Origin of the sequence: Flavobacterium sp. (genome assembly GCF_035299245.1) — a bacterium.
Lineage (GTDB): Bacteria > Bacteroidota > Bacteroidia > Flavobacteriales > Flavobacteriaceae > Flavobacterium.
The window spans coordinates 1-53849 of the sequence record NZ_DATGWY010000018.1 but is presented as its reverse complement, the minus strand read 5'-3'; the positions used below and the strand labels follow the sequence as shown (position 1 = coordinate 53849).

At 35.9% G+C, this 53849-nt stretch carries 35 protein-coding genes and 1 tRNA gene; 21 read left to right on the top strand and 15 right to left on the bottom strand.

Annotated elements, in window-relative coordinates; all coding sequences use genetic code 11:
• The 3 genes from VK161_RS12665 to VK161_RS12655 form a co-directional block, all read left to right on the top strand.
• On the top strand, positions 1-745 hold a 745-nt coding region (locus tag VK161_RS12665), incomplete at its 5' end, for a T9SS type A sorting domain-containing protein (protein WP_324215152.1).
• A gap of 105 nt (positions 746-850) precedes the next feature.
• Positions 851-2167 (top strand): hydroxymethylglutaryl-CoA reductase, degradative, encoded by a 1317-nt coding sequence (locus VK161_RS12660; protein ID WP_324215151.1) that lies wholly within the window; start codon positions 851-853, stop codon positions 2165-2167.
• Positions 2168-2345: 178 nt separating this feature from the next.
• On the top strand, positions 2346-3260 hold the full coding sequence (locus VK161_RS12655) for a GYDIA family GHMP kinase (protein ID WP_324215150.1): 915 nt from the start codon (positions 2346-2348) through the stop codon (positions 3258-3260).
• Positions 3261-3320: 60 nt separating this feature from the next.
• Here the strand turns inward: VK161_RS12655 and VK161_RS12650 are convergent, their stop codons facing one another.
• From VK161_RS12650 to VK161_RS12620, 7 genes are all read right to left on the bottom strand, one after another.
• The gene (locus VK161_RS12650) at positions 3321-5420 is read right to left on the bottom strand and encodes a peptidylprolyl isomerase (RefSeq protein ID WP_324215149.1); all 2100 of its coding nucleotides are present in this window, start codon (positions 5418-5420) and stop codon (positions 3321-3323) included.
• 107 nt (positions 5421-5527) lie between these two features.
• Complete coding sequence (locus VK161_RS12645) at positions 5528-6787, bottom strand: hemolysin family protein (RefSeq protein ID WP_324215148.1); 1260 nt, start codon at positions 6785-6787, stop codon at positions 5528-5530.
• Complete coding sequence (locus VK161_RS12640; RefSeq protein WP_324215147.1) at positions 6788-7000, bottom strand: hypothetical protein; 213 nt, start codon at positions 6998-7000, stop codon at positions 6788-6790.
• A gap of 2 nt (positions 7001-7002) precedes the next feature.
• Positions 7003-7551, bottom strand: a complete 549-nt coding sequence (lptC, locus tag VK161_RS12635) for an LPS export ABC transporter periplasmic protein LptC (RefSeq protein WP_324215146.1) — start codon at positions 7549-7551, stop codon at positions 7003-7005.
• Position 7552: 1 nt separating this feature from the next.
• On the bottom strand, positions 7553-8815 hold the full coding sequence (locus tag VK161_RS12630) for a hypothetical protein (RefSeq protein WP_324215145.1): 1263 nt from the start codon (positions 8813-8815) through the stop codon (positions 7553-7555).
• A gap of 11 nt (positions 8816-8826) precedes the next feature.
• The gene (locus VK161_RS12625; RefSeq protein ID WP_324215144.1) at positions 8827-10065 is read right to left on the bottom strand and encodes an outer membrane protein transport protein; all 1239 of its coding nucleotides are present in this window, start codon (positions 10063-10065) and stop codon (positions 8827-8829) included.
• Complete coding sequence (locus VK161_RS12620) at positions 10058-10789, bottom strand: type III pantothenate kinase (RefSeq protein ID WP_324215143.1); 732 nt, start codon at positions 10787-10789, stop codon at positions 10058-10060. The genes VK161_RS12625 and VK161_RS12620 overlap by 8 nt, the downstream gene beginning before the upstream one ends.
• Positions 10790-10890: 101 nt before the next feature.
• Between VK161_RS12620 and VK161_RS12615 the strand changes: the two genes are divergently transcribed.
• Positions 10891-10963 (top strand) — tRNA-Phe (locus VK161_RS12615).
• Between the two features lie 39 nt (positions 10964-11002).
• On the opposite strand, the gene VK161_RS12610 is transcribed toward VK161_RS12615, so the two are convergent.
• The 5 genes from VK161_RS12610 to VK161_RS12590 form a co-directional block, all read right to left on the bottom strand.
• Positions 11003-13759: an AsmA-like C-terminal region-containing protein gene (locus tag VK161_RS12610; RefSeq protein ID WP_324215142.1), complete on the bottom strand. Its 2757-nt coding sequence runs from the start codon at positions 13757-13759 to the stop codon at positions 11003-11005.
• A 109-nt stretch (positions 13760-13868) separates the two neighbouring features.
• A complete protein-coding gene (locus VK161_RS12605) occupies positions 13869-16721 on the bottom strand; it encodes an alpha-amylase family glycosyl hydrolase (RefSeq protein ID WP_324215141.1) in 2853 nt (950 codons plus the stop codon).
• Between the two features lie 93 nt (positions 16722-16814).
• Positions 16815-17867 carry a SusE domain-containing protein gene (locus VK161_RS12600; protein WP_324215140.1) on the bottom strand — a complete coding sequence of 351 codons (1053 nt, stop codon included), beginning with the start codon at positions 17865-17867 and terminating at the stop codon, positions 16815-16817.
• Between the two features lie 29 nt (positions 17868-17896).
• Positions 17897-19486, bottom strand: coding sequence for a RagB/SusD family nutrient uptake outer membrane protein (locus VK161_RS12595; protein ID WP_324215139.1), 1590 nt, complete (start codon positions 19484-19486; stop codon positions 17897-17899).
• Between the two features lie 8 nt (positions 19487-19494).
• Positions 19495-22434, bottom strand: coding sequence for a SusC/RagA family TonB-linked outer membrane protein (locus tag VK161_RS12590; protein WP_324215138.1), 2940 nt, complete (start codon positions 22432-22434; stop codon positions 19495-19497).
• Between the two features lie 224 nt (positions 22435-22658).
• Between VK161_RS12590 and VK161_RS12585 the strand changes: the two genes are divergently transcribed.
• The 13 genes from VK161_RS12585 (at position 22659) to VK161_RS12525 (ending at position 48706) form a co-directional block, all read left to right on the top strand.
• Positions 22659-23681 carry a LacI family DNA-binding transcriptional regulator gene (locus VK161_RS12585; RefSeq protein ID WP_324215137.1) on the top strand — a complete coding sequence of 341 codons (1023 nt, stop codon included), beginning with the start codon at positions 22659-22661 and terminating at the stop codon, positions 23679-23681.
• A 183-nt stretch (positions 23682-23864) separates the two neighbouring features.
• Complete coding sequence (locus VK161_RS12580) at positions 23865-25232, top strand: MFS transporter (protein WP_324215136.1); 1368 nt, start codon at positions 23865-23867, stop codon at positions 25230-25232.
• A complete protein-coding gene (gene pgmB / locus VK161_RS12575) occupies positions 25229-25885 on the top strand; it encodes a beta-phosphoglucomutase (RefSeq protein ID WP_324215135.1) in 657 nt (218 codons plus the stop codon). Before VK161_RS12580 ends, pgmB begins: the two co-directional genes overlap by 4 nt.
• Positions 25886-25968: 83 nt before the next feature.
• Positions 25969-28275: a glycoside hydrolase family 65 protein gene (locus VK161_RS12570; RefSeq protein WP_324215134.1), complete on the top strand. Its 2307-nt coding sequence runs from the start codon at positions 25969-25971 to the stop codon at positions 28273-28275.
• 66 nt (positions 28276-28341) lie between these two features.
• Entirely contained in the window at positions 28342-30174 is a 1833-nt protein-coding gene (locus tag VK161_RS12565; RefSeq protein ID WP_324215133.1) for a glycoside hydrolase family 13 protein, read from the top strand.
• Between the two features lie 89 nt (positions 30175-30263).
• Positions 30264-32636, top strand: a complete 2373-nt coding sequence (locus VK161_RS12560) for a TIM-barrel domain-containing protein (RefSeq protein ID WP_324215132.1) — start codon at positions 30264-30266, stop codon at positions 32634-32636.
• A gap of 2 nt (positions 32637-32638) precedes the next feature.
• On the top strand, positions 32639-34288 hold the full coding sequence (locus VK161_RS12555; RefSeq protein WP_324215131.1) for an alpha-amylase family glycosyl hydrolase: 1650 nt from the start codon (positions 32639-32641) through the stop codon (positions 34286-34288).
• Positions 34289-34363: 75 nt separating this feature from the next.
• Positions 34364-35107 (top strand): glycerophosphodiester phosphodiesterase, encoded by a 744-nt coding sequence (locus VK161_RS12550; protein ID WP_324215130.1) that lies wholly within the window; start codon positions 34364-34366, stop codon positions 35105-35107.
• Entirely contained in the window at positions 35107-36309 is a 1203-nt protein-coding gene (locus tag VK161_RS12545; RefSeq protein ID WP_414655428.1) for an NAD(P)/FAD-dependent oxidoreductase, read from the top strand. Before VK161_RS12550 ends, VK161_RS12545 begins: the two co-directional genes overlap by 1 nt.
• Before the next feature lie 56 nt (positions 36310-36365).
• Positions 36366-38477 carry a DUF7619 domain-containing protein gene (locus VK161_RS12540; protein WP_324215129.1) on the top strand — a complete coding sequence of 704 codons (2112 nt, stop codon included), beginning with the start codon at positions 36366-36368 and terminating at the stop codon, positions 38475-38477.
• Positions 38478-38641: 164 nt separating this feature from the next.
• Positions 38642-42490, top strand: a complete 3849-nt coding sequence (locus tag VK161_RS12535; RefSeq protein WP_324215128.1) for a DUF7619 domain-containing protein — start codon at positions 38642-38644, stop codon at positions 42488-42490.
• Between the two features lie 92 nt (positions 42491-42582).
• On the top strand, positions 42583-44835 hold the full coding sequence (locus VK161_RS12530; RefSeq protein WP_324215127.1) for a T9SS-dependent choice-of-anchor J family protein: 2253 nt from the start codon (positions 42583-42585) through the stop codon (positions 44833-44835).
• A 145-nt stretch (positions 44836-44980) separates the two neighbouring features.
• Positions 44981-48706 carry a DUF7619 domain-containing protein gene (locus VK161_RS12525; protein ID WP_324215126.1) on the top strand — a complete coding sequence of 1242 codons (3726 nt, stop codon included), beginning with the start codon at positions 44981-44983 and terminating at the stop codon, positions 48704-48706.
• Positions 48707-48756: 50 nt separating this feature from the next.
• On the opposite strand, the gene VK161_RS12520 is transcribed toward VK161_RS12525, so the two are convergent.
• On the bottom strand, positions 48757-49233 hold the full coding sequence (locus VK161_RS12520; RefSeq protein ID WP_324215125.1) for a TspO/MBR family protein: 477 nt from the start codon (positions 49231-49233) through the stop codon (positions 48757-48759).
• 76 nt (positions 49234-49309) lie between these two features.
• On the opposite strand from VK161_RS12520, the gene VK161_RS12515 reads away from it, so the two are divergent.
• The 4 genes from VK161_RS12515 to VK161_RS12500 all read left to right on the top strand — a co-directional run bounded on the left by VK161_RS12515 (position 49310) and on the right by VK161_RS12500 (position 52807).
• Entirely contained in the window at positions 49310-50407 is a 1098-nt protein-coding gene (locus VK161_RS12515) for a diphosphomevalonate/mevalonate 3,5-bisphosphate decarboxylase family protein (RefSeq protein ID WP_414655427.1), read from the top strand.
• A 103-nt stretch (positions 50408-50510) separates the two neighbouring features.
• Positions 50511-50861: a four helix bundle protein gene (locus VK161_RS12510; protein ID WP_324215124.1), complete on the top strand. Its 351-nt coding sequence runs from the start codon at positions 50511-50513 to the stop codon at positions 50859-50861.
• A 37-nt stretch (positions 50862-50898) separates the two neighbouring features.
• Positions 50899-51837, top strand: a complete 939-nt coding sequence (locus VK161_RS12505) for a mevalonate kinase (protein ID WP_324215123.1) — start codon at positions 50899-50901, stop codon at positions 51835-51837.
• Between the two features lie 52 nt (positions 51838-51889).
• A complete protein-coding gene (locus VK161_RS12500; RefSeq protein ID WP_324215122.1) occupies positions 51890-52807 on the top strand; it encodes a geranylgeranylglycerol-phosphate geranylgeranyltransferase in 918 nt (305 codons plus the stop codon).
• A gap of 149 nt (positions 52808-52956) precedes the next feature.
• Here VK161_RS12500 and VK161_RS12495 read toward each other — a convergent pair whose 3' ends face one another.
• On the bottom strand, positions 52957-53472 hold the full coding sequence (locus VK161_RS12495) for a gamma carbonic anhydrase family protein (RefSeq protein WP_324215121.1): 516 nt from the start codon (positions 53470-53472) through the stop codon (positions 52957-52959).
• Positions 53473-53521: 49 nt separating this feature from the next.
• The coding region (locus VK161_RS12490) for a type IX secretion system membrane protein PorP/SprF (protein ID WP_324212771.1) at positions 53522-53849 on the bottom strand (328 nt) is incomplete at its 5' end.

The following is a 53849-nucleotide window of genomic DNA, read 5'->3' as shown; positions in this document are numbered from 1 at the left end:
TAATTTAACAGCTACATTAGCTGAAGGCGAAACCTACATCGCTATTGCTAATGGAATTGTAAGTGCTACTGGTTATACTAACCCTAACTCTTTCGCACTTTCGGTTTTTGCTCAAGGTCGTGAAGCTGCTTCCAATCCAGCAGAAACGGATGTACTGGTGAATCACGGTTCGCCCGATGCTCCAACTGTTGATGTAGTTGAAACTTCTGTTCCTGCAGGAACTATTGTGAACGATATTTCGTTTCCAAGTTTTGCAGGTTATTTAGAACTTCCTAATTTGGACTTTACTCTAGACGTTAGAGACGCAACCGGAACTACAACTGTTGCCAGTTATTTAGCTCCACTACAAACATTAAATTTAGACGGTGCAGCCATTACTGTAATTGCTAGTGGATTTTTAGATCCATCAACCAATAGCAATGGTCCAGCTTTTGGACTTTGGGTTGCCACTGCAGCTGGTGGAAATTTAATTCCGTTGCCTACAGCACCACTTAGTGTTACTGATTTTGATGCAGAAAATGTAAAAATTTATCCAAATCCAACTAATACAGTAGTAAATATTGATATTCCGTTTAGTTTTGAAAAATCAAAAGTTGCTATAGTTGATGTAAATGGCAGAACAGTACTTACTTCTGCAAGTGACATAACTACGATAGATGTTTCTGCACTAACGGACGGCGTTTATATGCTTTCATTAGAGTTAGACAATATACTAATCAACAAAAAAATAATTATTGCTAATTAATTCCAATTGCTTAATTAAGTCAAAAGGTCGTTTTTAAATAGACGGCCTTTTTTTATATGTTGTAAAACGTATCTTTGCAAAGAATTACATTTTAATCCATTGAAAATGAATAACGCCGTATCGGGATTTTCAAAATTATCTAAAGAAGACAAAATCAGCTGGATTGCCAACGAGTATTTTTCCAATCCAAAAGAAGCCATTACCACAATCAAACAATATTGGAACAGCGATGTCAAACTCCAACAATTACACGACGAATTCATAGAAAACACCATTACCAATTTCTACTTACCCTTGGGAATTGCACCTAATTTTTTGGTAAACGGAAAGTACCACTCGATTCCGATGGTGATTGAAGAAAGTTCAGTTGTAGCTGCAGCGGCCAAATCGGCTAAATACTGGAGTACGCGCGGCGGATTCAAAGCCACCGTACTATCGTCTGAAAAAATCGGACAAGTGCATTTCATTTTTAAAGGCGATGCTCAAAAACTCGAACTTTTCTTTCAAAAGACAAAACCAAAATTCTTCACTTCTACCGAAAGCATTACCAAAAATATGCAAAAACGCGGTGGTGGAATTTTAGACATCGAACTCAGAAACAAAACGACTGAGTTGGAAAATTACTATCAATTGCACACCACTTTTGAAACAAAAGACAGCATGGGCGCCAATTTCATCAACTCTTGTTTGGAGCAATTTGCCACTACTTTAAAAGAAGAGGCTTTAGATTACGAAGCTTTTTCAGCAGAAGAAAAAAACATCGAAGTGGTGATGAGTATTTTGTCGAACTACGTTCCGAACTGCATCGTCCGTGCGGAAGTTTCGTGCAAAGTTGAAGAGTTGGCCGACAAAAAAATTGATAATCCTTTGCGTTTTGCTGAAAAATTCGTTCAAGCCGTAAAGATTGCCGAGATTGAACCATTTCGAGCCGTAACACACAACAAAGGAATCATGAACGGAATAGACGCTGTGGTTTTGGCTACCGGAAATGATTTTAGAGCTGTCGAAGCCGGAATTCACGCTTATGCTTCAAAAAACGGCCAATACTCTAGTCTATCACACGCCACAATTGAAAATGGCATTTTTACTTTTTGGATGGAAATTCCGCTGGCATTGGGAACCGTTGGTGGTTTGACTTCATTGCATCCTTTGGTGAAAATGGCGTTGGAAATTCTTGGTAAACCTTCGGCACACGAATTGATGCAATTGGTAGCAGTAACTGGTTTGGCACAGAATTTTGCCGCTTTGCGTTCGCTTACCACAACCGGAATTCAAGAAGGTCACATGAAAATGCACATCAACAACATATTGAATCAATACCAAGCGACTGATGAGGAACGAAAATTAATCGCCACTCATTTTGAAACCAACACCATTTCGCATTCGGCTGTGGTTAATTTTATACAGAAAATGCGGAATTAACTGAATTCTTTAAGCTAAGATGACAAGTTGCATCACATATTAATCGTGAAATTTTGCTGCAGATTCACAGATTAAAACAATAAAAAATCAGTGAATCTGTGGCGAAAAAATAATTATTAGAAGCTATTCCCGCTGAAACCTGCCCGCCGTAGGCTGGTCGGAGCTAAAAAAATACAGTTTGAAACAGACATTTTACAGTAACGGAAAACTCCTTATCACAGGCGAATATGTAGTTTTAGATGGCGCAAAAGCGTTTGCTCTACCTACCAAATTTGGCCAAAATCTAACCATAGAAAAAGCCGAGAACGAGCTCATTCATTGGAAAAGTTTCGATGCTGATGGAAGCAGTTGGTTTGAAACTGTAATTCCGTTTGCTGCAATCGTCAAGAATCAACGCTTTGATGAAAAAGACAACATCAAAAATACGTTGATTGAAATTTTGCACGAAGCGTACCTGATGAACTCTGATTTCATCACCAATTCTACTGGTTACAGCATTCAAACTGAATTAACGTTTCCTAAATCTTGGGGTTTGGGAACTTCATCCACTTTGATTAACAACCTTGCTCAATGGCTGCAAATTGATGCTTTTGATTTACTACGCAGAAGTTTTGGTGGAAGCGGTTACGATTTGGCTTGTGCTCAAAACGATTCGCCCATTCTTTACCAATTGGTAAACGAACAACCTGTTGTTGAATCCATCACTTTTCAACCTTCGTTTTTGGATAAGATTCACTTTGTATACCTCAACCGAAAACAAAGCAGTAAAAGTGCTATTGCATCGTATTTGAACCAACGTGGTAATATCGATAAAACCATTCAGAAAATTGACCGCATTACCAACACAATAATTCATGCAACAGAACCAAAAGAATTTGCCTTAGCCTTACAACAACACGAAATTGAAATGAGTTCGGTTTTAGAGCTTCAAACCGTTCAGGAAGTTTTATTTCCCGACTTTAAAGGAATAGTAAAAAGTTTGGGCGCTTGGGGCGGCGATTTTGTAATGGTCATTTCAAAAGAAAATCCAACTCATTATTTTAAAGAAAGAGGTTTCGATGTTGTACTTCCTTACAACGATATGATTTTATAAAAAGAAATCCCGACTGTAAATGCAATCGGGACTGTTTTTATTAAATATAACCTTTATCTATTAATAAAATTCTGCTCTTTTATCTTCAATTTTTGCTTTGTCTTTTAATGCTGGAATAACTCTACCCGCAGCTTGTTGAGCCATTGGTTTTAATTTATTCACATAGGCATCATGTTTAGCCAATTTTGGTGCTTTTACAACTGATTTTGTTTTAACAACATAAACACCTGCATTTCCTTCAACTGGAGCAGAAACTTTGTTTGCTGGAGTACCGAAAGCAATACCAACCACTTTTGGTTCCATTCCAACATTAGGAATCATTGCATTTTCAATGGTCAAATCAGTTGCTTGTTGAACGGCAACTTTATTAGCTGAAGCGATAGCCTCAAGAGAAGCACCTTTCATTTTAGCGATGATTTTCTCGGCTTTCTTTTCATTTTTAACAATAAACTCAATCATTGGTTTTGCTTCTTCAACGGTCATTAAACCTTCTTCATTGATTTTGGTAAGTTTAGCAATAACGTGACCAACTTTTACAATTTCGAAACGTTTTACATCTCCAACATTGGTATCATCATTGTACGCCCATTTAACAATTTGTCTTTGATTACCTACTGAACCAAAAGCTTCATCCATTGGTTTTGCTTTGATTGCAGGATTAACAGTTAATTTAGCCGCTTTTGCAACTGCAGCAAAGTCTTTACCATTAGCGTCCATTTCAAATTTGGTTGCTGTAGCGTAAATACTGTTTGTAGTGGCTTCAGAAGGCTCGATAAGTTGACCTACAGTTGCCAATAAAACAGCATCTTGCTTGTCAGTAACATTAATAATGTGATATCCAAATTCAGATTCTACTAAACCAATTTTACCTATCGGATTACCAAATACGAAATCGTTGAATGGTTTCACCATTTGGTTTGGACCAAAATAACCTAAATCACCACCTTGTTGAGCAGATGAATCATCAGAGTTAGTCAAAGCCAACATCATGAAACTTCCTGGATTAGCTTGGGCTTGAGCCAATAAACTTTGAGCTTTAGCTTGTGCTTGCTCTTTGGTTCTTTTTTCTTTTTTCTGAACGCGGTCAATTCCTTCCCAACTGATCAAGATGTGACTTGCTTTAGCTTTTGCGCCTGATTTTCTTCCCATAGCTTTAGAAATACAATAGTAATTTCCGTTCATGTAAGGACCATAAATTTGACCTACTGGTAAATTGAACAATTGCTCAGCACTTTCAACTGGTAACTCTTGTTTTGTTTTGTAGATAGAATCAAATGGAATATCAGAATGTTGAGAAACATATTCCGCTACATTAGTAGCAGAACTGAAACTTGGAATTGTATCGTTTTTACCTGTTTCATTATTGTAAACTACATCACCAACTAATAATTTGTTGACTTTGTCTTTCACTTCTTTTTCATCCGCTGCAGATGGTTTATCTTCAATAATTACATACTCGATTTCACGTGTACCATCCGATTTGAATCTTTTTGGATGTTTTTTCATGTAGTTCAAGTAATCTTCATCTGTTACTTTGATGTCGCTATCTTTAATTGAAGCAAAAGGAACAGATACAAAATCAAAGCTTACTTTGTTGGTTTCTAATTCGTATTTGAATTTACCTTCAGCATCAGTAGTATACATTCCACCTTTAATAAGTGAGCTGTAGATTTGATATTTCGAATTTAAAATTGCATCTTTTTCACGATCGCCCAATAATTTAGCTTGCTCTGGATTTGATTTAAAGAATTCTTTAAACTTTTTTATATCAAATTTACCCGCTGCATTTTGGAAAGCAGGATTTTGCCCAATATTAGGATCATTTTTGAAGTTTTCAATGATGTGGTTTTCACCCGCTCTGATTCCTAATTTTTCAAATTCCTCTGTCAAAAGCGCAATTGAAATTTCTTGTTCCCAGACTTGATTTGCGGCTTGAACACTTGTCATACCTTGACCTTGTTGTCCATTTTTTTCTAGGTTCGCCACTTTCACTCTAAAATCTTCGTAAATAATGTCTTTTCCGTTAATACTTCCAACATCATTTGAAAAAGAAGTGTAATTATTTGAGAAGAAATCTTGTACTACAAAAGCAAGCAAAGCAAAACCAATAACACCCAAAAGTATGCCTGAACGATTTCTAATTTTTTGTAAAACTGCCATTTTTATATTTGTTAATTTTTATTTCAGTTTGCGAAAATACAATTATCTGTGAAATAACAATAAATCTAAAGTGAATTTTATCAATAAAATTTGATTTTTATCGAAAATTAATCCGATACTGTCATTTTGACCAATTCTATTTTATTATTTGAGGCTTCTTCAATATAAAATTGAAAATTATTTATCACAATTACATCTCCTTTTTGTGGAATTTCTTTGGAAAAATTCACGATAAATCCGCCTAAAGTTCCGTAGGAATCACTTTCGGGAATTTCAAGATCATATTCCTCATTCAAATAATTGACATCCAATCGAGTAGAGAAAATATAATTGTAATCATCAAGTTGTGTTTCAGTTAATTGTTCGTCCTCATCGTGTTCATCGTCAATTTCTCCAAAAAGTTCTTCTATTATATCTTCAACAGTGATTATACCCGAAGTACCGCCGTATTCATCCAGCACAACGGCCACACTTTTTCTTTTTTTGGTCAACAGATTAAGAACATCTTTAATTAAAATGGTTTCTGGAATGAACTCAACTGGAATCATGCTGTTTTTAATGGTTCGAGGTTTTTTGAACAATTCAAAAGAATGAACATAACCCAAAATACTATCAAACGTATTTTGATAAATAAGCAGTTTTGAATAGCCCGTTTGGATGAATTTCTCTCTTAATTGCGACACTGAACTGTGGATTTCTACGGCAACTAATTCGGTTCTTGGCGTCATAATATCACGCGCTTTTACAGTTGAAAATTCGAGAGCATTTTGAAAAATTTGTATTTCTGAATCTACATTTTCTTGATTAGAAAACGAGTTAATTTGCTCGTTGATGAAATTCTCTAATTCAACTTTACTAAAAAGAGATTGTTGGGAATTGACATTTGATTTAAAAAAACGAGCCAAAATAGTATCCGAAATCCAAATAGTAAAGGATGAAAAATAATTTAGAACTCGGTAAAAAAAGTAGGCTGGAAAAGACAAATATTTAATTAGAGAATTGGAAAAAATCTGGAACAACAACTTTGAAATGAACTCGGTTGTTACGATTATTATCAGAGTTGAAAGTACCATCTGTGCTACAACCAATTGCCACGAATTGAGTTCAAGATTTTGCACAAAGCTCCATTGAGGAATACTTCTACTGATGTAAAACCCATACACAACAATTGCAATTGTATTTCCTAATAGTAATGTAGCAAGGAATTTTGAAGGGTTTAAGGTAAGTTTTGCAACGAAATTTGAGAAGAAATTGTGTTGCTTTTTTTCGATTTCAAGATAAATTTTATTGGAGGAAATATAGGCGATTTCCATTCCTGAAAAAAAGGCAATTAGTAATAGGCATATTATTACTATTGTTAGTTCCATTTACTCATTGGGTTTGTTTTGGTTTTGTTGATTTCTACGATCTTCAAAACGCTTTCCAAAATTTCTTCTGAAGAAATACATGAAAATGGCCAACGCAGCTAACACAAGACTTAGTGTATAGTCTTCACCTTGATTCCATTTGGTAACAGCATCATAAATCATGATGAGACCTACAACTAAATAAATGTATTTTGTAATGTTTAGATAATTCATTTTTAAGGTTTTTGATATACTTGTCCCGAAATTCGTTGCGAATTGATGATTTTGAAATCTTTACTAAAGTCGACTCCTTCTCCGGTTGAATTCCCTTTTGGATCCGTAAATTTATAACTTTTTTCGGTATAAAACCACTCGTTCATTTGGTCGTAAAACATCTGATCCGTTTCAAGCAATTGTCCATCATCATTTCTGATTTTCACATTTCCTTGCAGGTCGATAATTTTAGTTTCTTTATAACTTACCGCATAATTAGACGTTACGTATGTCTTTTTCCCATTGTTATCATAAATGGTCAAATTAATTCCTTTTGGAAATTCGGTAAACGGAAAATCAATAGCTCCAAATTCGAGCATTTTGGGAGTGATGAGTACGGCTTGAATTTTACCCGAATCCGTATATTTTAGGTTGATAGAATCGGCGTCGGTACTTGGAGTAAATTCGGAGAAATTTGATTTTTGAACTTCTTTAAAATTGCTTTCACAAGAGAAAAGTGTAATCAAAAAGAGACAAGGAAAAAGAAGTATGTTTATTTTATAACGACTCATTTTAAAATTCAACAGTTTCGTTAATCCAGCAATCGATGGTTATTTTATTGTTGGATTTTTTAATTTGTTCTTTTTCTTTATCGGTAAAAGCAAATTTTTTGTACTGATCCGAAAGCGCATTTGACGCTGGTTTTAAACTTGGCTGAACTTCTGACGCTTTTTGAGCGTATTTATTGGCTAAATAGTATACCGCTTTCTGTTCAATTGGTGTGGTTCCGCATTCTTGAGCAGCGCTGGAATATAAATTGGCTAAAAACAAGTAATTTTCTCCGTTGGTTACATCATTTTGAATGGCCAACAGAGCTGATTCTTTGGCTAGTTTCTTATCAAATCCGAATAAAATAGATGCGTTAGTTGCATAGATTTTGGCTTTCTCTTGTTTATCTGAAGCTAGTTCGGCTGCTTGCTTAAGGTATTCTACTGCTTTTTCGCGGTTGTTATTTTTCAGATTAAATGCACCTAAAGCATAAGCCGATTTAGAACTGGGTTGAATAGTGTGTAAATAGTAAGCAACTTGCCCAAAAATGGCTTTATCCGAACATTTCTCCATCATTAGATCGACAGTCGAACTTAACCAAACTGCGTTATCTTTATTTTGTTTGAGGTTTCGCTCAGCATAATCGGTTAAATTTTCAACTGTAAGGTAATTTTTTACCATTGAATTCACGCTAATTCTTACGTTTTCGAACTCAATTGCATTATTTGCCGAAAGTGTTTTGTTCTTCTCAATAACCGATATTACTTGTCCGTATTTGTCCAACATTTGATCAAAACTGCTGTCTTCTCTACTTTTGTAATTCTCATTAAAGAGTTTGAAGTACGTATATAATGAAAGAGAATTTACAAATTGGAATTTATCTTTTGCAAAAGCTTTATCGAACAGTTTGAATGTTTCCTCATCGGTTCCCATTCCGTATTCGTAATAAATTGTTGCTTTATTTATTAGATTGTTGCTCGCATTATTTGGGAAATACTCATCGTGTTTGTCGTAAAGAGCGATGAGTTCTTTGATGGCTTTTTCTTTGTCGTCGTTGGTTGCCAAATCAATTTCATTCTGAATTACTTTAGCGCCAAGCAAGTATAAGTTTTCGTCTTTGGTTGGACATTTACTCAGTAGTGATTTCATTTTAATTGAAGCTTCTTTGAAATTTTGAGCTTCAACTAATTCTGCCAATTCTTGTTGAGTTGCAACGCAATTGATTTCTTGAGATTGAATACATCCGAAGCTGATTAGCGTAAAAAATAAAATCAATTTTGTTTTCATAATTCTCTGTATTAGTTGTATTTTCTTCTTTGGAACCAACTATCATTAAACGAAAAACCTACTGATATATTGCTGTAATTTTCTTCAACTAAATTAGCATTTGTTGTTCCTTTTTTACCCAATTCAACTCCAATGTTAATATTAGAAAATGTTCCGCTCAAAGGTAATCCGAAACCAAAAGTTACCGAGCGGTCTAAAATGGATAAATTGTTAATCACTAAACCTGTATTTTCATATCTAAATCCTGCTCTGTAATTTACTCTACTCCAATAACTTGTAAAAGAAGAATATTTAGGAATATAAAAACCACCAATACTGTATCGTAATGAATTTTCGAATTTGACATTAGAAAGATTTTGGAATCTGTTTCCAAAATCACTTGAAGATTGACTTGTTATTTGTACTCCAAGAGCCCATTTTTTCAATTCTCCAACACTGGTACCGAAGGTAATTTTAGAAGGCAATTTCAATTTTGAATCAGGAACAACAACGTCTAAATCATCGTATACTAATTCTTGCCCAGTTCCCGTATACTGTAGCACAGCGATATTTCGTGCGTTCTCTAAATTCAAATTTGATTCTGGTGTATAGGTCAATCCAGAAAAAATAGAAAGTTTATTCGTTAATTTTGCTTTGTGAGAGATTCCTAAATTAAAACTAAATCCGCCAACAGAAGATGTATTTGTTTCTCTTGTACTAGTTTCTATAGTCGTTACAGAAGTATTTGTTGTTTCTATTTCACCAAAGTTATAGTTTGCTTCAGCACCAATATTAAATTGATTATTCAATCTAAAACTTACAGCTGTATACACTCTATTTACGCCTCCTTTTCCGCTGAAAGAATTGGCATTGTCTGAATCTCCCCTATAAATATTATATCCAACAGACGAATAAGGCAATAAACCAAAACCGACTGCAAAACGTTTAGCAGGTAAAACCACCGACAAATAATCGAGTGTAGTTCGTTGCGCTTTTTCTTTTTGAGTTTTTGTTTTCAGTATCGTTGGCGAAAAAGTTCCAGCTGCAGAGAAAGTGGTTAATCTTATATTAGACATCATTGCTGGATTCTGCAAATTAATGTGAATACTATCGGGTATAACACTTAGTTCTCCCATTGCTCTATTTTCAATAGTTCCTCTAAATCGAATGTCTCCAATTCCGAAGTAAGAATAAGGTGAAGAAGTACCTTCTTGAGCAAATGAGCAGAATGTAATTAATAATAATAGGCTAAGAAAAAAATTTTTAATCATTTTGATTGTATTGAAATGTTTGGTTCAGACTCTCTAATAAGAAATTTGAATTGGCAAAGATGGTATTTTTTAATCGTTTAGCCAAAAAATCTGCATCACCACCCGTTAAAATTATGATAAAGTTTTTTTGATTTTCTGAATAATTGTTAATAAACCCTTCGATTTCAAATGTCAAGCCGTTGATTACACCGGAATGTATGGATTGATGGGTTGAATTCCCTACAGTTTTCTGAGGCTCTTCTTTAGTCAAAAGAGGAAGTTTTGCAGTATAATTATTCAAGGCTTCGTAGCGCAATCGGATTCCGGGTGAAATGGCTCCGCCAAGGTAATTATCGTTCTCATCAATATAATCGTAGGTCACACAAGTTCCTGCATCAATAACTAATCGATTGGTATTCGGAAAGCGCAAAACCGCACCCGATGCAAGCACCATTCTATCTATCCCTAACGTTGTTGGAGTTTCATACTGATTGGTAAAGGGAAAATTCATTTCGCGCGAAACGAAAAATAATTTATAGTTAGAATTTAAAAACAAAAAACTGTCTTTTCCAATTTTTGACACACTAGAAACCACTATATTTTGAATAGTTGTATTTTTTTTCAAAATACTTTCAATTGATTTCTGCCAATTATCGTAATTGATAATTTCTTTTGATTTTAGTGTATCTTGCTCAAAAACAGCCGCTTTAATTTTGGTGTTCCCAATATCAATAATTAGATTCATTCCTCTTTATTTGAAATGCAAAGTTACAAATAGATTTTTTTTAAAATTTGTTTTGGATAAATTAAAAATCGTTCTATATTTGCACCCTCATAAGAGAAGAAGGTACCTTAGCTCAGTTGGTAGAGCAACGGACTGAAAATCCGTGTGTCCCTGGTTCGATTCCTGGAGGTACCACAAAAATAAAAAGCCCTAAATTACTTAGGGCTTTTTTTATTACTTAATTGGAACTGAAAGCGCTCCTTCTTCGTATTCGGTTTCTTCTATTTCTTCTTTGTTTTTTCCTACTTTAACTTTTGGATTGTCTTGTGTTCCTGTAATGGACAGTGGAATTCCGATGATTCCCAATGGAGGTAAACCCAATCGCATTTTGATGTTTAGCTTTCCATCGAAACTGGTTTGACCTTCAATTCTGGGTCTGAAACCTGCTACTTTGAACTTAAAGCGATCAATCGTGATGATGTTATTTTTGATGGTAGATTTGATATCCACTTTGGATACGTCTGGATTTTTAATTCCGTCTTTCCCAGTTTTTTTGCTTACTGCATTGAACATTTTGAACCCTTTCATTTTTACATCTTTTACAGAAAGCGTTCCGCCACCTACAAGCGATGGGTAAATTGGTTGCATTTGATCGTTTAATTTTCCGGCTACTTTATAGTCTAATGAAATAATTCCTTCTGCACTTTCGGCGGCCGAAACCATTTCTCTAAACATTTTAACCTCGTTATAAGCGCGTTTTACATCAAAGTCTTTGGCTATTACCTTAAAGTCAAAAAAAGCTCTATTAACTGATTCATTTCCGTAAACGATGTCCATATCAACTTTGGTGCCGACGACTTCAAATCCTGATTTATTCAACATCAATTTTCCGTTATTGATAACCACTTGGCTTTTTAAATTTTGAAGTTTTAGTTCATCGAAATCAACTTTAGAAGCAATACAATTGAATTGTAAATCGAGGTTGGGCGGAATAACAACAACACCAGACGCTGCTTTGCTTTCAGATGGAGTTGTGTTAGTTGGAGTAGTTTCAGAAACTGTAGTATTTTGCGCCATGAATTCATCTACGTTGATGTAATTTGAATTCAGATTAAAATTACCTTTCAAAACTGCCTTTTGCGACAACACAAAATCGATTACATTTTGAAGATAGCCGTTCATTTTTAAATCCGACTGACCGTAAATGGCGTTGAAATTATTAAATTTCATCTTATCCTGATTGAAAACAAATTCTCCTTCTTTGATGATAAAAGGTTTTGGCAAATACTCTGATTGCGTTTTAATGTTTCTTAGAATAAGTGTTCCTTTATTGTTCAATTTATGATAGTTTCCTTTGATTGCATCGGATTGAGTTCCTTGAAAAGAAACGTCGGCTTTAATGTAACCCTCTAAATCAAGACCTTTGGTTGAAAACACTTTGCAAATTTTGGCCAATTCGAGTTCGCCTTTGGCTTTAATGTCGTAGTTGATATTTTCCAAGTTTTCCAATTTAGCATTGACAAAAACAGGCTTTCCTTCAAAGTCAAAAGAAGCTGGAGTAATTTCAATTTTCAAATCTTTGAGCGAACCCGTATGATCGGAGAAATTGGTAATCAAATTAATGTTTGTGATTGGATTGGGGTAATAATTGGTTTTGATGTATCCGTTTTTAAGAACTACTTTTCCTTTTGTAATAGGGACAATCTTATTGATTTTATCGTAAATACCTTTTGAATTTACATCTGCATTCAATTGACCTTTCAAATCGACAGTTCCAATTCCGAATGCTCTGTCTAAGTTCGCCAAATTGACAGCAGTGTTGATTCGGGCATCAATTTTTGGTTTGCTCAAACCTTCCGTTTTGATAATGGCTTTTACATAATCTTTATCTAAATTGAAGAAAATAGAATCGACGTTTACCTTTAATCGTTCGGTGTTCAAAGCGGGCAATCGAGTATCAAAATTCAGAAAAATATTAGTTGCCGGAATTTTGGCTTCTTTATGATTGATTGCGCCGTCTCTGATTTTCATATTGAACGCCAAATCAGGTTTCTCGTTGGTTGAGGCGATGTACTTTCCTTTTAAAGTCAATAGTAAATCGGCAGTTCCTTTGACTTTTGTTTTCTCGAGCCAAGTCACGTATTTGGGCGGTAATGCTGTAAAAAAGTCGTTGAGTAAACTATTTTGGGATTGGACTTTAAAATCTAAGTCATAACCATTTTTAAGAAAGTCTAATTGACCGACAAAATCAATGGGAAGTTTGTTGATTTTTAAATTATTCTGCTCAAAAATGATGGAAAGTGAGTTGGTATTGATTTTGGTAATTAAATCGGCATTTACCTTTTTATTTTTGAGGTATTGTTCATCACCAAAAGTAAAGTTGAAATCGTCAATTTTGGCTTCTGTTTTTAAGTCGAAGATGGCCTTTTCTAAATCGCCTTTTCCGAGGTAATTAAAACCCTTGGCATCAATTAAAATTTGGGTTGATTGGTCGTTGTAAACCAAATGAGAATTCGTAATCGAAATCTTATCCAATCGCACTTTAGCGGATGAAGTTGTGTCATTGGATTGCTGCTTGTTATCTGAAATATAAACGTTGTAATTGGCTTCTCCATTGGCATTTACTTTGACATTAATATTCGCCTCGGAAAGAAAAATTTTGTTGATGGTAACTTGACTGTCAAAAATGAGATCTTTTAAGTTAATTCCGAATGCAATTTCATCGGCAGACAATAAGGTTTCTTTTTGGTATGGCGCAGAACCTTTAAGATCAAATTCAGTTAAAGACAGTGTTAGTGATGGGAAATGATTAAAAAACGACAGATTGGCTTCTTTGAAATTGAGTTCACCGTTTAGTTTATTGTTGGCAAAAGCTTTGACTTCTTGTTCGATTTTTCCAGGAAACAATATAGGAAACAGAAACATCAGCAACAAAATCACTGCTATGGTTACTCCGAATATTTTTAGTGTTTTTAATGCGATTTTTTTCATTCTACTGACTTCTTTTCCTTGGTGCAAAGCTAAACAAGTTAATTCATAAAAAAAACCTTTCAAAAAAATGAAAGGTTTTTAGGGAAACGTATTATAACTAACTCAAAATTTATTGTTTAACTAATTTCACTACTTTTTCGTTACTATTAGAATCGGTTATTTTTACTAAATAAACACCTTGATTTAAATCAGAGATATCGTATTCAACATTTTCGATAGTATTGGTAAATGACTTCACTAATTGTCCTGTCAATGAGAAAATATCTGTTTTTGCAGTATTAACATTAATCGAGAAGAAAGAAGTAGTAGGATTTGGAATCAATTGAACGGTACTTAGTTGATTAAAATCTTGATTAACTAATGCTTGTGCATTTCCGTAAATTCTGAAACCACCAGAATCAACATTGATATTCATTGCGGTATTAGTAACAGAAAGCGTTGAGTTGTCCATTAGATTGTACCAAGTTCCGGCAAAAGGAAAATCAGCTACAATATCAAGATTCGCAACAGAGAAATTAGCTAGTATCACTACATTGGTTAATGGAGATGTACCACCGTATAGATAAACACGTTGTCTAACATTATTATTATTTCCTCCTGGAGAACTGATGGTATAATTAGCATTAAATACATCATACGTATTTTTTAAATCAATCATTCTTGCCCAGTTATTATACACTACACTTCTGACTGGATCGGACAACCAATTTTCTGCCCATTGAGGTTGTGGTTTTGTTGCTAATTTACAATCTCCAACTGGGTTACCGCCGTCATAATCTGAGTTTACAGTTCCGTTAGTACATGTCCAAATTGAGTCATCCATTCCTAATGCTCCAAAATGCCAAATCATTTTTGGCCCTGGAATTAGTAGACTAACAGCTCCTATTGCCGACATTCTTTTGATTGCATTATTAAGGTTTCCTCCTACTGGGAAAGCTCCGGCACCGTTTCCAAAAGTAACTCCTTCGTAGACCATTCTGTCTTTATCATGACTTTCTGGGTAACCAATTAAACGTTTACCAGCAAAACCTCTTGAAACGTGTCCCATTCTAGTAATGTCTTTATCGTCAGAACCGCCTTTCATTAACGCTCCATATTTTGACCACATTTCGCCCCACATCATGATTCCTTTTCCTTCACCTAAACGATAGTTAGCCCATTGTTGTTCTTCATTATCCGAACCAAGGTGTTCAAAAATCACGTAATGATTGTTATCTAACGACCATGAATAATCAGCATATTCTTTTAAAACATCTACTCTGTCTTGTTGATAATTATTTGTACATGTGTCGTCTCCAGATGAACAAGCTTGTGTAAATCCTTTGGTTAAATCCCAACGGAAACCATCAATTTTAAAATCTTGAATCCAATGTTTGATAACTCTTTTTACATAGTTTTTAGTTAATGCGGATGAATGGTTAAAATCAGATCCAACACTATAACTGTGGCGAGCAAATTCATTAAAATAAGGATTGTCAGCAGCAGGATCACCCCAACCGTTTCCGTCAGGATCTTTCATCCACATTCTCACCATTGGATTTCTACCAAAAGCGTGATTAAGAGCAACATCAAGAATAACAGCGATTCCATTTTGGTGGCATAAATCGATAAACTCTTTGAATTTATTTTCAGTTCCATAGAATTTATCTAAGGCCATATGAAAAGCCGTATTATAACCCCAAGATTCATTTCCTTCAAATTCCATTACCGGCATCAACTCAATTGCGTTTATATTGAGATTTTTGAAGTAATCAATTTTATCAATTAAATCTTGAAAATTTCTATCAGAATCAAAGTCTCGTATTAATACTTCATACACTACCAAATTGTCTTTGTTTGGTTTTACAAAGTTAGTAGTTGCTGAACTCCAATTGTAAGGAGTTTGACCCGTTTGTAAAACCGTAACTTCTCTTTCTTGTGTAGAAGGATAAGCTGGAATATTTGGGTAAGTTGTTGATGGTATGTATTGATCATCAAAAGGCGAAAGCACTAAAGTAGAAAACGGGTCTGCTGTTTTAACTACTGCAGGTGAGTTCACAGTAGGTGTTTGATCTACCACCCAATATTGATAACTGTATTGTTGTCCTGAAGTTAATCCAGTTAACTCCAACCAAAATTTTTGTGAAGTTGGATCTTTTTTCATTAGGTAGTTTGTTCCTGGCACCCAGTTATTGAAACTTCCGGCTACATATACAAAGTCTTTTCCAGGCGCACTCAGTACTAAAGTTGCTTTTGTTGGATCGGAAGAGTTGTAATTAATCCCATCTTCTAAACCAGAAGGCATAGCTTCAGTAGTTGTTCCTGCATTCACAATAACACCAAATCGTTTAGAGAAAAAAGTTGCGCCTTGAGTAATTTGCAGTTCATAACTTTTATTAACCAAAATATTAGTATCAGTAAAAGAATAACTTGAACCCGAAAACGTATTAATACTAACTCCGTTTGCGAGTAAATTATAATTTGCTGTTCCGTTCGTATTGTTAGCTGTTACTGTCAAACTTTGACCACTATTCACGATGGTATTACTTCCTTCATTAGGAGACATTAAAGCTGCTTGAAAAGCACCAACATTGAGTTCTAAATCGGTTGACTGCACATTACCTAATGCATTTCTAAAAACAATATTAACCTTTGTAATTGTTCCAGATGAAACTCCATAATAAGCCAATATAGTTGGAGTCAAATCTAATTTGTAAATATTCCCTGAAACTAAAGTCAATGCGGGTTGTGTTGTATTGTTACCCCATGAACCTTTTACGTTTTGCCAAGGAGTTCCATTTACTGTAACACCAGTATGGGCATAAATTGTTCCTGAATATGTTGCTAACCCAGTTCCTGTTTTATCAAATAGTATGGTAGCTGAAGCTGTAGCATCAGGATTCGAACCTCCTTGCCAAGAAACTTGAGCGAAGGAAAAATTAAACAAAAATCCTAAAAGGAGTGATAAGTGTATCTTTTTCATATTTTATTTATTGGCAAAACTCTACATTCGAATTATTGAAAAACAGGGCTTCCCTTATGAAAGCCCTGTTTGGTTTTTATTAATTTTAAACTATTACTGAAGAGTAACAGTGTAAGAGTATTGTCTTGGGTTAGACAAATCTAATACTACAGAATAAGTTCCAGCAGCAGACACTGATAAATTTGGCCCATCATAGTTCATAGAACCATCTTCATCAGGATCACCTCCAAGGTTAATGGCCCAAGCATTATTAGCTCTGAATTTGAATTCACCAGCAGTCATAACAACAGTTCCTTCCCATTTCTTAGTTGTTGAGTTGTATGTTAAAGCAGTACTATTATCCCAAGAACCAGGTGTTGCAGCACCAACGATTCCCCAAGTTGTAGGCTCAACAGAATAAACTAAAGTTTCTGTATTAGCTCTAACTCTGTAATAACCAGCAGTTGCAGTACAGTCAGACTCTCCAGACTCTGCTAAAGCTCCGCTGAAAGTTCCATCATCACCCCAATCAGTATTTCCCCAATTGTAGTTTCCAGCTGGGTCTGGGCCAACAAATTTAAACCCACCGTCTAACCAAATATAACCTTCGTAGTCAGTTTCACCAAAAGCCGAAGAAGCGATTCTTGGAGCAGTTGGAGGATTCCATCCTTGGTGATTGCCCGGCACAGCCAATTTAGGTAATTCAGTAGAATAAGGTGTAACTAAATATGAAATTACATCAGAAAATTGTTCTTGACTTCCTGTTGTACCAACTGTTGAACGTAATCTAACTTCTAAACCACCTTGAGTAAATGGAGTCAATCCAGCAGCAACAGCAGCACTATTTAGAGCATCAGAAGAAACTGTAGCATAGGTATTGGTAGTTGATACTACATCAATTGGAGAATCGAATTCATCTCCACTCTTATCTACTTGGATAGTATATGTGATTTCAGTAGGAGAACCATAGTTAGCGGCTTCCCATGTCATTGAAAGACCAGGATTAAGTGGAGTATCCGGACTCAAAACAACTCCTTCACCAGAAACTGGTGATAAAATTTTAAATTCTCCTTCTGGTTGAGAGAATAATAAATCTTGTTCGTCTTCACATGAAGTGAAGCTGAAAACTAAAGATAAAGCTAAAATTGACTTAAATATATTTTTCATAATTATAGTGTTATTTTTTAAAATTAGAATTAGTAACCTTGATTTTGAGTTAAATTAGGATTAGCAGATAATGAACCTGAAGGAATTGGATATACTTTCAAATTATTAGAAATCGCGATTCCATTTACTCCATTTCCTTTCCAAGCCCAGTTATAGCTTCCTCCTGTATAACGCCCAAAACGAATTAAGTCTTGTCTTCTATGAGATTCCCAATGTAACTCTCTTGCTCTTTCATCTAAAATAAAATTCAATGTTAAATCAGAAGCTGAAATATTTGCTGCAGTCGAACCATTGTTAGCTCTTTCTCTAAGAGCATTCACATAAGTCAATGCTTGTGCTGATGTTGCTGTTGATGCTCCTCTTAAAGAACACTCAGCATACATTAAATAAACATCTGCCAGACGGAATAGAGGAAAATCAGTATTTACGAAAGTTGTACTTGGACCTGCAACTCCAGTTGAGCTAATATTTGAATACTTTGCAAGGATATATCCTTGATCTCTGTTTGCAACATCAGCAATATCAATTGGACGCGTACCCGAAATTATCGTTTTTCTTACATCGTTGTCAAATTGACTTCCATCAAATTTTTGAACAAATTGCTTTCTTAATCTTAAGGCACCACCCCATCCACCAACTCCGAATGAAGATCCGTTACCTTCAAGTGAGCCAACTTGACCATTAACCATAACAGTAGTTGGTCCATAATTTTGAGTTGCAACTCCATCAGACTGTAACGTAAAAATCATTTCTGGAGAAATATGATTATCAGCCTTAAAGTTGTTTAAATAGTTAGAATTAAGAGTATAACCTCCAGCAATAATAGCGTTACATTGAGTAACACACTCATTGTATTTTGCTGTTCCAATGTAAACTTCAGCATTTAAATAAATTTTAGCTAAAATCATTCTAGCTACAGCTTGATCTAATCTTCCGTATTCATTAGTACGAGGAGCTTTTAAATTTGGAATAACTGCAGTAAGCTCACTCTCAATAAAATCAAACAACTGTTGTCTATTGTATTCAGGTCCTGCAAAATTTAACGGGTCATTTTCAGTTATAAAAGGAGCCTTTCCGAATAAGTCCATCAAATTATAGTAAGCATAACTTCTTAGAACTCTTGCCTCATTTCTGTAGTCTTGGATATTTGCTACATCGGTTGGGTTCGTGATTCCTCTTGCGCTTAATTTTTCAGGAGTAGATTGTCTTAGGAACTCGTTAGCAATAGCAACTTCCGCCATCGTTCTACTGAACATTCCTAATAAGATAGGATTTGACGCTGTCCAAATGTTTCTATTAAGCTCTTTTGTCCCTTCGTCATTTTCATAACTCCAAATTACCTCATCGGTTGTCAAATCTTGAAGATACCATAGACATCTACCAAATTGACTTGTACCTGCATCTATACCTTGAAGGAAGGAAGATCCAGCGTCACCAGTACCTGTTAGGGATAAATTCCCATAAACACCAGCTAAGCCTTGTTTATAGCCTTCAGGTGTAGAGTATAGAACATCTGGAGATAATACTCTCGGATCTTCTGATACTACATCCATATCTTTTGTACAAGATTGCAATCCTGCTAAAAAGATAAGTCCTAATAATAAATTAATTTTTTTCATAGTTTTTATTAAAATTTTACGTTAGCTCCAAACAAAAACGATCTTTGTCTTGGGTAAATAGTATTATCAACTCCGTTATTAGTTATTTCGGGATCTAATCCACTATACTCTGTTATCACAAAAACATTTTGACAACCTGTGAATAGTCTTAAAGAAGCTTTTCCTTCTAACCATTTAGGGAAAGTGTAACCCAATGTTATGTTATCCATTTTTAAATAAGACGCATTTTCAACATATATATCAGACAAAACAACGTCGGATGTTGTAGTAAAGTTGGTATCCAAAACTGAAGTTGGAATGTTTCCTAATGCTCCACCTGTTGTTAATTGATCATATTGAGCACCTCTAGCCGCAACAGAGTTAAACACTCTATTACCAACACTTGCTCTTAAATTAAATGAAAAATCCAAGTTTTTATAGTTCATTGTTGATGCCAATCCAAAAGTTGCATCAGGATCTGGATTTTTATAGATGTATTTATCATCTGCATTGATTATTCCATCTCCATTTAAATCTGCGTATGCACCTTCAATTGGATTTCCAGCAGTATCATATAATTGTTTGTATAACAGATAAGAATACGGAGTATATCCATCTCTGAATACCTGCCCTTGTGTTCCTGTACCTGCTAAATTATCTCCAACTCTAATGTCTGCATCATAAATTAATTCAGAAATTCTGCGCTCAAACTTTGTTGCATTTAAATTCAAATTCCAATTTAAGTTATTACTTTTAATAACATCGAAATTAAGTCCTAATTCAATACCTTTTGTTGTAAAGCTACCAACGTTTTGCCATGCAGTGTTAGAGAAATTACTTCCATCTGCAACCGCAGCTTCCACTAACAAATCTTTTGATTCTTTGTAGAAAACATCTATAGTACCTGTAACTCTATTATCTACTAAACCATAATCTAAACCTAAATTGTAAGTTGTTGTTTCTTCCCATTTCAAATCAGGACTCAATTTAGCTGAAATAGCAATTGGTGTAACTGCTGGACCAAAGAAATATTGTGATGATCCAGATCCAATATTGTATTTTTGTAAATAATCATTCGCAGCTGGAATATCTTGCTGACCTGTAATACCCCAACCCAAACGCAATTTAAAATCAGAGATTAACTTGCTGTCTTTAAAGAAATCATTTTTCATTTTCCAAGCAAAAGCAACAGAAGGGAAGTTACCAAATCTATTGTCTTTAGAGAATCTTGACGAACCATCTCTTCTGTATGAAAGTGTCAATAAATACTTATCATTATAGTTTAAGTTTGATCTTCCAAAGAAACCAACTAATACTACATCTGTATCTGGAGTAAATCTTGGGAATCCTGTTGGACCTGTTGGTAAGTTTGGATCATTTACATTTCCTGTTTCAAATCGACTGGATTCAAATTTTTGATACGAATAACCTCCAGTTAAATCAAATACTAAATTGTTAAATTTCTTGTTGTACACAAAATAGGCATCTAATAATTTATTTCTTCTTGTACTCTCAGAGTATTCATTAGTACCGTAAGGGATGTTATTGTTTGAACCAGAAGAAGCAGCTTGTAATCCAGCTAATCTTGTTCTTTCACCATTTGCTTCATCAAAAGCTAAATTAACCACACCTCTTAAAGCTGGGAAAAAGTGAAGCTTATAATCTAACTCAAAATTACCATAAAAACGATTATTTTCACCTTTATCATATGTTTGCAACAATTGAGAAACAGGGTTTCTAACTGTTTGCGGTGTTAATTGATTGTTTGATGGATTATAATATTCGAAGAAACCACCATAAGGAGACGAATCATCATAAACTGGTTGTGTTGGATCAAAACGAATAGCCGAACCTTCTACACCATCAGCAAATCTATTGTTTTCATTCGCATAGTTTGCATTTACTTTAAATCGTAAGTGATCATTAAAAAAACTTGGATTTAATGCTAATGAAATTGTATTTCTATTGAACTTGTTCGTTAATCTAAGTCCTTCTTGATAAGTATTACCAATTGTTAGTCGAGCAGGAATTGCTTTAAATAAATTACCTCTTACAGAAAGGTTGTTATCAACAAAATCGGTTCTTCTGTAAATTTCTTCTTGCCAATCCGTGTTAGCAGTTCCTAAATCAGAAACATCTCCTGGTCGTTGTTGCGCAATTATTTCTCTAAATTCATCCGCACCAAAAACATCAACTTTATTCATTAATCTACCTGTTCCGTATTGGAAATTGTAATCAACTGAAAGTTTTTTTCCACCTTTTTTGGTTGTAATCAAAATAACACCATTTGATGCTCTTGATCCATAAATAGCTGTTGCTGACGCATCTTTTAAAATTGAAATCGATTCAATTGTAGATGGGTTAATAGAAGCTAATACCGAAGTAGAACCAGTATTTGTAGTGTTATCAATTGGCAAACCATCAATAACAATTAATGGACTGTTACTCGCAAATAATGATGAACCACCTCTAATTCTGATTTCTGAACCTGAGCCTGGTGCACCACTAGTATTAACTGTAACACCAGCTACTCTACCGTTAAGCAAATTTTCTGCAGTAACGTTAGTCCCTTTGTTGAAATCTTTTGTTGTAATCAAAGCAACAGAACCCGTTGCATCTTTTTTCTTTACAGCACCATAACCAACTTGAACCACAACCTCTTGTAGTTGGTTGGCTTCTTCGGTCAGGGAAACTGTGATTGAATTTTGTCCAGAATACTGAACTGTTTCGCTTTTGTAACCAATAAAAGTGAACGTAATTGCGTCACCATTTTTGATTTTAGAAAGCTTGAATTTACCGTCTAAATCGGTTGAAGTACCTTGGTTAGTACTCTGAACTACTACATTTACCCCAGCCAAAGGTTGGCTAGTTTTGGCATCTAAAACGACACCTTCAACTGTGTTTTGAGCTAGCACACTAAAGGGTAATAAAAGTAATAAAAATAACAACTTTTTATAAATTGTTTTCATACATTTTGTTTAGGTTAATAATTAGTTTTTTATGCTTGTATTCCACTTCGAATGTTAAATTTAAGTAAAAATTTTGTTTAAAAAAATAAACACTTGTTAAAGAGGTTTCGCAAACGTTTTCGTGTTGAAAACTTTCTCAAATTCATACTAAAATCCCCTAAAAATTGTCATACCAAAAAATATATTCTATCTTTATTCAAAATTCATAATTTTACACTTTTACCATGAAAAGAAAGGTTACGCTAAAACAAATTGCTAAAGAACTCGATGTATCCATTTCAACTGTCTCAAAATCATTACGAAATAGCCTTGAAATTAGCGAAGATACTCGACAAAAAGTTCAGGCTTTTGCAAAACTTTATAACTACAAACCTAACAACATTGCACTCAGTTTAAAAAACAAAAAAACCAAGACCATTTGCATTATAATTCCTGAAATTATTCATCATTTTTTTGCTACTGTAATTAGCGGAGTAGAACACGTTGCCAATGAAAATGGATACAACGTAATTGTATGTTTATCAGACGAATCTTTCGACAAAGAAGTAATCAATATGGAAATGCTTGCTAACGGCAGTATCGACGGCTTCATCATGTCATTATCAAAGGAAACGCAACAAAAAAGAGATTTTCACCACATTCTCGAGGTCATTAACCAAGGGATGCCTGTGGTAATGTTTGATCGAGTAACCAACGATATTTTATGTGACAAAGTAATCATTGACGATAATCTTGCTGCTTACAACGCAACACAATTCTTAATCGAAAAAGGGTTTAGCAAAATTGCTTTAATTACGACCATAGATTATGTAAGTGTAGGAAAATTGAGAACTGACGGCTATATCAAGGCGATGAAAACCAACGATTTAAAAGTAAATGAAAATTTGGTTTTAAAAATTGAAGACATCGACAACTTCGAAGAAAAAATTGATTCTTTAATCAAAAATAACGAAATTGATGCCATATTTGCCGTAAACGAACTTTTCGCAGTTACAGCCATCAAAATTGCCAATAAATACGGAAAAAAAGTTCCAGAAGACATTTCTGTAATTGGATTTACAGATGGAATTATATCCAAATACTCATCACCATCTATTTCAACTGTAGGTCAAAACGGAATCAAAATGGGGGAAAAAGCAGCAAAAATGCTTATCGAACGTCTGGAAAACGAAGAAGAAGAATACGAAGAACATTACAAAACCGAAGTTATTGAAACCGAATTAGTAATCAGAGAATCAACTTTGTAATTTTATCAACAAAAAACGTTTTCGTAAAATAGACATCCTATTTTATGACTAATAGTATTCAATTATCCAAAATCTTATTTATATTTACACCAATTATCAAAGCTTGTATTTTACTTCGAAATAAAATGAGTTTTGATAAGCACTAAAAACGCTTATCGTAGTATTAATCAATAAATTACGATAATGGAAAAGCGTAAGTTAAGTTTCTGGGAAATTTGGAACATGAGTTTCGGATTCTTAGGAATACAGATGGGTTTTGCCCTACAAAATGCTAATGCTAGCAGAATTCTTCAAACTTTTGGCGCCGATGTTCACGAATTATCTTGGTTTTGGATAATTGCTCCTCTTATGGGTCTAATCGTTCAACCAATAATCGGACACTATAGCGATAATACTTGGGGAAGATTTGGAAGAAGAAAACCTTTCTTTTTAGCTGGTGCTTTATTGGCTTCAGTAGGTTTAATTTTAATGCCTCAAGCTGACATATTTATCGCATTCATGCCTGCCTTGTGGGTTGGAGCTGGAATGCTAATGATTATGGATGCCTCTTTCAACATTGCAATGGAGCCTTTTAGAGCTTTGGTTGGTGACAATTTGCGTTCCGACCAACGAACTTTAGGCTTTAGTATTCAAACTGCAATTATCGGATTTGGTGCCGTAATTGGCTCTTGGCTTCCATATGTTTTAACCAATTGGTTTGGAGTTTCTAATGCAGCTGAAGGCGAGAAAATACCTCAACATTTAATTCTTTCATTTATCATTGGAGCATTAGTTTTAGTAGCCTCCATTTTAGTTACTATCTTCTCAACCAAGGAATATTCTCCAGCAGAATTAGCCAAATTTGAAGATGAAAAAGCTCACTTAGAAGCCGTTGAGAAAGAAGGCATTGAGAAAAAAGCAAGACTGACTGATATATTTGAAGACTTCGCAAAAATGCCCACTACAATGCGCCAATTAAGTTGGGTTCAGTTCTTTTCATGGTTTGGATTATTTGGAATGTGGGTTTTTACAACTCCAGCAATAGCTCAACACATTTATGGCCTACCAGTTGAAGATCACTCTAGTGCCGCTTTTCAAGATGCAGGCGATTGGGTTGGAGTCATTTTCGGAGTATACAATTTAGTTTCTGCTTTGGTTGCTTTGTTCCTGTTACCAATGTTAGCCAAAAAATACGGAAGAAAGACAACGCACTCTATTTCCTTAATTATTGGTGGTTTAGGATTAATCTCGATTTACTTTATGCCTAATAAAGACATGCTTATCTTTTCGATGATTGGCGTTGGAGTGGCTTGGGCGAGTATTTTGGCGATGCCTTATGCTATACTTGCAGGAGCAATTTCTCCAAAGAAAATGGGCGTTTACATGGGAATATTTAACTTCTTCATTGTAATCCCACAGATCATCAACGCTCTTATCGGCGGACCTTTAGTAAAATATCTATACAACGATCACGCTATTTACGCCCTAATTACAAGCGGTGTCAGTTTCTTAATTGCCGCTGCTCTTGTGGTAAAAGTAAAAGATGTTGATGATGTAATTCAAAAAAAATGAGTAATAAAAAAGCATTCATATTCGACCTCGACGGAGTAATTGTTGACACTGCCAAATATCATTTCTTGGCGTGGCAAAAATTGGCTCAGGAATTGGGAATCGAATTTACACCCGAACACAATGAAGAACTAAAAGGAGTAAGCCGTGTTCGATCTCTTGACATTATATTGGAACTTGGCGGAATTCAAGCTTCACAAGAAGATAAAAACAAATGGCTCATCCAAAAAAATGAAGATTATCTATCCTATTTGGTAGATATCGATGAAAGTGAAATTTTACCCGGAGTACTTCCTGTATTGCATTATCTAAAAGATAAAAATCAACTGATAGCGTTGGGTTCAGCTAGTAAAAACGCTCGACCCATATTAGAAAAAACAGGTATACTTCCTCTTTTTGATGCTATTGTTGACGGAAATGACGTTTCTAACGCCAAGCCCGATCCAGAAGTATTTGTAAGAGCAGCACAACTATTAAACACTAAAAATGAAGATGCTATCGTTTTTGAAGATTCGGTAGCCGGAATTCAAGCGGCAAATATCGCTAACATGATTAGTATTGGTATTGGCGATTCGGAGATTCTACACGAAGCCAAATACAATTTTGAAGATTTTACTTTTATTGATGTTTCTTTTATAGAAGCATTAATAGATTAATTTTTATTTCAAGCTTCAGGTTTCAAATTGACGGAACCTGAAACTTGAGACCTAAAACTTGAAACTTTTTAAAAAAAAGAAGAATGAACCAAGATTATATACAACCAGACAATTGGTCCATCCTAGAAGAAGGATTTGATGCAGAAAGAGTAAAATCGTCTGAAAGCTTGTTCAGCATCGGTAATGGTGCCATGGGACAACGCGCCAATTTTGAAGAACATTATTCGGGAGAAACTTTCCAAGGAAGTTACATCGCCGGAATATATTATCCTGATAAAACCAAAGTGGGTTGGTGGAAAAACGGTTACCCCGAATATTTCGCCAAAGTACTCAACGCTCCAAATTGGATTGGTATTGACATCGAAATCAATGGTGAGAACCTCGATTTAGCGAAATGCAAAACCGTTTCCAATTTCAAACGCGAATTGAACATGAAAGAAGGTTTGTACCGACGTTCATTCAACGCTGTATTGCAAAACGGAACCGAAGTGGCCATCAATGTACTTCGCTTCCTTTCTTTAGACCAAGACGAATTAGGTGTAATTCATTTTGAGATCACTCCTCTAAACAGTGATGCCAAAATCAATTATAAACCTTATTTGGATGCTGGCGTACAAAACGAAGATGCCAACTGGGAAGAGAAGTTTTGGGAACCATTAAACGTTCAACATTCGAGCAACAATGCTTTTGTAACGGCACGTACGTTCAAAACGCATTTCACTGTTACAACTTACATGCACAATTCTATTTTGCTCAACGAAACTGTTTTGGATGCAACTCCAATGAACGTTGAAAAAAACTCCGATAAAATTCAATTCACTTATGAAGTAAATGTCCCAAAAGGACAAACTTCATCGATTCAGAAATTTGGCGGATACACGGTTTCATTAAATCATGATGATACTCAAAAAGCAGCTGAAAATTCAATTGCAAAAGCAGCATCAACAGGATACGATCAATTATTAGAAAATCAGAAATTAGCCTGGTCGAAAATCTGGGAAATGTCAGACATCACAATCGATGGTGATGTAAAAGCACAACAAGGAATCCGTTTCAACATTTTCCAACTCAATCAAACTTATCTGGGTAAAGATTCGCGTTTAAATATTGGACCGAAAGGATTTACAGGCGAAAAATACGGCGGGTCAACCTATTGGGATACCGAAGCCTATTGCATTCCTTTTTACATGGCTACCAAAGACCAACAAGTAGCACGTAATTTACTAACCTATCGTTACAATCAATTAGGCAAAGCCATTGAAAATGCTGAGAAAAATTTAGGTTTCAAAAACGGGGCAGCTCTTTTCCCAATGGTAACGATGAATGGTGAAGAATGCCATAACGAATGGGAAATTACCCACGAGGAAATCCATAGAAACGGAGCCATCGCATTTGCCATTTTCAACTATTACCGATACACGGGTGATTACAGCTACATTCCAGAAAAAGGATTGGAAGTGCTCATCGGAATTGCTCGTTTTTGGCACCAAAGAGCTTCGTATTCAACCCAGAAAAACCAATACGTGATTTTAGGTGTTACTGGACCGAATGAGTACGAAAACAACGTCAACAACAACTTCTATACGAATTACATTGCCAAATGGTGTATTGATTATGCCATCGAACAAATCAATAGAGTTGAAAAAGAATACAATACCGATTACGTTCGTGTGATGAACAAAGTTGGTTTATCAAATGCCGAAATTTTACATTGGAAAGCCGTAGCTGAAAACATGTATTTCCCTTATTCAGAAGAACACGATGTGTATTTACAACAAGATGGATTCTTAGATAAAGATTTGGTAAAAGTATCCGATTTAGACAAATCACAACGCCCAATCAACCAAAAATGGTCGTGGGACAGAGTGTTGCGTTCGCCTTACATCAAACAAGCGGATACACTACAAGGTTTCTATTTCTTTGAAGACCATTTCACCAAAGAACAATTGGAAAAACACTTCGATTTTTACGAACCATTTACCGTTCATGAAAGTTCACTTTCTCCTTGTGTTCACTCGATTCAAGCTTCTGTTTTAGGAAGAATGGAACAAGCGTATACGTTCTATTTACGAACTTCACGTTTGGATCTAGACGATTACAACAAAGAAGTGGAAGAAGGCTTGCACATCACATCCATGGCAGGAACATGGATGAGCATTGTTGAAGGTTTTGGCGGAATGCGCGTTAAAAATGACCACTTGCATTTTGAACCTAAAATACCCGCTCAGTGGCAAGGTTATTCGTTCAAAATCAATTTTAGAAATCAAATTTTAAAAGTTTCGGTTCATCAAAATGAAACTAATTTTTCGCTTGAAGGTGATAAAGAAATTACCGTATTCGTTAACGGAAAAGAAGTTTTAGTAGAGCCGAATAGTTTGGTTACAGTTTAGTTTCCGACTTATTAATTTAACCCTTTCAGAGTTTAAAACTCTGGAAGGGTTTTTAAATAAAAACTTATGAAAAAAATCTTCTATCTTTTATTGATTGCAAACTTCTCTTTCGCACAAGTTGACCGCGTTGAACCGCCTTTTTGGTGGAGCAATATGAATCTTTCGGAGGTTCAAATCATGTTCTACGGAAAAAACATCGCCCAAAATGATGTCACTGTCTCCAACGGAATCATAATCAAATCCATCCAAAAAACCGAAAATCCTAACTACGTTTTCGTAACCATCGACACTAAAAATACTGCGGCTCAAGATTTTGTTTTCACTTTCAAAAACAAAAACAAGTCGTTTACTCAAAATTATTCGCTGAAAGCCAGAAAAGAAAATTCACGTTACCGTAAGAGTTTCGACAGTTCTGATTTAATATACCTCATCATGTCGGATCGTTTTGCCAACGGGAATCCTAACAACGACAGCAATCCCAACTTGTTTGAAAAAGCCGATCGAAATAATAAAGACGGTCGTCATGGTGGCGACATCGAAGGCATCATCAAAAATCTTGACTACATCAAAGAACTTGGAGCAACCGCTGTTTGGCCTACTCCACTTTGCGAAGACAACGACGAAAGAGGTTCATACCACACTTACGGTCAATCCGATGTATATAAAATCGACCCACGTTTCGGAACCAACGAAGATTACTTGAGATTGAGTTCTGAATTACACAAACGCGGGATGAAAAACATCATGGATTATGTAACCAATCATTGGGGCTACAAACACTGGATGATGAGCGATTTACCGACTTATGATTGGATCCATCAATTTCCGGGTTACGCTCAAACCAACTACCGAATGGCATCGCAATTTGATTCGAATGCTTCAAAAAAAGATTTCGATTTGTGCATGGACGGTTGGTTTGTAAAATCAATGCCCGATTTGAATCAGTCCAATCCTTTAGTATTAAACTACCTAACTCAAAACGCCATTTGGTGGATCGAATACGCCGATTTAGACGGATTTAGAGTCGATACGTATTCGTACAACGACAAAACTGCAATCGCCAAATGGACCAAATCCATAACCGACGAATATCCTAATTTCAATATCGTAGGTGAAGTGTGGATGTACGACCAAGCGCAAATGGCGTATTGGCAAAAAGACAGTAAAATTGGCGCTATACAAAGTTTTAATTCCAATCTTCCAAGTGTCATGGATTTTACCTTGCAAGATGCGATTGCCAACGGTGTTTTCAACGAAGACAAGCAAGAATGGCGTAACGGAATGGTAAAAGTATACGAAAATTTCAACAACGATTTTCTGTATCCCAACATCGATAACTTATTAGTGTTTTTTGAAAATCACGACACCAATCGCCTCAACGAATTTTACAAAAATGACTTCAAAAAATACCAAATGGCAGTGGCTTTAATTGCTACAGTACGAGGCATACCTCAAATTTACTACGGTTCCGAAATCGGAATGGCAGGAAGCAAAAATGCAGGCGATGGCGACATTCGCAGGGATTTCCCTGGCGGTTGGAACGGAGACACCAACAACGCTTTTACAGCTTCTGGAAGAACTGCCGAACAACAACAATTTTTCGATTTCAGTGCCAAACTATTCAATTGGAGAAAAGGAAAAACGGTAATTCACACAGGGAAAACCACACACTATGTCCCAGACAACAATGTATACGTCTATTTCCGTTACAACGAAAAAGAAAGCGTAATGGTCATCGTTAACAACAATCCCGAAAAACAAACGGTGAAAACGGCGCGATTCAATGAAAATATTCAAAAATACACTTCCGGAAAAGAGGTTATTTCTGGAAAATCATTGAACGTTAAAAACGATATTGAAATCGACGGAAAATCAGTTTTGATTCTTGAATTAAAATAATTTTTTGAAGCTATTTCCCGCTTTCGCCTTTATCTCACTTCGTTGCACTGCGTGAGGATATCGGCTCTATCGGGGCTAAAAAACCCAGTATGAAAAAACTCTTATTTTTACTATTACTCTCCAGCATATCATTGGCACAAAATGCCAATCGGAAGTACATTTCACATGAATTCAACAATGGAGAACTGAAAATTTCAGTTTCTGATGGAGATTACCGCATCAAATTAAAAAACGATAAAATAGCCGAAACCACATTCATTCCAAAAGGAGAAACCTACAATCCAACTTCTCATGCAGTAGTTTTGCTTGACAATAATTATCTAGAGTCCAATACAAATCAAGATAACAATAGTCTTCAACTTTCTTCAAAAGGAATAACTATAGACGTTGTCCTTAGTCCTTTTCAAATAAAATATTCGTATAAAAACAAACCGATTCTTTCTGAAAAAAACGGGTATTTTAAAAAAGATTTGAGTGAAGTAATCGACTTCACTATTTCATCAGATGAATACCTTTATGGTGGTGGCGCGCGCGCTTTGGGAATGAATCGTCGTGGTCATCGTTTACAACTTTACAATCGCGCACATTATGGCTATGAAACAAAAGCCGAATTGATGAACTTTTGCATTCCATTGGTGCTTTCTTCTAACTTGTACGCTGTTCATTTTGATAATGCAGCCATAGGTTATCTCGACCTCGACAGTAAAAAAGACAATTCCCTAAGTTATGAAACCATTTCAGGTAGAAAAACCTATCAAGTAATTGCAAGCGATTCTTGGGATGAATTGATGAAAAATTACACCGATTTGACCGGAAAACAACCTTTGCCCCCGCGTTGGGTTTTTGGAAATCTCTCTTCTCGATTTGGATATCGCTCTCAAGAGCAAGTGGAAAAAACCATCAAACGGTTTGAAGACGACAACATTCCAGTTGATGGAATCATCCTCGATTTGTATTGGTTCGGAAAAACGGTTCAAGGCACTATGGGAAATCTCGAATGGGACAAAGACAACTTCCCAAATCCCGAAAAAATGATAGCCGATTTGAATGCAAAAGGAGTCAAAACAGTACTCATCACCGAACCTTTTATCTTAACTACTTCATCCAAATGGAATGAAACCGTTGAGAAAAAAGTATTAGCAACCAATGCCGATGGAAGTCCAGCCACTTGGGATTTTTATTTTGGAAATACCGGAATCGTGGATGTTTTCAAACCCGAAGGAAAAGAGTGGTTTTGGAATGTTTACAAACGACTCATCAATCAAGGCGTTGGCGGATTGTGGGGCGATTTAGGCGAACCCGAAGTATTCCCTTCTTCAGCTATTACTGCAGGTGGAAAAGCTGATGAAATCCACAACATTTACGGTCATAATTGGGCCAAACTCATCGCCGATGGTTACAAAAAAGATTTTCCAAACCAACGCCCGTTTATTTTAATGCGTTCAGGTTATTCGGGAAGTCAACGTTTCGGTATGATTCCGTGGAGTGGTGATGTTTCTAGAAGTTGGGGCGGATTACAAAGTCAAACCGAAATAGCACTTCAAATGGGAATGCAAGGAATGGCGTACATGCACTCTGATTTAGGCGGATTTGCAGGCGATTATTTTGATAATGAATTGTATTTACGCTGGTTGCAGTTTGGTGTTTTTTCTCCACTATTTCGTCCGCATGCCCAAGAAGATGTAGCGTCTGAAGTAGCCTACAAAGACGTAGATACCAAAGCCAAAGCCAAAAAAGCAGTCGAATTACGCTATCAATTGCTGCCATACAATTACAACTTAGCATACGAGAACACTCAATTTGGCACACCATTGATGCGCCCAATTTTTTTTGAAGAACCAACAAATACAAAGGCATTAAATTCAGCCGCTGGTTATTTTTGGGGGAAATCATTTTTAGTTTATCCCATAACTGAAAGAGGTCAGAAAGAAAAAGAGGTATATTTCCCAAAATCATCTAACTGGTTTGATTTTTATACAGGGAAAAAATATTCAGCCGGAACCACTGTTAAAGTGAAAACTGAAGAACTCTATATTCCCACTTTTGTCCGTGGCGGAAGTTTTATTCCTATGTATAAAGTGGCACAAAATACATCCAAAATAAATACAGAAGAATTGGACGTACATTATTTCAACGAAAGCGGAATCTCTACAGAAACCACAATGTATTCTGACGATGGTTCCACACCTTTCGCCAATAACAAAGACCTTTTTGAAACGGTTAATTTCAAAAGTGGATCCACTCAAAACCAACTCGTTTTGTCAATGTATGTAACAACCGCATCACAATATACATCATCGCAAAAGAAGATTAATTATACTGTACACAACATCAACAAAAAACCAAAATCAATTCTAGTAAATAGTAAACCAACGCCTTTTGAATACGACTACAAAACAAAAACCGTGGTTTTTTCGGGCGTTCAAGAAGGAAATTATTTAGCTAGTATCATACAATTTTAATTATGAAAAAATACAGTTTACTCCTTTTAGTAGCTACATTATGCATCAGTTGCTCTTCTACAAAAGATAGTTCCAAAACCGAAAAAAAGCCTTTTGTTTGGGGAAGTGCCAATGTCTATTTTCTGTTAATTGACCGATTCAACAACGGAGATACATCCAACGACAACCCATTAAAAAGAGACAAACCAACAGGAAAGTTACGCGGATTTATGGGAGGCGATATTCGTGGTGTAATTCAGAAATTAGACGAAGGCTATTTTACTGATTTGGGAATTAATGCCATTTGGATGACTCCTGTAGTAGAACAAATTCATGGTTCGGTTGATGAAGGAACAGGAAACTCTTATGGCTTTCATGGGTATTGGACCAAAGATTGGACCGCACTTGACCCAAATTACGGAACTCGTGCCGACTTAGCTGAATTGGTTGAAAAAGCGCATGCACGCGGAATCCGAATCGTTTTAGATGCCGTAATCAATCACACTGGTCCGGTTACCGATGTTGACGGTGTGTATCCAATTGATTGGGTACGAACGTATCCAAAATGCCAGTACAATAATTACGAAAATACAATTACATGTACACTGGTTGACAATTTACCCGATGTAAAAACCGAAAGCAATAAAGAAGTAGGCTTGCCTCCGATGCTCATTCAAAAATGGAAAAAAGAAGGTCGTTACGAGCAAGAAGTAGCCGAATTGGATGCGTTTTTCAAAGCAACGGGTTACCCAAGAGTGCCGCGTTATTACATTATGAAATGGTTGGCAGATTACATTACCGATTTCGGAATTGACGGTTATCGTGCCGACACTGTGAAACACACTCACGAAGACGTTTGGGCTGATTTTTACAAAGTGTGTGAGGCAGCTTTTGCCGAATACAAAAAAAATAATCCATCAAAAGTGTTAGACAACAACCCGTTTTTTACAGTGGGTGAAGTCTACGGATATTATATTGGAGGAAAGAGATTGTATGATTTTGGGGATAAAAAAGTAGACTATTTTGCCAACGGATTTAGTAGTTTAATCAACTTTGATTTTAGAAACGAAGCTAAAATGAATTATGAAGAATTGTTCTCCAAATACAACAACATTCTTCAAAATGATTTGAAAGGAAAAAGCGTCATGAACTACGTTACTTCGCACGACGATGGTTATCCTTTTGACAAAAAAAGAGAAAAAACCTTTGAAGCAGGAACCAAATTGTTATTGGCGCCTGGAATTGCTCAAGTTTACTACGGCGATGAATTGGCACGACCACTGGAAATCGAAGGAACTCAAGGCGATGCAACCCTGCGTTCATTTATGAATTGGGATGATCTTAAAACCGACAAATCAAAGTATTTATTACTGTACCATTTTCAGCAGTTGGGCAAATTCAGAAGCAATCATCCTGCTATTGGCGCTGGAGTACATCAACAAATTACGAGTGCACCTTATGTATTCAGTCGTGTGTATAACAAAGATAATTATACCGATAAAGTGGTAGTTGGTTTGGATTTACCGATTGGAAAAAAAGAAATCTCTGTGGGAACTGTTTTCGAAAACGGAACTGCTCTTACTGACGCTTACAGCGGAAAAAGCGTGACGGTTGCTAACGGAAAAGTTGTTGTCGATTCAGAATATGGAATTGTCTTATTGGAGCGAAAATAATTTAATCAAAATATAACTTCATAAAGTAGTATGTTGCTTCGACAGTCAATTATCTTCGTTGTAAATCAACTAATTATGAAGTCAAGTTTATATTTTTACGGTCTATTTTTACTTTTCATCAATTGTAAACCCATGCAGAAACCAGTTAACATAGGACATCGCGGAGCAATGGGTCATGAAACCGAAAACACTATTGCTTCCATAAAAAAAGCTTTGGATTTGGGTGTTGATCGAATTGAAATTGATGTTTTTGTCATTAAAACTGGTGAAGTAGTGGTTTTCCATGACGAAATTCTTGACAGTTTAACCAATTCATCTGGGAAAATAGAAGAATACAATTTTGAAGACCTTCAAAATGTGATTGTAAAAGGCAATCATAAAATTCCAACTTTAGCAGAAATCATTGATGCAATTGATAAAAAAGCTCCACTAAACATAGAGTTAAAAGGAAAAAAAACTGCAACACCAACCTTTGAAATTTTAGAAAAATACTACCAGAAAGGATGGAAAAAAGAAGACTTCATCATTTCAAGTTTTTTATGGGATGAATTGGAAACCTACCGAAAGTTAGACTCTACTATTGCGATTGATATTTTAACAGAAGAAAATCCGTTAGATGCCATTTCGATTGCTAAAAAACTGAATGCAACTTCAATAAATCCTTGGTTTAAAACCTTGACACAATTTAATGTAGATGAAATCCACAAGGCAGGTTTTAAAATCAATACCTATACCGTAAACGAGTTTTCAGACATAAAAAAAGTAATTGCGTTGGGCGTCGATGGGATTTTTTGTAATTTCCCCGAAAGATTACACTAATGTATGATGTTATAATTGTTGGCGGAGGTGCAGCAGGTTTTTTTACAGCTATCAACATCGTTGAGAAAAACCCTAAACTAAAAGTTGCGATTCTCGAACGCGGAAAAACGGTACTCGAAAAAGTGCGAATTTCAGGCGGCGGACGATGCAATGTTACTCATGCCTGCTTTGTCCCAAGTGAATTGGTTCAGTTTTATCCACGCGGTGAAAAAGAATTGCGCGGACCGTTTCATCAATTTTGCTCGGGCGATACAATTGAGTGGTTTGAACGACACGGAGTCGAATTAAAAATTGAAGACGATGGCCGAATGTTTCCTACTTCCGATTCATCGCAAACCATAATTGATTGCTTTTTGGGTGCGACTCAAAAATTAAAAATCGATGTCCTCACAAGTCAAAGTGTTCAATCCATTTTCAAAGGAACCGATTATTGGAAAGTAGCAACCAATCACGATACATTCTCCTGTCAGAAACTCGTTATGACAACAGGTAGCAATCCAAAAATGTGGGATGTTTTAGCAGCAATTGGTCATACGATTGTTCCGCCAGTTCCTTCTTTATTCACTTTTAACATCAAAGACAAACGCATCGCCAATTTAATGGGTATTTCAGCTTTTGCAAACGTGAAAGTTAAGAACTCTAAATTATCGGCATCCGGACCATTATTAATTACGCATTGGGGTATGAGCGGACCCGGAATTCTGCGACTTTCTGCTTGGGGTGCGATTGAGTTATTTCAGAAAAATTATCAGTTTGCCATTGTAGTGAATTGGCTAAACGATGTCACTTTTGAAGAAGCCGAAGAAGAACTCAAAGAACTCAAATTGGAACATTCAAAGAAAATTGTCAGTAAAAAATCACCTTTTGAATTCCCCAATCGCTTATGGGAAAATTTGGTGTTGGCAGCTGAAATTTCAGAAGAAACCAAATGGGCTGATTTGACCAAAAAACAACTTACAAGTTTGGCGAATCAATTGGTGAATGCCGAATTTCAAGTCAACGGAAAAAGCACTTTTAAAGAAGAATTTGTAACTGCTGGCGGTATCGATTTGAAAGAAATCAACTTCAAAACCATGGAAAGCAAAATCCACGAAAATTTACACTTTGCGGGTGAAATTGTGAATATTGATGCCATCACTGGTGGTTTTAATTTTCAAAATGCATGGACCGGCGGATTCATTGTTGCTGAGGCAGTTAGTTAAAAAAATTGATTAGTTATTGAAATAAACTCTATATTTGAGTTAAAAATTTCACTGCTATGAAAAAACAATTACTCTACACATTACTTTTATTTTTAAGTTTTTACTTAGGCCATTCAGAATCAAATAACCCTACAAGTACAACTTGTCCAGTCCCAACTTCATTGACAGTAACAGCTAATCCAAATCTTACTGCTCTCGCTTCATGGAATGAAGTTGGATTTGCTACACAATGGCACATTTTAGTTTTACCATGTGGTTCTCCGTCTCCTTCAGTAAATGCTACAGGTTATATAGTTGCAAGTTCAAATCCATTTAACATAACAGGATTGTTCCCAGACACATGTTATGATGTTTACGTGAGGTCAGTGTGTGCTCCAGATGATGTGAGTCTCTGGTCAGTTGGAACGCTTGTAAATACGCCTATTTTATCTCCCATTTGTGGTGGTGTTTTTTCAGATAATGGCGGACTGACGTCGAATTATTCTAACAACACAGACCAAACCATAACCATTTGCCCCAATGTGCCTAGTGAGGTTGTTACGGTAACATTTACTTCCTTTGATGTGGAAAGTGGAAATGATGCTTTGTATGTATATGATGGATTTGACGCTACTTTTTCACAAATACCAAGTTCAAACGAAGGCACTACCAATTTACCCTCGGGTGGATTTTGGGGAACTACAAATCCGGGACCATTTACAGCAACCAATTTTAGTGGATGTTTGACTTTTAGATTCAGAAGTAATGATTCAATTACAAGTTCTGGCTGGATTGCTAGTGTGAGTTGCGGTCCGATTAGTGACATTACATTAACTGCTTTTATCGATGCCAATAACAATGGAACCTTCGACAACAACGAAGCTACATTTAATGGTGGTTCTTTTGTCTATGACATTAATGACAGCGGAACCTATAACTATGTTACTTCAAGCACCGGTTCGTATAGAATCATCGATACTACTTTCAGCAATAGTTATGATTTCAGTTATTCCATCAGTCCCGAACTTACATCCTATATTTCTAACACAACCACCTACAACAACATAATCATTACTCCTACAAGTGGAAATCAAATACTATATTTCCCAATTTCTGTCACCAACCCATTTAACGATGTCTCCATTGCGCTAATCCCATCAACTCAGCCAAGACCTGGATTTACCTATACCAACACAATTGTCTACAAAAATATTGGTGTTGATACTTCATCAGGTTTAGTAACATTCGTGAAAGACCCAGCTGTTTTCATCACTGATGTTTCTCAAATTGGCACTACAACCACAGCAGAAGGGTTTACTTACAATTACACCAATTTGGCTCCGAATGAAACCCGTTATATCGTGGTTACTATGAACGTACCCATAATTCCTACCGTAAACATTAATGATGTTTTAATCAATTCTGCAACAATTACTACAAATACAAATGATATTTTCTTGACAAACAATAACTTTTCAAACACCCAAATAGTAGTTGGCGCTTACGATCCTAATGATAAAATGGAATCACACGGTGAGCAAATTCTTCATTCTACTTTTACTTCTGCAGATTATCTGTATTACACCATTCGCTTTGAAAATACTGGAACTGCAAGTGCAATCAATGTAAGTATTGAAGATGTTTTAGACGGAAACTTAGATGAAAACACGCTTTCAATGATTAGTGCCAGTCACAATTATAGTTTAAAAAGAAATGGAGCCAATTTAAAATGGACTTTTGAGGACATACTACTTCCTCCATCTATTCCTGACACAACAGTTGGAAAAGGTTATGTCACTTTTAGAGTGAAACCAAAATCGGGCTACGCAATCGGAGATATTATTGAAAATACTGCTTCCATTTATTTTGATTTCAACCCCGCAATTATTACCAACACCTTCAGCACTGAATTTGTAGCCGCATTAGATCGTTATGATTTCAATTACAACACTGTTTTTATAGCACCAAACCCAGCTAAAACTTCTTTTGAAATACAATTGAAAAATACAGATGAAGTAGTGGCTTTGGTTACCATTAATGATCTTGTTGGAAAAACCATTAAAACATTTCAATCAGAATCAGAATCAGAAATTATCATTGATGTTTCCGATTTATCAAAGGGCATTTATTTGATTGAAATCTCCACTAAAAACAATCAAAAATTATCAAAAAAACTCATCATCGAATAATCCTTTAAAACAAATAAGTTTTTAATAAGCTGCACTATTTTTTAAAATTTTATGTAAAAGCCCCAATTCAGTGGTGAGGAAGTTATTTGTTAAAAAAAAGTGAACTTTTTTTCGTAATATGTTAAAAATCAATGTATATTTGATTTGCTAAAAATCAAACAATTATGAAAAAGAAATTACTATTAACGCTTCTGGCGGTAATAGGTAGCGTTCATTTTGCTGCTTATTCACAAGCTGGATTTACCTGTTCTGAACCGATTCAGGTTACTTCATTGCCATTTGTAACAACAGACAACACCGCCAATTATGGTGACACGTATGATGTGCAACAACCCCAAGGTTGTGCCACTTCGAGTGGAAATTATATGGGTGGAAATGATGTTTTTTACTCGTATACGCCAACATCAAATGGAACTATTAATATTACAATGACTCCAACTGCTGGTTGGTCTGGAATTTTTGTTTACGACGGCTGTTCTAACTTAGGAGTTGCATGTGTTGCGGGTGTTGCCAATGGCAGCAGTACCGTACGCCAAATTCCTGCTTTAACCGTTATTGAAGGTCATACTTACATTTTTGCTATTTCTACGTTTCCAACACCACAAACCGTTGGCTATACGTTACAAATTCAAAATTCAACATCGTGTCCTGCGCCTACTCAAATTACGGCTTCAAACATTACAGCATCCTCTTTTGATTTGGATTGGTTTGACCCAACTAATAACAGTACTTGGGAAGTATACGTTGCTCCATGTACTGCAGCAGCTCCAACAGCAAACACAGTTGGAATGCCAGTTACTACACCAAATTACACTGCTGGAAATTTAACGTCAACAACGTGTTACAAAGTATATGTCAGATCATTATGTTCAACAAATGAATACAGCGCTTGGTCCACTGGACTTACAGTAACGACCATTGGCGAAGTAGTTCCTCCTCCTGTTTGTGGCGGACAATTTATAGATCAAGGCGGACTTACAGGTAATTACCCAAACAGTTCAAATCAAATTTATACCATCTGTCCTACAAATCCTGGCGAAATAGTAACTGTAACATTTACTCAATTTGACACTGAAACTAACTGGGACGGAATGTATGTTTACGATGGTAATTCGACTTCTTCTCCTCAAATTTCAAGTACAAATGACGGCGGCAATGTTCCTGGTGGTTTACCTGGTTCTTTTTGGGGAACAACTATTCCAGGGCCATTTACTTCATCAGATGTATCGGGTTGTTTAACTTTCGCTTTTTTAAGTGATTCTTCAGTAAATAGATCAGGTTGGGTGGCAGATGTAACTTGTGAACCAGCTCCAACATGTCCTAAACCAACTTCGGTAGCTGTTGAGGCTAATTCATTCACCTCTGCAACACTTAGTTGGAATGAAAACGGAAGCGCAACACAATGGGAAGTTTTAGTAACATCTGCATCAAACACAACTGGAACAAGCTATACAACTGGAAACAACCCTTTTGAAATTACAGATTTAATTGCTGGTGAGGCATATACAATTTCGGTTCGTGCGATCTGTTCTACAACCGATTTGAGTAATTGGTCGACTACAACACTAACTATTACTCCTTGTGAAGTTCCTTCCAATGTGAATGCGATTGTAATATCATCAAACAGCGCACAAATCAACTGGAACAATACTAATAGTTTGAATTCTTGGGAAGTTTTAGTTGTACCTTCAGGATCAGTTGCACCAGATTCAACCACAAGCGGAACTGCAACTAATCTTGCTAGCTATACCGCTGTTGGATTATCAGCTAACAGTTCCTATGATGTATACGTTCGATCTGCATGTTTATTCAACTCTTTTTCAGATTGGTCAACGGTAGTTTCGTTCTCAACACCAGAACCAGAAGCATTCCTAGTTGGAAATACCACTTTATACAATGCTGAACAATTAGTATCCAATGTTTTAATCAATAACCCTTGTATTACAATTTCAAATGTGACTTCAAGTACGGGAACTAACTTTGGAACTTCAAACGGAATCGGATATTTTACCAACAGCAATTCAAATTTTCCTTTAGAATCTGGAATTGTTTTATCAACTGGAGATGCACAAAGCATCGCAGGTCCAAACACAAATACATTAGGTCAAGGTGGTAGCAATTGGACTGGCGATCCAGAGTTGGAAGCCATCATCACCAATGCTACTGGAAATGTAATGTATTCGTACAATGCCACTAAATTGGAATTTGACTTCACAAGTTTAAATGAATTTATGAGTTTCAACTTCTTGTTTGCTTCTGAAGAGTACGGCGTTTTTCAATGTCAATATTCGGATGCTTTTGCATTTTTACTTACTGATTTAGTAAACGGAACAACAACCAATATCGCCGTTGTTCCTGGAACAACTACTCCCGTTTCGGTTGTTACCATCAGAGATGGTGCAAACAATACAGGCTGTTCATCTCAAAATCCTGATTTCTTTGGAAGTTTCAACGAAGGAGCAAATGCATTAAGTTCTGCTTCTAATTTTAACGGGCAAACGGTTTTGATGACGGCTTCATCAGCCATTATACCAAATCATCCGTATCATATTAAATTAGTTGTAGCGGATCGTGGAGATTCTCTTTTTGATTCGGCTGTATTCATTCAAGCAGGAAGTTTTACCTCTGGCCCACCAGAATGTAATGAAAGAGTCCAATTAGTAGCTTTTGTTGATGAAAATAACAACGGCGTGAAAGATTCTGGAGAAAATAACTTCACTTATGGTTCATTTGGAGTTGAAGAAAACAACAGCGGAACAGTAACTAATGTAACTTCTCCATTTGGAAGCTATACCATTTACGATTCTACTGCAACTACTTACGATTTTAGCTACGCAATCGATTCTGAATACAGTTCTTACTATTCTGCGTCTGGAGTTAGTTATAACGACATCAACATTGCTTTAAATACGGATCCGATTTTATATTTTCCAATCACATTAACTCAAGGTTATAATGATGTTACTGTAACCATTACCCCAATTGTTCCGCCTCGACCTGGATTTAATTACACCAATAAAGTAGTATATAAAAACCTAGGTGTAACAGCAACTTCTGGAACAGTAACGTACAACAATGACCCAGCAACAACCATTGTGAGTGTGAGTCAAGCGGGAACAGTATCAACTCCAACTGGATTCACTTATGATTTTACCAATTTACAGCCTTCAGAATCTCGTTCGTTTAATGTAACGATGAGTGTTCCTGCGATTCCGACAGTAAACATTGACGATATATTAACTACTACTGCTTCCGTTTCGGCTCCAGCTAACGACATTAATTTGAATAACAATTTGTTCACTAATGCTGAAGTTGTGGTTGCGGCTTACGACCCGAATGATATTTCTGAAGCTCATGGTGGAAAAATTCAATTTGATCAATTCTCTGCGAATGATTATTTGTACTATACTGTTCGTTTCCAAAACATGGGAACTGCTAGTGCTATTAATGTACGAATTGAAAATGAGTTGGACGCTCAATTGGATGAAAATAGCATCCGTATGGTAAGTGCAAGTCATAATTATATTATGGAACGTGTAGGTAACCAATTGACTTGGAGATTCGATTACATCAACTTAGTTAGTCATCTTCAAAACGAAGATTTGAGTAAAGGGTATGTTACTTATAAAATCAGAGTAAAACCAGGTTTTGCCGTGGGTGATATTATTCCAAATGCAGCAGGAATCTATTTTGATACTAATCCAGTGGTAATTACCAATACGTTCAACACTGAATTTGTAACTACATTAGGCACTGGCGATTTCGGGTCAAGTAACATGATTGTTTTCCCAAATCCTGCTAACAGCACTATTCAAATTAGTTTGCAAAACACCTCTGAAACTATTGCAAATGTTACCATTACTGATGTACTTGGCAAAAACATTCGCACACTAAAAGCTACAACCGGCAATCAAATGAGTATAGACGTTGCTGATTTATCGCAAGGCGTGTATTTTATAGAAATCACAACAGCCAACAATTTAAAACAAGTCAAAAAATTAGTAAAAGAATAAAAAACTTTTTTAAGTAGAAAAAGCCCTGAAATTCAGGGTTTTTTTATTGTAAGTAATTGAAAATTAAGTTAGCTTTGATTAAAATTTGCGCTATGAAAAAAATTACAATCTCTATTTTGTTAGTTCTTTATTCTGTAGTTGGATTTTCACAAGTCTTGTTTGAAAGTTTTGAGAATACGACTGGGCCAGAACCTGCACCATCCACCAATTGGACGCTGGGAAGTGGAAATTGGGCAGTTTTTGATACTAATGTTGGTGGAACAGTTAATTGGTCTACAAACATTATCAGTAATACTGGTCAGAAATGCGCATTCATGAATCGACAAAATATGGGTATTGGAATTACTACTGAGGAGTATTTAGCAACTCCAATGATAACAGTTCCAACAAATGGAAAATTAGAATTTTATAGCCGAACTTTTACTGCAGGAAATCAAGGTTCTTTATACCAAGTAAAAGTAGCCATGGCTACAAGTCCTCAAAACAATCCGTCATCTTACACTATTTTGTTGGAAGAATTTGGAGAAAGCCAAGTATCACCTGCATTCAATATGTATTGGAAAAAAACTTTGGACTTATCAGGTTTTGCAGGACAAAATATATACATAGCTTTTGTTCTGAAGCACACACAACCAAATTCTTCATTGAGTGGCGATCGTTTTTTACTGGATGATGTTAGTGTTACAGACGGCACTGACTGCCACCAACCTTCAAATTTCAATATCGAATATATTGAGTCCAATTCATCCTATAATTTGACTTGGAATACTGACAATGCAAATGCTTGGGAAGTACTTGCCATTCAATGTTCTCAAGAAATTCCGTTTCAAAATCAAAGCGGTATCCAAACAAACACAAACACCTACAACTTTTCGGGATTAACAGAAGACTATTGTTACAATTTTTGTGTAAGAAGAATCTGTGATGATGGCACAACTAGTAATTGGTCTATTATTACTTTAAATAATGCCAATTCGGTATACAACGATTACTGTCTTTATATAACTTCATTTATTGACAATAACATTAACGGCATCTATGATGTAGGTGATGAGCCCTTTAGAAATGGCATCATTACTTACAGCAACAATCCCGAACCTATTGTAGACTATACATCCAATAATTATTGTAGTACACCTTCAAACACCGCTGATTTTGAATTTCAAATTATGCCAGAATATTTACCTTATTATTCTTCAACTGTATCATCCTATACTAACGTCTCTTTTAATGATAATCAAAATTATTACTTTCCAGTTACTTTAGTTCAACCGTTTGAAGACCTTGGTGTTTATGGTTTCAATTCGTCAACCCCAAGAGCTGGTTTTAACTACAGTGTTCGTTTTTACTATGGAAATAGTGGATTAATTCCAACAGATGGAACCATTAATTTCACAAAAGACCCACAAGTTTCAATAGTTGCGGTTTCTTTACCTACTGCGGATTATTTGATTACTGCGGATGGATTCAGTTATGTTACCAATATTCTACAACCCGGACAAGGAGGTTATATTAATGTAACGTTGAGTGTTCCCCCAATTCCAACAGTAGCCATTGGAGATTTATTGACCAACTCTGTTACAATAACTCCAAATTCAGGTACAGATAATATATTAAGTAACAATAGTTTTTCTGAAACTAAAGCAATTATTGCCGCTTACGATCCAAATAATAAAACTGAATCTCACGGCGGACAAATAGAATTTGACCAATTTACTTCAAATGATTATTTGTACTATACCATTAATTTTCAAAACTTAGGAAATGCATCCGCTATAGACGTTAGAATCGAGGATTTACTTGACCCTAAAATTGATGAGTCAAGTTTTCAAATGATTGAATCCAGTCATAACTATTCGTTGGAACGAAATGGAAGTAATTTAATATGGCGTTTTGATAATATTCAATTATTACCTTCATTCGTTAGTGAAGATTTAAGCAAAGGCTTTATCACTTTCAAGGTGAAACCAAAACCAGGTTATACTGTGGGTGACATCATTCCGAATTCTGCTGCTATCTATTTTGACACGAATCCTGCCATTATCACCAATACTTTTAACACCGAGTTTGTTGATTCTTTGGGCAATCCAAGATTTGATAGTAACAATGTTTTTTTAGCGCCTAACCCTGCTAATGAAACCGTTCAAATTCAACTGCAAAATACCTCTGAAACTATTAAAAGCATTACCATTACTGATGTGCTTGGAAAAACCATTCGCACGCTAAAAGCCACAACAGGTAATCAAATAAGCGTGAACCTTGCTGATGTATCACAAGGTGTGTATTTTGTAGAAATTATCACACAAAACGGACTAAAACAAACCAAAAAATTGATTAAAGAATAAATTCCATTTTTTACAATTTCAATAAAAGCTCTGAATTTTCGGGGCTTTTTTATTTTATCTTCAAATTAACTATAAAATTTTTAAGAAATCCCTTTGTAAGTTATTAAAAATCAATGTATTTTTGATTAGAACAAAACAAAAAATCATGAAAAGAAAATTACTCTCAACCTCAGTAATTCTGCTGTTTGCCTCGCTATACAGCTTGAACGCTCAAACCACACTTTGTGGACAACTATTCACCGATTCGCAAGGACCGAATGCTAATTACATCAATAATGAAGATTACACCGTAACCCTTTATCCTTCTAATCCAGGTGAGGTGGTAACTGTTTCTTTTGTTTCTTTTGACACTGAAGTCAATTATGATGGACTGTATATTTTTAACGGAGATTCAACATCTGCTCCTCAAATAGCCAGTAACAATCCTGCCGGAAATGTTCCTGGCGGTTTAGCTGGCGCATTTTGGGGAACTACCAACCCAGGCAGTTTTACTTCAACCCATCCTTCAGGAAGTCTAACTTTCCGATTTAGAAGCGATACCAGTGTAAATAAAGCAGGTTGGGTTGCCAATGTAACGTGTGGTTCGCTTAGTTCTTGTATCGTTCCAAACAATTTATTCGCAACCAATTTCACTGGCACTACAGCAACTATCGGTTGGGTAGAAAGTGGGAACGCAACCAACTGGGAAGTACTCATTGTTCCTGCTGGCACGCCTGCACCAACTCAAGCCACTTCTGGAACTCCAACGACAAACAATCCTTACATAGCATCGGGTTTAACTCCTGGAGTAGTTTATACAGCTTATGTTCGAGCTGTTTGTAGTGACATTCCGGGCGATGTTAGCAATTGGTCGTATGGCCTAACTATAACCACAACCACAACTAGTTGCACACCGCCAACCAATTTAACGGTTTCCAATATTACGAACTCCGGAGCTACATTGAATTGGGCTTTCAACTCAGCACCGCAATGGGAAGTTGTTGTTTTACCTTCAAATGGAGGCTTACCAACTCCTAATACAACGGGAACAGTTGTAACCACAAACTCATTTACAGTGACCGGACTTAATCCTAATACGGCTTATAATTTCTTTATTCGTTCATTGTGCAATCCTGCTGTAAGCATTTGGTCTAATGGCACTTACTTTTTAACGGCTCCTGCCGTAATAATTCCACCAGCTTGTGGTGAAGCGTTTTTTGATAATGGTGGCCCAAATGCTAATTATGTTAATAATTCAGACAACACTTATGTAATTTGCCCAACTAATCCTGGCGAAGTCGTTACTGTTGATTTCAATTCATTTGATGTAGAGCCAACTTGGGATGGATTGTATGTCTATGACGGAAATTCAATAAGTGCTCCACAAATATCAAGTGGAAATAGTGGCAATAGTATTCCGGGTGGAGTTCCTGGTGCGTTTTGGGGAACAACTGCTCCTGGTCCATTCACATCAACCAGTCCAGACGGTTGTTTAACCTTCCGATTCAGAAGCGACAATGTGGTAGTTAAAGCAGGTTGGTCAGCTAGTGTAACTTGTCAACCAGCAGCAACCTGTCCAAAACCAACAAGTGTAACCACTTCCAATGTTACTACTAATTCGGTAGTTGTTGGATGGAACTCGAACAGTACTGCAACTTCTTGGGAAGTATTGGCTTTACCATGTGGCACAGCACCAACAGCAACTTCAACAGGAATTGTTGTGAGCGTAAATCCATACACTTTAACTGATTTAACAGCTTCAACTTGTTACAACATTTATGTGAGAGGAATTTGTTCGGACACCGATACCAGCAATTGGTCTACTGCAGCTACTGTGACTACTTTGGCAACTTGTCCTAATCCGACACAAATTAGCGCAAGCAACGTAACTCAAAACTCTGCGACTATAAATTGGTTTGAAACCGGTTCAGCAACATCTTGGGAAGTAATTGCATTACCTTGTGGAGTTCCAGCTCCATTGGCAATTGCAACAGGAATGATAGCGACCGATGTAAATCCTTTTGTTTTGACTAATTTGTCTCCCTATACCTGTTATGACGTCTATGTACGTTCCATTTGTTCAGAAACAGACATGAGTGTTTGGTCTGGACCACTAACCATTAATACTCAGCCATTACCTCCTGTTTGTGGTGGAAATTTCTTTGATCCTGCTGGACCCAATGCTAATTATGCCAACAATACCGATTCAACTGTAACCATTTGCCCAAACAATCCAGGTGAATTAGTAACTGTAACTTTTACTTCATTCGCATTAGAAAATAATTGGGATGGATTGTATGTGTATGACGGAAATTCAATTGCTGCTCCACAAATTGCTAGTTCTAACCCTGCGGGACAAGTTCCTGGTGGTTTACCTGGTGCATTTTGGGGAACAATAATTCCTGGTCCATTTACCTCTTCTAGTCCTGACGGATGTTTGACATTCCGATTTGTTAGTGATAGTAGTGTTGTAATGGCAGGTTGGTCAGCTAATGTAACGTGTACACCTGATGCAGATAAAATCATTTTAGTTGCCTTTGTCGATTCTAATAATAACGGAACCAAAGAAGCCGATGAAACCACTTTTTCACATGGCTCTTTCATGTATGACATGAACGACGCAGGAACACCAATGATGGCCTACTCTCCAACAGGACAATTTGCCTTGTACGATACCAACCCCGACAATTCCTATGATTTCACTTATCAACTTGAATCATCGTACGCGCCTTACTACAGCGCAGGAACCACTAGTTACAGCAACGTATCTATTCCGGTTGGAAGTATCTATCAGATTTTATATTTCCCAATTACTGTAACTCAAGGTTATAATGATGTTACGGTTTCGATTGTAGCTCAAAATCCTCCACCTCGACCCGGATTTACTTACACCAATAAAATCGTATACAAAAACGAAGGATTAACTCCAACATCTGGAACATTAACTTTTACTAAAGGTTCGGTAGTAACTATTACTAATGTTACTCAAGCTGGAATTGTAACTACTACTGATGGATTCACCTATAATTTCACCAATTTAGCACCAAATGAAACGCGTTACATCACAGTAACAATGTTGGTTCCAACCATCCCAACGGTTAGTTTAGGTGATGTAATAACCAATACGGCAACCGTTTCGGCTCCTGCTGATGATATTGATTTAGACAATAACGCTTTTAGTATTAGCCAAATCATCGTTGGTTCTTATGACCCGAATGATAAAATGGAATCGCATGGCGGAAGAATTCTCATCACAGAATACAACCCAAGTGACTATTTATACTACACGATTCGTTTCCAAAATGAAGGAACTGCTAGTGCCGAATTTGTAATTTTAGAAGACGTTTTGGATGCTCAAATCGACGAATCATCCATACAGATGGTAAGTGCTAGTCATGATTATGTGATGACTCGCATGAACAACGAAATAACATGGGATTTTAGAAATATCAACTTGGTTCCTAAAACAGTTAATGAAGAAGCAAGTATGGGTTATGTAATGTTTAGAGTACGTTTACAACCCGGAATTGAAGTTGGCGATGTAGTTCCGAATACGGCTGACATCTTTTTTGATTTCAATCCGGCCATCACGACAAACACATTCAATACCGAGATTGTAGCACCTCTTGGAAATCCAACTTTTGAAACAGGAAATTTCGAAATGATTCCAAATCCAGCTGATTCAATGGTACAGATTAGTTTGGAAAGCGCTTCGGAGCAAATCAACAATATCGCTATTTATGACGTGATGGGCAAACAAATCCGAAACATCAATAATAGTCTTTCTAATGAAGTTGCTGTAGATGTTTCTGAATTATCAAACGGAATTTACTTTGTAGAAATTACGACTGATTCGAACGTAAAAACCACTAAGAAATTAGTTGTGAAATAACATAATTACAAAAATCATTTAAAATCCCGAGAAGTAATTTTCGGGATTTTTTATTGATTCAACCACCAAATACTGGCGTTCAGAATTGTGGCAAATGTTACCCAAGCTAAATACGGAACCATAAGCATACCCGCAATTCGATCAACTTTTTTGAAAATCACATAGGTTTCAAAAATCATTAGCAAAAGTAAAATCACTTCAATCAATGCTAAAAACGGATTGTGCAAACCAAAAAATAAATACGACCACAAAGCATTCAATCCTAATTGAATAATAAAAAATAAAAAACCTTTTTTCACTAATTCAGGTTGTGCTTCTATCTGGTTCCAAACCAATCCACCAGCAACTCCCATCATGATATAAAGTGCTGTCCAAACTGGTGCAAAAATCCAATTGGGCGGATTAAAAACAGGCTTTACTAAAGTAGGATACCAAGTAGTTATACTTTCTCGAGTAACTATTCCTGATAAATAGCCAATAACCACACAGGTCATTACAACTAAAAGAATTCGGAGCGCTTTATTCATTTTGTTTAAATTTTTCACAAATATACTAAACAAAATGTTGTGGTTTTTCTAAAATAAGTATCTTTGTGTAAATTTTATGACTACTATGTCCGAAAAGGATTTTATTGCAAGCCAAAACAGAACTACATTAGAAAGTGGAGCTTTTAAATGGAGCGCACCGAGCAACATTGCTTTAGTAAAATATTGGGGGAAAAAAGAGCATCAGATTCCGGCCAATCCTTCAATCAGTTTTACATTGAAAAATTGTAAAACAATTACTGAATTAAGTTTCGAGAAAAAGGAAGACTCAAATTTATTTTCCTTTGATTTATTGTTTGAAGGAAAACCCAAAGAAGAATTCAAACCCAAAATTCAGAAGTTTTTTGAACGAATTGAATTGTACTGCCCGTATTTGAGAGACTATCATTTCACTATTGACACTCAAAATACGTTTCCTCATAGCTCCGGAATTGCCTCTTCTGCATCAGGAATGGCAGCTTTGGCGATGAACATCATGAGTTTGGAAAAAGAATTGCATCCTGAAATGACTAACGACTACTTTTATCAAAAAGCTTCATTTTTAGCTCGATTGGGTTCAGGAAGTGCCTGTCGAAGTGTAAAAGGAAGTGTTGTTGTCTGGGGAAAACATGCTGAAACAGAAGGAAGTTCCGATTTATTTGGTGTTGAATTTCCATTTCAACTACATCTTAATTTCAACAACTACCAAGACACCATTTTACTAGTTGACAAAGGCGAAAAACAAGTTTCGAGTACTGTCGGCCACGATTTAATGCACAACCATCCGTTTGCCGAACAACGATTTGCTCAAGCGCATCACAATTTATCGGCTATAAAATCCGTTTTAGAGAATGGAAATCTGGAGCAATTCATACAAATTGTAGAAAGTGAAGCTTTAACATTACACGCCATGATGATGACTTCGATGCCTTATTTTATTCTAATGAAACCCAACACACTAGAAATCATCAACAAAATCTGGAAATTCAGAAGTGAAACCAAAACACCTATTTGTTTTACACTCGATGCGGGTGCAAATGTCCATGTTTTGTATCCCGAAAACGTTAGAGTTGAAACTTTGCAATTTATTCAAGACGAATTAGTTGGCTATTGTCAAAATGGTCAGTATATTTGTGATGAAATTGGTTTTGGAAGTCAATTGATAATTGATAATTGATAATTGATAATTGATAATTGATAATTGATAATTGATAATTGATAATTGATAATTGAAAAACCTGATTTCTATATTTTTAGTATAAGCCAAATAGAATTAATACATGACGAAAAATGCAGTTAAAGAAAAATCATTTTCTTTTGCAATTGAGATTATTCATTTTTATAAAATTATAAGCCAAGAAAGAAAAGAGTTTGTTTTATCTAAACAATTGTTACGTGCAGGAACATCAATCGGAGCCAATATTAGAGAAGCAGAACATGCAGAAAGTAAGGCTGATTTTATTCATAAATTATCAATTGCACTAAAAGAGGCAAATGAAACAGAATATTGGTTGGATTTGTTATTTGAAACGAAGTACATCAATATAGAAGAATTTGACAAAATTAAACCTAAAGTTGTTGAACTACTGAAATTATTAATCAGTATAATCAATACATCAAAGAATAAATAATTATCAATTATCCATTGCTAATTGTCAATTAAAAACTATGAAAGGACCGCTATTTTACTCAAAAATATTACTCTTCGGAGAATATGGAATCATCAAAGATTCTAAAGGCTTATCCATTCCGTACAATTTTTACAATGGTGCTTTGAAAGTGGACGAGGATCTATCATCAGAAGCCATTAAATCAAACCAAAGTCTACAAAGATTTGCCGCTTATTTAGAGCAATTACAGCAAGAACAACCAGATTTGGTTACATTCAATTTAGAAACTCTAAAAGCGGATGTTGAACGCGGAATGTACTTTGATTCTAGCATCCCACAGGGCTATGGTGTTGGAAGTAGTGGCGCTCTAGTTGCTGCGATTTACGACAAATATGCCAACAATAAAATTACAGTTTTAGAGAATTTAACTCGTGAAAAACTGTTGCAGTTGAAAAATATTTTCGCTCAAATGGAATCGTTTTTCCACGGAAAAAGTTCAGGATTGGATCCATTAAACAGTTATTTGAGCATTCCAATTTTGATCAATTCGAAAGACAATATTGAAGCAACCGGAATTCCAACACAAAGTACAACTGGAAAAGGCGCTGTGTTTTTGTTAGATTCTGGAATTGTGGGTGAAACCGCTCCAATGGTAAACATCTTCATGGAAAATCTAAAAGATCAAGGTTTCCGTACAATGTTGAAAAACCAATTTGTAAAATACACCGACGCTTGTGTAGAAAACTTTTTGGGTGGCGACATCAAATCGTTGTTTTCCAACACTAAAAAACTTTCTAAAGTAGTTCTTAACAACTTTAAGCCAATGATTCCGGAAGCATTTCATGGAGTTTGGCAAAAAGGAATTGACACCAACGATTACTATCTAAAATTATGTGGTTCTGGCGGTGGCGGTTATATTTTAGGTTTTACAGAAGATTTGGAAAAAGCCAAACAATCCTTAAAAGACTATAAACTCGAAGTGGTTTATCAGTTTTAAACATGGAAACGGAATTTGACATCAATTCAGTCAAAGGACTAATTTCATACCAATGCTAAGCCGAAAAACCAAACTTACGTTACTGAAAATCCTCAGTATGTTTTCAGTGGTAAGAGGTTATAACATTCCCGTTATGGCTTTGGCTCAGTATTTATCTGCCATTTTCATATTGGCTCCCGAAAAAAGAGCATTGTCGGTGCTACTCGATTTTAATTTATTCATCATCGTTTTAGCATCAACTTTAACCATTGCCTCGGGTTACATCATCAACAACTTTTACGACAGCAAAAAAGACTTAATCAATCGTCCTAACAAGTCCAAAATTGATCGATTAGTCAGTCAGAAAACCAAATTGCAATTCTATTTTGTAGTTAATTTTTTTGTCGCATTAATTGCATTTTTTGTTTCGTTTAGAGCCGTTTTATTCTTTTCGGTATACATTTTCCTGATTTGGTTTTACTCACACAAACTCAAGAAATACCCAATTATCGGAAACCTAACCGCATCCTTTTTGGCTGTTTTGCCTTTCTTCGCCATTTTACTGTACTACAAAAACTTGTATCCGCAGATTTTCGCACACGCCACCTTTTTATTCCTTCTGATTTTAATCCGTGAAATCATCAAAGATTTGGAAAACATCAAAGGAGATATTGCCAATGACTATCAAACCATACCTGTAAAATACGGAGAAGAATTTGCTAAAAAAATCATCACTTTTTTAACTATTTCAACCATCATTCCCGTCTACTTTTTAATAGAAGTGTACAACGTAGGTTATATGGATATTTACTTTTACCTAAGTTTAATGGTGCTGATTTTCTTCTTGTTTTTGCTTTGGAAATCCAATAGCAAACCAGAGTACATTCAACTGCACAACATTTTGAAGTTTTTAGTGGTTTCGGGAGTATTTTGTATTGTATTGATTAATCCAGAAGTGCTCATTCACGGTAGAGCAATGCTTCGGATATAGGAGCAAAAGGCTTGGGCATTCTTGCAATCCATGTTCCTGCTGCCTTTCCAAAACTTTTTGCCTGCCAATGCTACATCCAACGACAAAAAGGTTTTTCCCTTGCATCAGGGCTAGAAAATATTCTTTTGGCTGCCATTCAGAAGTGCTAACTACTCCTCTTTAAACCAACTCGAATACATTACATAGTTATTGGATATGCGTTCAATCTCGCCCGCAAAATCAGACGCATTGATGTCTTTTACTTTCTTCGCCGGAACTCCAGCATAAATCGTTCCCGATTCAACCACTGTATTCTGAGTTACTACTGCTCCAGCCGCTACAATCGAGTTACTTTCTACCACACAATTGTCCATCACAATCGCACCCATTCCAATCAAAACATTATCGTGTAATGTACAACCATGAACAATAGCGTTGTGTCCGATAGAAACATTATTTCCAATATTAGTGGGATGCTTTTGGTACGTAGCATGTATTATTGCTCCATCTTGAATATTGACTTTGCTTCCAATTTTAATGTAGTGAACATCGCCTCGAATTACGGCATTGAACCAAACACTGCATTGCGAACCCATTTGGACATCACCAACAATAGTAGCATTTTCTGCCACATAGCAATCGTCTGGTATGTTAGGTGATTTTCCGTTAACTGACTTTATTATCATAAGTATGGTTTAAAAAAAATCCCAATAGAAAACTACTGGGATTATATTATTAATTCACTGCCGGACAGTTACAGTGGTATTTCTCTGGTTTGCAGAACAAGTTGATTCCAAGTGTGATGTTGTGGAATCCTCCGTTGTCAAACTTCACATTGCCTCCTAAATGAGAATACGTGTAAGCCAACATAAATTGATTGTAGTTCAAGCCCAATATCGGTGAAAAATACTGTAATTTCTGCGTCTGTATCGCGTTGCCTTCAACATACTGTGCGCCGTCCAAACTTCTTCTATACGAAAATCCTCCCCATACTTTCCCAAACTCTAAATTCTTATAGGCCTTAATGTTCAAATCAACCATCGATTCCTTAGTCTGACTGATG

Bases quoted from the DNA above. Each gene is read 5' to 3' on its own strand.
- VK161_RS12595 (WP_324215139.1), bottom strand. From the start codon at position 19,486: ATGAAAAAAATTAATTTATTATTAGGACTTATCTTTTTAGCAGGATTG.
- pgmB (WP_324215135.1), top strand. From the start codon at position 25,229: ATGAGTAATAAAAAAGCATTCATATTCGACCTCGACGGAGTAATTGTT.
- VK161_RS12590 (WP_324215138.1), bottom strand. From the start codon at position 22,434: ATGAAAACAATTTATAAAAAGTTGTTATTTTTATTACTTTTATTACCC.
- VK161_RS12505 (WP_324215123.1), top strand. From the start codon at position 50,899: ATGAAAGGACCGCTATTTTACTCAAAAATATTACTCTTCGGAGAATAT.
- VK161_RS12570 (WP_324215134.1), top strand. From the start codon at position 25,969: ATGAACCAAGATTATATACAACCAGACAATTGGTCCATCCTAGAAGAA.
- VK161_RS12640 (WP_324215147.1), bottom strand. From the start codon at position 7,000: ATGAATTATCTAAACATTACAAAATACATTTATTTAGTTGTAGGTCTC.
- VK161_RS12555 (WP_324215131.1), top strand. From the start codon at position 32,639: ATGAAAAAATACAGTTTACTCCTTTTAGTAGCTACATTATGCATCAGT.
- VK161_RS12600 (WP_324215140.1), bottom strand. From the start codon at position 17,867: ATGAAAAATATATTTAAGTCAATTTTAGCTTTATCTTTAGTTTTCAGC.
- VK161_RS12620 (WP_324215143.1), bottom strand. From the start codon at position 10,789: ATGAATCTAATTATTGATATTGGGAACACCAAAATTAAAGCGGCTGTT.
- VK161_RS12630 (WP_324215145.1), bottom strand. From the start codon at position 8,815: ATGAAAACAAAATTGATTTTATTTTTTACGCTAATCAGCTTCGGATGT.
- VK161_RS12520 (WP_324215125.1), bottom strand. From the start codon at position 49,233: ATGAATAAAGCGCTCCGAATTCTTTTAGTTGTAATGACCTGTGTGGTT.
- VK161_RS12660 (WP_324215151.1), top strand. From the start codon at position 851: ATGAATAACGCCGTATCGGGATTTTCAAAATTATCTAAAGAAGACAAA.
- VK161_RS12610 (WP_324215142.1), bottom strand. From the start codon at position 13,759: ATGAAAAAAATCGCATTAAAAACACTAAAAATATTCGGAGTAACCATA.
- VK161_RS12500 (WP_324215122.1), top strand. From the start codon at position 51,890: ATGCTAAGCCGAAAAACCAAACTTACGTTACTGAAAATCCTCAGTATG.
- VK161_RS12585 (WP_324215137.1), top strand. From the start codon at position 22,659: ATGAAAAGAAAGGTTACGCTAAAACAAATTGCTAAAGAACTCGATGTA.
- VK161_RS12645 (WP_324215148.1), bottom strand. From the start codon at position 6,787: ATGGAACTAACAATAGTAATAATATGCCTATTACTAATTGCCTTTTTT.
- VK161_RS12495 (WP_324215121.1), bottom strand. From the start codon at position 53,472: ATGATAATAAAGTCAGTTAACGGAAAATCACCTAACATACCAGACGAT.
- VK161_RS12560 (WP_324215132.1), top strand. From the start codon at position 30,264: ATGAAAAAACTCTTATTTTTACTATTACTCTCCAGCATATCATTGGCA.
- VK161_RS12525 (WP_324215126.1), top strand. From the start codon at position 44,981: ATGAAAAGAAAATTACTCTCAACCTCAGTAATTCTGCTGTTTGCCTCG.
- VK161_RS12515 (WP_414655427.1), top strand. From the start codon at position 49,310: ATGACTACTATGTCCGAAAAGGATTTTATTGCAAGCCAAAACAGAACT.
- VK161_RS12530 (WP_324215127.1), top strand. From the start codon at position 42,583: ATGAAAAAAATTACAATCTCTATTTTGTTAGTTCTTTATTCTGTAGTT.
- VK161_RS12545 (WP_414655428.1), top strand. From the start codon at position 35,107: ATGTATGATGTTATAATTGTTGGCGGAGGTGCAGCAGGTTTTTTTACA.
- VK161_RS12565 (WP_324215133.1), top strand. From the start codon at position 28,342: ATGAAAAAAATCTTCTATCTTTTATTGATTGCAAACTTCTCTTTCGCA.
- VK161_RS12605 (WP_324215141.1), bottom strand. From the start codon at position 16,721: ATGAAAAAGATACACTTATCACTCCTTTTAGGATTTTTGTTTAATTTT.
- VK161_RS12540 (WP_324215129.1), top strand. From the start codon at position 36,366: ATGAAAAAACAATTACTCTACACATTACTTTTATTTTTAAGTTTTTAC.
- lptC (WP_324215146.1), bottom strand. From the start codon at position 7,551: ATGAGTCGTTATAAAATAAACATACTTCTTTTTCCTTGTCTCTTTTTG.
- VK161_RS12535 (WP_324215128.1), top strand. From the start codon at position 38,642: ATGAAAAAGAAATTACTATTAACGCTTCTGGCGGTAATAGGTAGCGTT.
- VK161_RS12650 (WP_324215149.1), bottom strand. From the start codon at position 5,420: ATGGCAGTTTTACAAAAAATTAGAAATCGTTCAGGCATACTTTTGGGT.
- VK161_RS12510 (WP_324215124.1), top strand. From the start codon at position 50,511: ATGACGAAAAATGCAGTTAAAGAAAAATCATTTTCTTTTGCAATTGAG.
- VK161_RS12625 (WP_324215144.1), bottom strand. From the start codon at position 10,065: ATGATTAAAAATTTTTTTCTTAGCCTATTATTATTAATTACATTCTGC.
- VK161_RS12580 (WP_324215136.1), top strand. From the start codon at position 23,865: ATGGAAAAGCGTAAGTTAAGTTTCTGGGAAATTTGGAACATGAGTTTC.
- VK161_RS12550 (WP_324215130.1), top strand. From the start codon at position 34,364: ATGAAGTCAAGTTTATATTTTTACGGTCTATTTTTACTTTTCATCAAT.